This window comes from Streptomyces deserti, from assembly GCF_054782695.1.
The window spans coordinates 56,977-112,721 of sequence record NZ_BAAGRZ010000010.1 but is presented as its reverse complement, the minus strand read 5'-3'; the positions used below and the strand labels follow the sequence as shown (position 1 = coordinate 112,721).

General features: G+C 70.6%; 52 protein-coding genes and 2 pseudogenes (2 of these 54 only partly in view). 37 read left to right on the top strand and 17 right to left on the bottom strand.

Features of this window, described 5'->3' with window-relative positions:
* Positions 1-666: the end of a phosphoenolpyruvate carboxykinase (GTP) gene (locus ACYVMZ_RS19140; protein ID WP_461081147.1), read on the top strand. It extends 1,164 nt beyond the left edge of the window; the window shows 666 of its 1,830 coding nt (coding positions 1,165-1,830); the start codon falls outside the window, past its left edge; it ends in the stop codon at positions 664-666.
* A gap of 535 nt (positions 667-1,201) precedes the next feature.
* Here ACYVMZ_RS19140 and ACYVMZ_RS19135 read toward each other — a convergent pair.
* The gene (locus tag ACYVMZ_RS19135; RefSeq protein WP_461081145.1) at positions 1,202-1,636 is read right to left on the bottom strand and encodes an SCO4983 family protein; all 435 of its coding nucleotides are present in this window, start codon (positions 1,634-1,636) and stop codon (positions 1,202-1,204) included.
* A 111-nt stretch (positions 1,637-1,747) separates the two neighbouring features.
* Positions 1,748-2,959 (bottom strand): pyridoxal phosphate-dependent aminotransferase, encoded by a 1,212-nt coding sequence (locus ACYVMZ_RS19130; RefSeq protein ID WP_461081143.1) that lies wholly within the window; start codon positions 2,957-2,959, stop codon positions 1,748-1,750.
* 126 nt (positions 2,960-3,085) lie between these two features.
* Between ACYVMZ_RS19130 and ACYVMZ_RS19125 the strand changes: the two genes are divergently transcribed.
* Positions 3,086-3,931: a hypothetical protein gene (locus ACYVMZ_RS19125; RefSeq protein WP_461081141.1), complete on the top strand. Its 846-nt coding sequence runs from the start codon at positions 3,086-3,088 to the stop codon at positions 3,929-3,931.
* A 252-nt stretch (positions 3,932-4,183) separates the two neighbouring features.
* Entirely contained in the window at positions 4,184-5,110 is a 927-nt protein-coding gene (locus tag ACYVMZ_RS19120) for a S1 family peptidase (RefSeq protein ID WP_461081139.1), read from the top strand.
* Between the two features lie 18 nt (positions 5,111-5,128).
* Here the strand turns inward: ACYVMZ_RS19120 and ACYVMZ_RS19115 are convergent, their stop codons facing one another.
* Positions 5,129-6,739: an N-acyl-D-amino-acid deacylase family protein gene (locus tag ACYVMZ_RS19115; RefSeq protein WP_461081137.1), complete on the bottom strand. Its 1,611-nt coding sequence runs from the start codon at positions 6,737-6,739 to the stop codon at positions 5,129-5,131.
* A gap of 12 nt (positions 6,740-6,751) precedes the next feature.
* Positions 6,752-8,026 carry an amino acid deaminase gene (locus ACYVMZ_RS19110; protein WP_461081135.1) on the bottom strand — a complete coding sequence of 425 codons (1,275 nt, stop codon included), beginning with the start codon at positions 8,024-8,026 and terminating at the stop codon, positions 6,752-6,754.
* Between the two features lie 127 nt (positions 8,027-8,153).
* Between ACYVMZ_RS19110 and ACYVMZ_RS19105 the strand changes: the two are divergent.
* The 3 genes and pseudogenes from ACYVMZ_RS19105 to ACYVMZ_RS19095 form a co-directional block, all read left to right on the top strand.
* Positions 8,154-8,339 (top strand): annotated as a pseudogene (locus ACYVMZ_RS19105) (IclR family transcriptional regulator domain-containing protein); the annotation flags it as partial.
* Entirely contained in the window at positions 8,336-8,755 is a 420-nt protein-coding gene (locus ACYVMZ_RS19100; RefSeq protein WP_461081133.1) for a RidA family protein, read from the top strand. The pseudogene ACYVMZ_RS19105 and the gene ACYVMZ_RS19100, both read left to right, overlap by 4 nt.
* A 92-nt stretch (positions 8,756-8,847) precedes the next feature.
* The gene (locus ACYVMZ_RS19095; RefSeq protein ID WP_461081131.1) at positions 8,848-9,393 is read left to right on the top strand and encodes a hypothetical protein; all 546 of its coding nucleotides are present in this window, start codon (positions 8,848-8,850) and stop codon (positions 9,391-9,393) included.
* 48 nt (positions 9,394-9,441) lie between these two features.
* Here ACYVMZ_RS19095 and ACYVMZ_RS19090 read toward each other — a convergent pair whose 3' ends face one another.
* Positions 9,442-10,797, bottom strand: a complete 1,356-nt coding sequence (locus ACYVMZ_RS19090) for a M14 family metallopeptidase (RefSeq protein ID WP_461081129.1) — start codon at positions 10,795-10,797, stop codon at positions 9,442-9,444.
* 304 nt (positions 10,798-11,101) lie between these two features.
* Between ACYVMZ_RS19090 and ACYVMZ_RS19085 the strand changes: the two genes are divergently transcribed.
* The 4 genes from ACYVMZ_RS19085 to ACYVMZ_RS19070 all read left to right on the top strand — a co-directional run bounded on the left by ACYVMZ_RS19085 (position 11,102) and on the right by ACYVMZ_RS19070 (position 16,620).
* Complete coding sequence (locus ACYVMZ_RS19085; protein WP_461081127.1) at positions 11,102-13,636, top strand: ATP-binding protein; 2,535 nt, start codon at positions 11,102-11,104, stop codon at positions 13,634-13,636.
* A 62-nt stretch (positions 13,637-13,698) separates the two neighbouring features.
* Positions 13,699-14,610 carry an anti-sigma factor RsbA family regulatory protein gene (locus tag ACYVMZ_RS19080; protein ID WP_461081125.1) on the top strand — a complete coding sequence of 304 codons (912 nt, stop codon included), beginning with the start codon at positions 13,699-13,701 and terminating at the stop codon, positions 14,608-14,610.
* An 82-nt stretch (positions 14,611-14,692) separates the two neighbouring features.
* Entirely contained in the window at positions 14,693-15,175 is a 483-nt protein-coding gene (locus ACYVMZ_RS19075; protein ID WP_461081123.1) for an ATP-binding protein, read from the top strand.
* Between the two features lie 128 nt (positions 15,176-15,303).
* On the top strand, positions 15,304-16,620 hold the full coding sequence (locus ACYVMZ_RS19070) for an Nramp family divalent metal transporter (RefSeq protein ID WP_461081121.1): 1,317 nt from the start codon (positions 15,304-15,306) through the stop codon (positions 16,618-16,620).
* A gap of 232 nt (positions 16,621-16,852) precedes the next feature.
* Here ACYVMZ_RS19070 and ACYVMZ_RS19065 read toward each other — a convergent pair whose 3' ends face one another.
* Positions 16,853-18,517: a chitinase gene (locus ACYVMZ_RS19065; RefSeq protein WP_461081119.1), complete on the bottom strand. Its 1,665-nt coding sequence runs from the start codon at positions 18,515-18,517 to the stop codon at positions 16,853-16,855.
* A gap of 406 nt (positions 18,518-18,923) precedes the next feature.
* Here ACYVMZ_RS19065 and ACYVMZ_RS19060 point away from each other — a divergent pair, with 406 nt between their 5' ends.
* The 14 genes from ACYVMZ_RS19060 to ACYVMZ_RS18995 all read left to right on the top strand — a co-directional run bounded on the left by ACYVMZ_RS19060 (position 18,924) and on the right by ACYVMZ_RS18995 (position 30,664).
* Positions 18,924-19,778: a hypothetical protein gene (locus ACYVMZ_RS19060; RefSeq protein WP_461081117.1), complete on the top strand. Its 855-nt coding sequence runs from the start codon at positions 18,924-18,926 to the stop codon at positions 19,776-19,778.
* Positions 19,779-19,874: 96 nt separating this feature from the next.
* Positions 19,875-20,582, top strand: a complete 708-nt coding sequence (cpaB, locus tag ACYVMZ_RS19055) for a Flp pilus assembly protein CpaB (protein WP_461081115.1) — start codon at positions 19,875-19,877, stop codon at positions 20,580-20,582.
* Positions 20,583-20,591: 9 nt separating this feature from the next.
* On the top strand, positions 20,592-21,845 hold the full coding sequence (locus ACYVMZ_RS19050) for an AAA family ATPase (protein ID WP_461081113.1): 1,254 nt from the start codon (positions 20,592-20,594) through the stop codon (positions 21,843-21,845).
* A 4-nt stretch (positions 21,846-21,849) separates the two neighbouring features.
* Positions 21,850-22,242, top strand: a complete 393-nt coding sequence (locus ACYVMZ_RS19045) for a pilus assembly protein (RefSeq protein ID WP_461081111.1) — start codon at positions 21,850-21,852, stop codon at positions 22,240-22,242.
* A gap of 1 nt (position 22,243) precedes the next feature.
* Positions 22,244-22,609 carry a TadE/TadG family type IV pilus assembly protein gene (locus tag ACYVMZ_RS19040; protein WP_461081109.1) on the top strand — a complete coding sequence of 122 codons (366 nt, stop codon included), beginning with the start codon at positions 22,244-22,246 and terminating at the stop codon, positions 22,607-22,609.
* 33 nt (positions 22,610-22,642) lie between these two features.
* Entirely contained in the window at positions 22,643-23,980 is a 1,338-nt protein-coding gene (locus ACYVMZ_RS19035; protein ID WP_461081107.1) for a CpaF family protein, read from the top strand.
* A 32-nt stretch (positions 23,981-24,012) separates the two neighbouring features.
* Positions 24,013-24,957, top strand: coding sequence for a type II secretion system F family protein (locus ACYVMZ_RS19030; RefSeq protein ID WP_461081105.1), 945 nt, complete (start codon positions 24,013-24,015; stop codon positions 24,955-24,957).
* A gap of 21 nt (positions 24,958-24,978) precedes the next feature.
* A complete protein-coding gene (locus tag ACYVMZ_RS19025) occupies positions 24,979-25,866 on the top strand; it encodes a DUF5936 domain-containing protein (RefSeq protein ID WP_461081103.1) in 888 nt (295 codons plus the stop codon).
* A 29-nt stretch (positions 25,867-25,895) separates the two neighbouring features.
* The gene (locus ACYVMZ_RS19020; protein ID WP_461081101.1) at positions 25,896-27,464 is read left to right on the top strand and encodes a sensor histidine kinase; all 1,569 of its coding nucleotides are present in this window, start codon (positions 25,896-25,898) and stop codon (positions 27,462-27,464) included.
* Between the two features lie 47 nt (positions 27,465-27,511).
* Positions 27,512-28,435, top strand: coding sequence for a response regulator (locus ACYVMZ_RS19015; RefSeq protein ID WP_461081099.1), 924 nt, complete (start codon positions 27,512-27,514; stop codon positions 28,433-28,435).
* 163 nt (positions 28,436-28,598) lie between these two features.
* A complete protein-coding gene (locus ACYVMZ_RS19010) occupies positions 28,599-28,796 on the top strand; it encodes a Flp family type IVb pilin (RefSeq protein WP_461081097.1) in 198 nt (65 codons plus the stop codon).
* Complete coding sequence (locus tag ACYVMZ_RS19005) at positions 28,796-29,395, top strand: pilus assembly protein TadG-related protein (RefSeq protein WP_461081095.1); 600 nt, start codon at positions 28,796-28,798, stop codon at positions 29,393-29,395. The genes ACYVMZ_RS19010 and ACYVMZ_RS19005 overlap by 1 nt, the downstream gene beginning before the upstream one ends.
* A 31-nt stretch (positions 29,396-29,426) precedes the next feature.
* Positions 29,427-30,008: a hypothetical protein gene (locus ACYVMZ_RS19000; RefSeq protein WP_461081093.1), complete on the top strand. Its 582-nt coding sequence runs from the start codon at positions 29,427-29,429 to the stop codon at positions 30,006-30,008.
* A gap of 8 nt (positions 30,009-30,016) precedes the next feature.
* Positions 30,017-30,664 carry an OmpA family protein gene (locus tag ACYVMZ_RS18995; RefSeq protein ID WP_461081091.1) on the top strand — a complete coding sequence of 216 codons (648 nt, stop codon included), beginning with the start codon at positions 30,017-30,019 and terminating at the stop codon, positions 30,662-30,664.
* A 75-nt stretch (positions 30,665-30,739) separates the two neighbouring features.
* On the opposite strand, the gene ACYVMZ_RS18990 is transcribed toward ACYVMZ_RS18995, so the two are convergent.
* Together ACYVMZ_RS18990 and ACYVMZ_RS18985 are read right to left on the bottom strand one after the other, a co-directional pair.
* Positions 30,740-30,931, bottom strand: a complete 192-nt coding sequence (locus ACYVMZ_RS18990; protein ID WP_461081089.1) for a hypothetical protein — start codon at positions 30,929-30,931, stop codon at positions 30,740-30,742.
* 9 nt (positions 30,932-30,940) lie between these two features.
* Positions 30,941-31,792: a helix-turn-helix domain-containing protein gene (locus ACYVMZ_RS18985; protein ID WP_461081087.1), complete on the bottom strand. Its 852-nt coding sequence runs from the start codon at positions 31,790-31,792 to the stop codon at positions 30,941-30,943.
* A gap of 265 nt (positions 31,793-32,057) precedes the next feature.
* On the opposite strand from ACYVMZ_RS18985, the gene ACYVMZ_RS18980 reads away from it, so the two are divergent.
* From ACYVMZ_RS18980 to ACYVMZ_RS18970, 3 genes are all read left to right on the top strand, one after another.
* Positions 32,058-32,555, top strand: coding sequence for an ATP-binding protein (locus ACYVMZ_RS18980; protein WP_461081085.1), 498 nt, complete (start codon positions 32,058-32,060; stop codon positions 32,553-32,555).
* Between the two features lie 238 nt (positions 32,556-32,793).
* Positions 32,794-35,088: a Tox-REase-5 domain-containing protein gene (locus ACYVMZ_RS18975; RefSeq protein WP_461081083.1), complete on the top strand. Its 2,295-nt coding sequence runs from the start codon at positions 32,794-32,796 to the stop codon at positions 35,086-35,088.
* An 18-nt stretch (positions 35,089-35,106) separates the two neighbouring features.
* Complete coding sequence (locus ACYVMZ_RS18970; protein WP_461081081.1) at positions 35,107-35,841, top strand: Imm52 family immunity protein; 735 nt, start codon at positions 35,107-35,109, stop codon at positions 35,839-35,841.
* A gap of 80 nt (positions 35,842-35,921) precedes the next feature.
* On the opposite strand, the gene ACYVMZ_RS18965 is transcribed toward ACYVMZ_RS18970, so the two are convergent.
* Complete coding sequence (locus tag ACYVMZ_RS18965) at positions 35,922-36,296, bottom strand: DUF192 domain-containing protein (protein ID WP_461081079.1); 375 nt, start codon at positions 36,294-36,296, stop codon at positions 35,922-35,924.
* Between the two features lie 270 nt (positions 36,297-36,566).
* Between ACYVMZ_RS18965 and ACYVMZ_RS18960 the strand changes: the two genes are divergently transcribed.
* From ACYVMZ_RS18960 to ACYVMZ_RS18945, 4 genes are all read left to right on the top strand, one after another.
* Positions 36,567-37,223, top strand: coding sequence for a hypothetical protein (locus ACYVMZ_RS18960; RefSeq protein ID WP_461081077.1), 657 nt, complete (start codon positions 36,567-36,569; stop codon positions 37,221-37,223).
* 41 nt (positions 37,224-37,264) lie between these two features.
* Positions 37,265-38,239, top strand: a complete 975-nt coding sequence (locus tag ACYVMZ_RS18955; RefSeq protein ID WP_461081075.1) for a hypothetical protein — start codon at positions 37,265-37,267, stop codon at positions 38,237-38,239.
* 113 nt (positions 38,240-38,352) lie between these two features.
* The gene (locus ACYVMZ_RS18950) at positions 38,353-39,228 is read left to right on the top strand and encodes an LLM class flavin-dependent oxidoreductase (RefSeq protein WP_461081073.1); all 876 of its coding nucleotides are present in this window, start codon (positions 38,353-38,355) and stop codon (positions 39,226-39,228) included.
* 77 nt (positions 39,229-39,305) lie between these two features.
* On the top strand, positions 39,306-40,100 hold the full coding sequence (locus tag ACYVMZ_RS18945) for a class I SAM-dependent methyltransferase (RefSeq protein WP_461081071.1): 795 nt from the start codon (positions 39,306-39,308) through the stop codon (positions 40,098-40,100).
* A 12-nt stretch (positions 40,101-40,112) separates the two neighbouring features.
* Here ACYVMZ_RS18945 and ACYVMZ_RS18940 read toward each other — a convergent pair.
* A pseudogene (locus ACYVMZ_RS18940) lies at positions 40,113-41,273 on the bottom strand (winged helix DNA-binding domain-containing protein).
* A gap of 624 nt (positions 41,274-41,897) precedes the next feature.
* Between ACYVMZ_RS18940 and ACYVMZ_RS18935 the strand changes: the two are divergent.
* From ACYVMZ_RS18935 to ACYVMZ_RS18920, 4 genes are all read left to right on the top strand, one after another.
* Positions 41,898-42,671 (top strand): isoprenyl transferase, encoded by a 774-nt coding sequence (locus ACYVMZ_RS18935; RefSeq protein ID WP_461081069.1) that lies wholly within the window; start codon positions 41,898-41,900, stop codon positions 42,669-42,671.
* Between the two features lie 398 nt (positions 42,672-43,069).
* Positions 43,070-44,395 (top strand): PhoH family protein, encoded by a 1,326-nt coding sequence (locus tag ACYVMZ_RS18930; RefSeq protein ID WP_461081067.1) that lies wholly within the window; start codon positions 43,070-43,072, stop codon positions 44,393-44,395.
* 421 nt (positions 44,396-44,816) lie between these two features.
* The gene (locus ACYVMZ_RS18925; RefSeq protein ID WP_461081065.1) at positions 44,817-45,518 is read left to right on the top strand and encodes an aggregation-promoting factor C-terminal-like domain-containing protein; all 702 of its coding nucleotides are present in this window, start codon (positions 44,817-44,819) and stop codon (positions 45,516-45,518) included.
* A 167-nt stretch (positions 45,519-45,685) separates the two neighbouring features.
* A complete protein-coding gene (locus ACYVMZ_RS18920; RefSeq protein WP_461081063.1) occupies positions 45,686-47,065 on the top strand; it encodes an AI-2E family transporter in 1,380 nt (459 codons plus the stop codon).
* Between the two features lie 586 nt (positions 47,066-47,651).
* Here ACYVMZ_RS18920 and ACYVMZ_RS18915 read toward each other — a convergent pair.
* Together ACYVMZ_RS18915 and ACYVMZ_RS18910 are read right to left on the bottom strand one after the other, a co-directional pair.
* Positions 47,652-48,185 carry an alkyl hydroperoxide reductase gene (locus tag ACYVMZ_RS18915; protein ID WP_461081061.1) on the bottom strand — a complete coding sequence of 178 codons (534 nt, stop codon included), beginning with the start codon at positions 48,183-48,185 and terminating at the stop codon, positions 47,652-47,654.
* 2 nt (positions 48,186-48,187) lie between these two features.
* Entirely contained in the window at positions 48,188-48,742 is a 555-nt protein-coding gene (locus tag ACYVMZ_RS18910) for a peroxiredoxin (protein WP_365666293.1), read from the bottom strand.
* Between the two features lie 167 nt (positions 48,743-48,909).
* Between ACYVMZ_RS18910 and ACYVMZ_RS18905 the strand changes: the two genes are divergently transcribed.
* Positions 48,910-49,866 (top strand): LysR substrate-binding domain-containing protein, encoded by a 957-nt coding sequence (locus tag ACYVMZ_RS18905; protein ID WP_461081058.1) that lies wholly within the window; start codon positions 48,910-48,912, stop codon positions 49,864-49,866.
* Positions 49,867-49,876: 10 nt separating this feature from the next.
* Here the strand turns inward: ACYVMZ_RS18905 and ACYVMZ_RS18900 are convergent, their stop codons facing one another.
* The 5 genes from ACYVMZ_RS18900 to ACYVMZ_RS18880 form a co-directional block, all read right to left on the bottom strand.
* Positions 49,877-52,180: an ABC transporter permease gene (locus tag ACYVMZ_RS18900; protein WP_461081056.1), complete on the bottom strand. Its 2,304-nt coding sequence runs from the start codon at positions 52,178-52,180 to the stop codon at positions 49,877-49,879.
* Between the two features lie 68 nt (positions 52,181-52,248).
* On the bottom strand, positions 52,249-52,935 hold the full coding sequence (locus ACYVMZ_RS18895; protein WP_461081054.1) for an ABC transporter ATP-binding protein: 687 nt from the start codon (positions 52,933-52,935) through the stop codon (positions 52,249-52,251).
* A complete protein-coding gene (locus ACYVMZ_RS18890) occupies positions 52,932-53,456 on the bottom strand; it encodes a PadR family transcriptional regulator (RefSeq protein ID WP_461081052.1) in 525 nt (174 codons plus the stop codon). Before ACYVMZ_RS18890 ends, ACYVMZ_RS18895 begins: the two co-directional genes overlap by 4 nt.
* A 105-nt stretch (positions 53,457-53,561) precedes the next feature.
* Positions 53,562-53,810: a type II toxin-antitoxin system antitoxin gene (locus ACYVMZ_RS18885; RefSeq protein ID WP_461081050.1), complete on the bottom strand. Its 249-nt coding sequence runs from the start codon at positions 53,808-53,810 to the stop codon at positions 53,562-53,564.
* Entirely contained in the window at positions 53,807-54,742 is a 936-nt protein-coding gene (locus ACYVMZ_RS18880; protein ID WP_461081048.1) for an SPFH domain-containing protein, read from the bottom strand. Before ACYVMZ_RS18880 ends, ACYVMZ_RS18885 begins: the two co-directional genes overlap by 4 nt.
* Positions 54,743-55,034: 292 nt before the next feature.
* Here ACYVMZ_RS18880 and ACYVMZ_RS18875 point away from each other — a divergent pair, with 292 nt between their 5' ends.
* Positions 55,035-55,745, top strand: partial view of a transglycosylase domain-containing protein gene (locus tag ACYVMZ_RS18875; RefSeq protein ID WP_461081046.1) — the 5' end (the start) only. Its footprint extends 1,614 nt past the window's final position; only the first 711 of its 2,325 coding nucleotides appear in the window; the start codon lies at positions 55,035-55,037; the stop codon falls past the right edge of the window.

Here is a 55,745-nt window from a genome sequence, read left to right as displayed (position 1 = left end):
CCCAACGCCCGCTTCACCGTGCCGGCCTCGCAGTGCCCGATCATCGCACCCGAGTGGGAGGACCCCAAGGGCGTGCCGATCTCGGCGATCCTGTTCGGCGGCCGCCGTGCCACGGCCGTACCGCTGGTGACGGAGTCCTTCACCTGGAACCACGGCGTGTTCCTCGGCGCCAACGTGGCGAGCGAGAAGACGGCCGCCGCCGAGGGCAAGGTCGGCGAGCTGCGGCGCGACCCCTTCGCCATGCTCCCCTTCTGCGGCTACAACATGGGCGACTACATGGCCCACTGGATCGAGGTCGCGAAGGACAAGGACCAGTCCAAGCTGCCGAAGATCTACTACGTCAACTGGTTCCGCAAGAACGACGAGGGCAAGTTCGTCTGGCCCGGCTTCGGCGAGAACTCCCGTGTCCTGAAGTGGATCGTGGAGCGCCTGGAGGGCAAGGCCGAGGGCGTCGAGACCCCGATCGGCATCCTGCCGACCAAGGAGGCCCTGGACACCGACGGCCTCGAACTGGCCGACTCCGACCTGGAGTTCCTCCTCACGGTCGACAAGGAGGTATGGCGCGAGGAGGCCGCCCTGGTCCCCGAGCACCTCAACAGCTTCGGCGACCACACGCCCAAGGAGCTGTGGGACGAGTACCGCGCTCTGGTGGAGCGCCTGGGCTGAGACAGCCCGCCGAGTACTCCGCGGCCGGTCTACCGACAGTGCCCTGACCAGCAACATCGTCACGGCCGGCCGCGGTGACAGCACCGCATGTAGGCCGGGCCCCGCACAACGGCGTGCGGGGCCCGGCCTCACGTGCCCCCCTTGCTCGCCATCCGGGTCCAACGCGAGCAGTGCGGCGGACCAGCGAGGGGCCGGCAGCGCGGCCGGCAGCTCGGTCAGTTCCCCGAGCCTGCCGTGGGCGGCGGGTGGAGGGTGGAGGGCGGCGGGTGGCACGTCGACGTCCGTCAGGTACGTGCGCGCAGCCGGCCCAGGTCGCCGCGCAGCTCGTCCAGTTGGGCGGACGGGTCGGCGAAGTCGGACGGCGCGGGCCGCTCCGGCGGGGCGCCCAGCCGGTGGTGTCCTCGCCGTCCGCCATCAGCACGATCGACCCCCGGCCCGAGCCGACGCAGTGCATGGCACCCGGTCCGCGCGTCGCTGCGGGTGCACGCGGACCGGGGCCGTCAGAGGGAGCCCCGGGACGACCGGATGAGGGGGCTCAGTGGGATGCGAGTTCGCGCGGCTCCAGGGCCGCCGCGTGTGCGTCCATCCGCTCGGCGGCCAGGATCGCGGCCGCCGTGTCGGCGCGGGAGGCGGCGACGACCAGGGCGCGGCCCGCCAGCGTGTGTGCCCGGCGGTGCAGCGCCGTCACACTCGGCTCCCGCCGGGTGCCGCTCACCGTCGCCCGGGCCGTCGTACGCCCGCCCCTGAGCCGGGCCACCTGCTCGGCGAGCCGTTCGGCCGCCGCGTCCAGATCGGCCGACGGCTCCAGCGCGCGCAGCTCGTCCGTGACGGCGAGCAGCGCGGCGAGATGGCCCGCGAGCTGGATGTCCAGCTCTTCCTCACGCGAACGGTGGGGGAAGTCGGAGGGCTTGCCGGCCATCGTGCTGTCGACGGACCTGCGGGAAGACCCCGTGCGGATCGGTTCGTACATGAGATGGCCTCCTGAGTTCTACAGGAAACCATCCTAGCTTAGATTTCGTCTAAAGTTGAGTTGTTCACAAAACCGGACGCCGTGCACACGCAGCGTGAGCAAGCTCTCGTTTCACGGCTGGCTGTAGCCGTCCAGGAAGCGCCCGATGCGGCCCACCGCGTCCCGCAGGTCCGTGACCGTCGGCAGGGTCACCACCCGGAAGTGGTCCGGCTCGGGCCAGTTGAAGCCGCTGCCCTGGACGACCATGATCTTCTCGCGCCGCAGCAGGTCCAGGACCATCTGCCGGTCGTCCCTGATCTTGAACACCTTCGGGTCGAGGCGCGGGAAGAGATACAGCGCCCCCTTCGGCTTCACGCACGTCACGCCCGGGATCTGGGTCAGCAGCTCGTACGCCACGTCGCGCTGCTCCCGCAGCCGGCCGCCGGGCAGCACCAGGTCGTTGATCGTCTGCCGCCCGCTGAGCGCCGCGACCACACCGTGCTGGCCCGGCATGTTGGCGCACAGCCGCATGTTCGCCAGGATCGTCAGGCCCTCGATGTAGGAGTCGGCGTGGGCGCGCGGCCCGGAGATCGACATCCAGCCGACCCGGTAGCCGGCCACCCGGTACGCCTTCGACATGCCGTTGAAGGTCAGGGTCAGCAGGTCGGGGGCCACCGCCGCGGTCGGCGTGTGCGTGGCGCCGTCGTAGAGGATCTTGTCGTAGATCTCGTCCGAGCAGACCAGCAGGTTGTGGCGGCGGGCGATGTCGGTCAGGCCCTTGATCATCGCCTCGTCGTAGACCGCGCCCGTCGGGTTGTTCGGGTTGATGATGACGAGGGCCTTGGTGCGGTCGGTGACCTTGCGCTCCACGTCCGCGAGGTCCGGCATCCAGTCGGACTGCTCGTCGCAGCGGTAGTGGACCGCCGTGCCGCCGGAGAGGGAGACGGCCGCCGTCCACAGGGGGTAGTCCGGGGCGGGTACGAGGACCTCGTCGCCGTCGTCGAGGAGTCCCTGCATCGCCATCACGATCAGCTCGGAGACGCCGTTGCCGATGAAGACGTGCTCGACGTCCGTCTCGATGCCGATGGTCTGGTTGTGCATGACGACCGCCCGGCGCGCGGCCAGCAGGCCCTTCGCGTCGCCGTAGCCGTGAGCTGTCGAGACGTTGCGGAGGATGTCCTCCAGGATCTCGGGCGGACACTCGAAGCCGAACGCCGCCGGGTTGCCCGTGTTCAGCTTGAGGATGCGGTGACCGGCAGCTTCCAGCCGCATCGCCTCCTCGAGCACCGGGCCCCGGATCTCGTAACAGACGTTGGCGAGCTTGGTCGACTGGATCACCTGCATGTCTGGGAGCTTACGGCCCGGTAATGCCGCTCGGGCCGTGTTTTCCGCCACGTGAGACGCGTCGGTTTGGGTGGATATCGCCGACCGCTGTCCCATGAGCCCCTCCCGTCCCTACAATGCGCCGCCATGTCCAGGCCACCTCAGTACGACAACGGGGCGTACCGCGCGCATGCCGCGAACGGCGCGCCCGGCGCGTACGACGTCGGCGGTGTGCACCCGGCGGGCGGCGGACACCGGGTTCCGCCGAACGTGTACCACCCGCGGGCCGCGCCACCCCCGCCGTACGAGGAGTACGCCGACCCGGCGGCCGCCCACGGCTGGCAGAACGTGTACGACGAGACGGCTGAGCTGCCCGCGGTGCCGGACATCGAGGGCGGCGGCGCGGACGGCACCGGTCCCGGTGTGGGCGGCGGGCCCGGCGCGTACGGCACTCCTCCCGCCGAGGGCACCGGCGGCCCGGGCCCGGACCGTCACCGGCACGGCTCGGGCCGGCGCGGCCGGCGCAGGGCCGGTCCGTGGCGTTCGCGGCGGGTGGCGCTGGTCGCCGGAGCGGTGGGTGCCGTGTCGGTGGCCGCGCTGATCGCGGGGTTCTCCTCCTCGGGCTCGCCCGACGGCGGGGTGAGGGGCGAGCAGGACCGTACCGGCCAGACGGCGGTGGACCCGTCGGCGCCCACGTCCCCGGACCCGGCGACGCCCGCCACCTCGGATCCGGCGTCCTCCTCGGGTCCGGCGACGGCCGACCGCCCCTCGGGCGGCGCGGAGCCGTCCCGCACGGCGTCCGCGAGTCCGTCGGCCCCAGGGAGCCGTTCCCCGTCCGAAGAGGAGGAGGGGAAGACGAACGAGCCTCCGGTCACAGCCCCCACCACGGGCACCGCGACGTCCGCCCCCGCCCCGTCCCCGACCCGGTCGGCGCCCGGCAACGCGGACCGCAGGCCGGGGCACGGTCAGGGCGGCACCAAGGGCCCCAAGTAGCGGTACCGAGAGTCCCGCGAAGAGGCCCGAGCCTCCCGTGAAGAGGCCCGAGCGTCCCACGGAAGGTCCGAGGGCCCACGTAAAGGAACCAAGGGGCCCGAGTAAAGAAGGCGCACCGGTCCGGACCGGTCAACTCCGTGGCTGATACAACTCCTTGTCTCCAACAGGCTCCCCCCTCACAATGCGCATGACAAACCGGTTTGATCTTCGAAGGATCTCCGGCCACTCACGTCTCAAGAGGGGACCCCCCACATGAGAAAACCTCTCGCCGCCGCACTCTGCGCCCTGGTGATATCCGGGGCGGGCGCGGCTCCCGCGGTCGCGGCCGAGCCCACCCCCACAGGCTCGGACCCGATCGCGGACCCGGACACGGTCACGTCGGTCGTCCACGACGTGGTCACGTCCACCACGGCGAACCTGTCCGGGAGCACCACCACCTCCGCCCGGGCCGTGAACTTCGCCGGCACCGTCTCGCTCAGCAACTGCTCCGGTTCCGTCGTCCGCATGCCGGACTCCGAGGACAACGACCCGGCGCTCGTCCTCACCAACGGCCACTGCCTGGAGACCGGCTTCCCCAAGCCCGGCGAGGTCATCGTCGACCGGGCCTCCAGCCGTTCCTTCGGCCTGCTCAACTCCGCCGGTACGCGCGTGGCGACCCTGCGCGCCGGCAAGATCGCGTACGCCACGATGACCGACACCGACGCGGCGGTCTACCAACTCACCACCACCTACGCGCAGATCAAGAGCGCGTACGGCATCGACGCGCTGACCCTCAACGACGCGCGCCCCGAGGCCGGCACCTCCATCAGCGTCGTCTCCGGGTACTGGAAGCGGATCTACAGCTGCTCCATCGACGGGTTCGTGTACCGCATGAAGGAGGGTGACTGGACCTGGAAGGACTCGGTCCGTTACACCTCCGCCTGCGACACCATCGGCGGCACGTCCGGCTCGCCCGTCGTCGACACCACCACCGGCAAGGTCGTCGCCGTCAACAACACCGGCAACGAGGACGGCGAGCGCTGCACGGTGAACAACCCGTGCGAGGTCGACGCCAACGGCACCGTGACGGTCCGCAAGGGCATCAACTACGCCCAGCAGACCTACCCGTTCACGGCCTGCTTCGGGATCGACAACAAGCTCGACCTGAGCGCGAGCGGCTGCACCCTGCCCAAGCCGTAGCCCATGGAGGGCGGGCGGTCACACCGGAGTCCGGCGGACCGCCCGCCCCGCCAGCACGTCCGTCCGCCGCCCGTCCTCGATCACGAACCGCCCGTCGACCAGGACGTACGGGATGCCGGTCGGCAGCACGCGTGGTTTCGCGAAGGTGGAACCCGCGGCCACCGTCCGCGGGTCGAACAGGACGAGGTCGGCCCGGTACCCCTCGCGCACCAGCCCGCGGTCCGGCAGTCGCAGCCGGGCCGCCGGACGGGAGGTCAGGTGCGCGACGCACTGCTCCAGCGACAGCACGCCCAACTCCCGTACGTACCGCCCGAGATAGTGCGGGAAGGTGCCGTAGGCGCGCGGGTGGGGTTTCGTGCCCTGGAGGATGCCGTCCGAGCCGCCGGTGTGCACCCGGTGGCGCATGATCGCCCGCACGTTCTCCTCGTGGCCGACGTGCTGGAGGATCGTCGTGGCCAGCCGGTCCCGGGTCAGCAGCCGCCGGGCCGTGGCCCACGGTTCCTCGCCGCGCAGCTCCGCCGACTCCCGCACCGTACGGCCCACGTATTCGGCGAGCGCGGGATCGCCCACGCCCGAGATCTCGATCGTGTCCCACTCGACGGGCACGCCGTGGCAGCCGTCGGACCCGGTGACCTCCAGGTCGTGGCGGATCCGCCCGGCCGTCTCCTCGTCGGCCAGCCGCCGCAGGACCTCCTCCGGGCCGCCCTCGCTCGCCCAACTCGGCAGCATCGCGACGAGCGTGGTGCAGCCCGGGGTGTACGGGTAGGTGTCGAGGCTGATGTCGGCCCCGGCGGCCAGCGCCTCGTCCAGCAGTGCCAGCAGCTCGGGCGCCCGGCCCTTGTTCACGCCGAAGTTCATGGTGGCGTGGGCGAGATGGAGCGCGCAGCCCGCCTTGCGGGTCAGCCGGATCATCTCCTCGTACGCCTCCAGGGCCCCCGCTCCGTACGAGCGGTGATGGGGGCAGTAGTAGCCGCCGTACCGCGCCACCACCCGGCACAGCTCGGTGAGTTCGGCGTCCCGCGCGTAGCTGCCCGGCGTGTAGGTCAGCCCGGACGACATGCCGACGGCGCCCTGCTCCATGCCCTCCGCGACCAGCTGCCGCATCCGGTCCAGTTCGGCCGGGGTCGCCGGCCGGTCCTCCCAGCCGACGGCGAGCGCGCGGACCGTGCCCTGGGGGACGAGACAGGCGGCGTTCACGGCGATCCCGCGATCGAGCCGGTCCAGGTACTCGCCCACCGTCCGCCAGTCGAAGTCGATGTCGTCGCCGTTCCCGTTCCAGCCGGCGATCGCCCGGCGCACCTCGCCGAGCGTACGGTCGTCGACGGGGGCGTACGACAGCCCGTCCTGACCGATGACCTCCAGGGTGACGCCCTGCGCCGCCTTGGCGCTGTGGTCGGGGTCGCGCAGCAGGGCGAGGTCGCTGTGCGCGTGCATGTCGATGAAGCCGGGGGAGAGGGCGAGGCCTTCGGCGTCCAGCTCGCGTCCGGCCTTCGGGCGTTGGCAGCCCGCCGCGGCCGCCTCCTTGACGATCGACACGATCCGGCCGCCGTCGATCACGACGTCGGCGCGGTAGGAGTCCGCCCCGGTGCCGTCCACCACGTCCGCGTCACGGATGACGAGCTCTTCCACCGCCGGCCCTCCCTAGAAGAACGTGCGGATGTAGTCGACCACCGTGCCGTCGGCCTGCGCGAGAGGGATCAGCGGCCATTTGTCGAAGGACGTGCACGGGTGGGACAGGCCCATGCCGAGCCAGTCGCCGACCTGGAGGTCCGCCTCCGGGGCCGTCCGCAGCCAGGCGTGCTGGTCGGACAGGGCGGTGACGGTGATCCCGGTCGCCGGGCGTTCGACGCCGTCCCGGCGGACGACCTGGGCGACGGGCAGGTCGAGGTCGTGGGCCGCGTCCCGCTTCCCGGCGTTGACGAAGGCCTGCTCGGCGGAGGGCCGGGAGACGACCTGCGCCCACAGGCGGAACGCGGGCTCCAGCGCGCCCTCCGCCGGGACGCGGTTGAACGGGGTCAGCCTGCGGTAGTGGCCGTCGTCGTGCGAGACGTACGCCCCCGAGCGCAGCAACTTCAGGACGGGGCGGGAGAGTTCGGGGATCTCCGTGAAGACGTCGGCCACCGCGTCGAACCACGCGCTGCCGCCCGCGCTGACGACGATCTCGTCGGCGCCCTGGAACCGCCCCGCCTTGTCGAAGTCCACGGCCAGGGCGACCAGCCGCCGCAGCCACGCCCCCACCTTCTCCGCGTCGGCCTGCGGGACCTCGCCCTCGTACCCCGCGACGCCCACCAGCCGCAGCGTCGGTACGGCCGCCACCGCGTCGGCGACGGCCGCGCACTCCGCCTCCGTACGGACACCGGTACGGGCCCCCTCCCCGGCGGCCAGCTCGACGACGACGTCCACAGGCCGGGAGGCCCCGCGCAGTGCCGCGTCCATCAGCTCCACCCCGCGCACGGAGTCGACGTAGCAGACGAGACGGAAGTCCGGGTCGGCGTCCAGCTGCGCGGAGATCCAGCGCAGGGCCGCCGCGTCGACGAGCTCGTTCGCGAGGAACACCCGCCGGATGCCGAACGCCCGCGCCACCCGCACCTGGTGCGGCATCGCGAGCGTGATGCCCCACGCCCCGTGCTCGATCTGACGGTGGAAGAGCTGCGGGGCCATGGACGTCTTGCCGTGCGGGGCGAAGGCGAGGCCGTGGCGGGCCGCGTACGTCTCCATCAGCTGCAGGTTGTGCTCCAGGCGCTCGGCGGAGAGGGCGAGCACGGGGGTCGCGAACCCGTCGGTGAACAGGTTGCGGCGCTGGGCGGCCAGCTCGCCGACGGTCAGACCGTCGGCGTCGGGCGGGAGGCCCTTGAAGCGGTGGTCGACGACTTCCTCGGCCAGGCGGGCGAGGAGGTTGGCGTTGCCGGCGTTCACGGGGCCTCCCGAGTGAGGTGTTGCGTAGTGTGCAGCTCCTGCTGCGCGCTGTGCGGTGCTCGCCTAGTATCAGCCCGGCGTCCACCAGACCACGGCGCTGCGCCTCCTGCGCACGCTGCACGAACGAGCCCCCATCCGCGGAGTGGACGGCCGGGTCGTCGCGGCCGTGTCCGTGTCCGCTCCGAACGTCGTCGTCACCGGGGAGGGGCTGCTCGCGCTGTTGCCGCTCGTGCGCCGCACGGCGGACGCCATCAGCCGTGACTGCTCCGGTGACGCGTCCACCAACGAAGCTCAGGAGAAGGACTCGGAATGACCGACAAGGCCACCAAGACCGCCCTCACGCCGCCCACCCACACCCCACCTCCCGCCAGGTTCTCGCACGGGGTGAAGAAGGGGAACATCCTCCAGGTGGCCGGGCAGGTCGGTTTCCTGCCGGCGGAGGAGGGCAAGCCGCCGGCACCTGCGGGTCCGACCCTGCGCGAGCAGGCCCTCCAGACCCTCGCCAACGTCAAGGCGGTCCTGGAGGAGGGCGGCGCCACCTGGGACGACGTGATGATGATCCGCGTCTACCTGACCGACGTGGCCCACTTCGCCGAGATGAACGAGATCTACAACGCGTACTTCGAGGCGCAGGGCCTCAGCCAGCCGCCCGCCGCGCGCACGACGCTCTACGTCGGCCTCCCCGCGGGGCTCCTCATCGAGATCGACGCACTGGCCGTCCTGGGCTGAGCTGGCTCCTGGCGATCCCGGTCGGCTCGCTCGTGTAACGATGCAGGGGCTGGCTGTGTGCGGCACAGGTTCGTGGACCATACTGCTCCGCTGTGGAGCAGCGCATAGGTTCGAGCAGCCAGCCCCTGGAGGGCGAGCCCCTGAAGCCCCTGAAGGGCGCCGGATTCGACCCGGCCTTCGTCCCCGGGCTCACCTCACCCGCGTCCGAGGACGCGACGGCCGACGCCAAGCCGGAGCCGGAGTCGGAGCCGGAGGAGACGGAAACCGTCCCGGAGCCCGAGGCCGCGGAGGAGACGGCTCCATCCGGAGAGGAACCCGAGGAAGCCGAGAGGGCCGAGGAGGCTGCCCCCGACGGCCCCGTCTTCGAGGCGTCCGACCGCCGCGCGAGGATCGTCGCCGACCACCGGGGCGTACGTCTCCGCCTCGACGACCAGGAGTGCGAGTTCCGCTGGGACGAGATCGGCGCGGTGGAGACCGAGACCGCCCGCTTCGGCAAGCGGTACACGGTCACCGTGCACACTCCTGACCGGCGCTGGTACCCGATCGAGATCGAAGCACCGGCCAGGAGCCACTTCAAGGAGTGGGACGAGCAGTTGGACGCGGTACTGGACGCCTACTTCGACGAAGACGCCGCTTAGGAGCGCGGCGCGCCGGCGTCATGATGCGGCTCCGCCGCGCGGGCGCATTTAGCTGCAGTACTGCGCTTCCTTCCCGATCGACCGGTACATGCAGTCGGCGTTCTCCAGCAACTGCAACACCGCGTCCCGGTTCCGCGAAGTCTCCCGCTCGATGACCTCGTCGGGCGGGTAGAACCCACCCCCGGAGCTGGACCTCGGGTACATCTCGAAGGTGTACCCGAAGATCTTGTGCGCGCCCCACAGGTAGTCGTCGATCGACCCGTCCGTGATGTACAGGTCGCTGGACTGCTGCGCCGTGTACCCGTTGCTCGCGGCCATCTTCTGCCCGACCGCCTTGAACGCGGCGTTGTCGTCCGCCGTCATCCCGGTCGTCGTGTCGGAGTACGTGTACCCGAACGGCCACAGCACCAGCTCGCTGTAGGTGTGGAAGTCGACACCGGCCCTGATCTGCTGCTTGCCGCCGACCACCCGGCTGCGCACGAAGTCGGCGACCACCTTGACCTCGGGCGCGGACTCGGGCGCCGAGCCCCGGTAGGTGTCGGAGGACGTCGAGCCGGAGGAGCCGCCGCAGCAGCCCCAGCGGTAGTTCCAGTTGCGGTTCAGGTCCGTACCGACGTATGAGGAGCCGGAGTTGGGCTGGCGGTTCTTGCGCCACGAGCGGTAGGAGCCGGTCGCGATGTCGTACTCGCCGCCGTCCGGGTTGATGTCCGGGATGATCCAAATCTCGCGGTTGTTCACCATGCCGGTGACGCGCGAGTCGGAGCCGTAGTCGGATGTCAGCTCGCGCAGCAGGTAGAGCGCCATCTCGACGGTGAGGTGCTCACGGGCGTGCTGGTGGTGGGTGAACAGCACCTCGGGCTCGGACTCGTCGGTCCCCACGTTGTCGCTGATCTTGATGGCGACGATGTTCCGCCCCTGGTACGACCTGCCGATCACACGCTGGCTGGCGATGGAGGAGTTGGCCGAGACGATCGAGTTGATCTCGCTCGTCATCTCCGCGTAGTTGTGGTAACGCGAGTCGGCCGAGGGGAAGTCGAAGAGCCGCATGTCGTCCGCGCTTGACGAACGGTCGGGTGCCGCGCCCAAGGCCGTGACCTCGTAGCCGAGTTGGCGCAGCTTTTTGATCTGGTCGGCGCGGCCGGAGACCACCACGGTCTCCTCGTCGGCCTCGTCGACGGTGACACCGGTCTGCTGAATGGCCGTACGGGTCACCGGAGTCGTGTGCTGATGGATCTCGTACTGGCGGATGTCCTCGGCCGAGGGCGCGGCCTTGCGGGCGCTGTCGGCGGTGGCGTCCGGCGTCGTCGCGGAGAGGGGAGCCGCCAGGGCGAGGGCGAGAAGGGCGGCCAGGGCGGCGGTGCGTCTGCCGCCGCGCACGCCTGAGCCTCGGATGCGAAGTCGCATGAAATCTCCTTGTGGGAGGTGGGGTTGTTTCTGCGACGTACCTGGTGCGGGTGTGGCGCTCATCGTTCTGCTAGTGGCATGAGCAGGTCAATAGCGCAGAGAAAACTGATGGCCTGAAGTCCTCGGAAATCGGCCGCGCAGTGTACGCGGGCTTGTCGATGGCGGTGCGGTCCCGGGGGAAGTCCACTCACGGGTGTGACCCGCGCGTGCATATATGTGAGTCCCGGGTAGAGAGTGGGGAAATGCGCAAGGGGAGCCGGAGTGTCCGGATCCTCGGACCACACCCCCAGAGGACTGGCTGATCATGGGCGGATCAGCGCCACGACGGGACCACCACCTGCCGGTCGAGACGACCAGCTTCGTCGACCGGCGTGGCGAACTGACCGAGGCGCGAGAGCTGTTGGCCCGCGCGCGTCTGGTGACGCTGACCGGGCCGGGCGGCGTCGGCAAGACCCGGCTCGCCGCCCGGATCGCGGCCCGTGTCGCGCGCGCCTTCCCGGACGGCGTGCGGTTCGTGCACCTGTCCGGCCTGCACGACCCGGCGCTCGTCCCGCTCGCCGCCGCCGACGCGCTCGGCCTGCACGACCACTCCGCCCAGCCGCCGCTGGCCGCGCTGGTCGAGCACGTACGCGACCGGCGGCTGCTGCTCGTCGTCGACAACTGCGAACACCTGCTGGGTGCCTGCGCCGAACTGGCGGCGGCGCTGCTGCGCGGCACGACCGGCGTCCGGGTCCTCGCCACCAGCCGGCACCGGCTCGGCCTCACCGAGGAACACCTCATGGAGATACGGCCCCTGCCGGTGCCCGACCCGGACGGGGACCTCTCCGCCGCCGAGGGCTATCCCGCGCTCACCCTCTTCGCCGACCGGGCCGCCGCCGTCGTGCCCGGCTTCCGGCTCACCCCCGACAACCGGGCCGCCGTCGCCCGCCTGTGCCGCCGGCTCGACGGTCTGCCCCTCGCCATCGAACTCGCCGCCGTCCGCATGCGCGTCCTCGGCGTCGATCAGCTCCTGGACCGCCTCGACGACCGCTACCGCCTGCTGACCGCCGGCAGCCCCGTGGTCCTGCCCCGCCACCAGACCCTGCGCGCCGCCGTCGACTGGAGCCACGACCTGTGCACCCGCGAGGAGCAACTCGTGTGGGCCCGGCTGTCCGTCCTGGCCGGCAGTTTCGACCTGGAGGCCGCCGAGGCGGTGTGCGCGGACGGGGAGGAGGACAGAGCGGAGGACAGAGCGGAGGACAGAGCGGAGGGCCGATCGGAGGACAGCGTGGAGGCCGGGGGCGGAGAGGTCGGCGGCGAAGAGGACGGGGGCGAAGAGGACGGGGGCGGAGAGGACGGGGGCGGTGCGGCCGCCGAGGCCGGCCCTGGGTCAGCCCCCCGCATCCGCGCCGAGGCCGGCCCCCCACCGGCCCCCCGTATCCGTGGCGACGACGTCCTCGAAGCCGTCGCCGGGCTCGTCGACAAGTCCGTGCTGTGCCGCGAGCCGGGCCCCGGCGGGGTCCGCTACCGGCTCCTCGACACCCTGCGGCACTACGGCCTCGACCGGCTGCGCCGGCTGCCCGGCGAGGAGGCCGCCGCGCGCCGCCGCCAGCGGGACTGGATGCTGCGGCGGGCCGCCACCTGCGAGCGCACCTGGTTCGGGCCCGGCCAGCCGGAGACCGTCGCCCGGCTGCGCGCCGACCAGGACAACCTGCGCACCGCCCTCGACCACAGCCTCACCACCCCCGGCCAGGCCCTCACCGGGCTGCGCCTCGCGGGCTCCCTCTGGTTCTACTGGCACGCCTGCGGAGCACCCCGCGAGGGCCTGTACTGGCTCGACCGGGCCCTGGACGCCAACCCCGAGCCGACCCGGGAACGGGCCCGCGGCCTGTGGGTCTCCGGACTCCTCAAGGCCGTCACCCAGGACCTCGCCCGGGGCCGCCGCCGCGCCGAGGACGCCCGGGCCCTCGCCCACCGCCTGGGGGAGCCGGCCGAGGCCGCCCACGCCGAGTACGTCATCGGCGTCCTGAGGCTGTTCGGCAACGACCTGCCCGGCGCGCTGGAGCACTTCGAGGCGGCCGTCTCCCGCGGCCCCGTCCCCGGCCAGCACCTCAGCCTCGTCGGCCTCGACCAGGTCGAACTCGCCTGCGCCCTCGGCTTCCTGGGGCAGGCCGAGCGGGCCGTCGCGGTGTGCGAGGAGGCGCTGCGGCTGTGCGAACGGCACGGCGAGCAGTGGGTACGGTCGTACGTCCTGCGCATGCTGGCCCTCGCCCACACCGTGCGCGAGGACTGGCCGCAGGCCGAACGGCACGCCCGCGAGGCCCTGCGCCTGAAACTCGCGGTCCACGACGTCCTCGGCATCGCCCTCACCCTCGACGTGCTGGCGGCGATCGCGGCCCGGCGCGGCGGCCACGAACGCGCGGCCGTGCTGCTGGGCGGCGCCGACCGCGTCTGGGCCGACATCGACACCGGCCGCTGGGGCTCGCACACACTCAACTCCGGGCGCCGGGACAGCGAGGAGCGGGTGTGCGGGGCCCTCGGGCGGGACGACTTCGAGCAGGCGTACCGCCGCGGCGGCGCGCTCGGCCTCGCGGAGATCGTCGGCTACGCGCTCCGCGAGGCCCGCCGTGCCCCCCGGCCCCCGGCCGGCAAGCCGTCGCACGGCGAGACGGGCGTCCGCCTCACCCGGCGCGAGACCGAGGTCGCCCACCTCGTCGCCGAGGGCCTCGCCAACCAGCAGATCGCCGACCGCCTCGTGATCGCCCGCCGCACCGCCGAAGGTCATGTCGAACGCATCCTCAGCAAGCTCGGCTTCAGCAACCGCAGCCAGATCGCCGCCTGGGTGTCGGCCCAGCGCTGACCTGCCCGCCCGCCAGGGACCCACCACCCACCACCCACCACCCACCACCAAGGGGAACCCCCATGAGCACCCACCGGCCCACCACCCAGGGCCTGTTCGACCACCGCATGGCCGTCTTCAGCACCGACGACGACTTCCTCGCCGCCGCTTTGCCCTTCCTCACCGAAGGCCTCGGCGCCGAGGGCGAACCCCCGCCCGTGGCCATCGCCGCCCCCGCGAACCTCGACCTCCTGCGGGACGCGCTCGGCAGCGACGCGAAGGGCATCTCCTGCGTCCCGCACACCGACTGGTACACCGGCTCCGCCGCCAACGCCGTCGCCCAGGCCGCCGGTTACCTCGCCGGGCACGCCGGCCCCGGCGGACGGATCCACCTCCTCATGGAGCCCGTCTGGAGCGGCCGCGCCGGACGCTCCGCGCGCGAGACCACCGAGTGGATCCGCTACGAGGCCCTCGCCAACCTCCTCTTCGCGCCGTCGGCGACGACCGCCCTGTGCGCGTACGACACCCGCACCGCCGGCCCCGCCGTCGTCGCCGCGGCCCGCCGCGCCCACCCGGACACCGGCGTGTACGAGGACCCGGTGCGGCTCGCGGCCGAACTGGACACCGTACCGCTGCGCCTGCCCCCGGCCGACGCGGAACCCCTGCCCGAGCCGCACGCCGACGCCGTACAGGCCTGGGCGATCGCCCGCGGCCTGCCCGCCGCCGAGGCGGAGCTGTTCGCGACGGCCGTCGGTGAGACGGCGGCGGCCCTCGCCCCGCTCACCGGCGCCGCCCTGCTGTGGGGCGAACCGCCCGCCTGCGTCTGCGAACTGCGCTCCGCGCGCCGCGTCGACGACCCGCTCGCCGGTTTCGTCCCGCCCCCCACCTCCGGCCTGGAACCCGGCCAGGGGCTGTGGTACGCGCGTCAGGTGTGCGCGTACGTCGACATCCGCGACGACGGTGCGGGCGCGACGGTCCGTCTGCAGTACGCGTAGCCGCGCCCGTACGTAGACGCAGGTAGGGAAGCGGGTAGTCCTCCCCCTGCGCCGCCCCGCCCCCGCGGGCCACCCTGGGGGCATGCTGCAACTTTCCGGCGGAGACCTCCCGGTCCCCGACGCCCGGTACGGTCCGTTCCCCCAACCGCCCCTGGGAGCGGGGCACCTGAGCATCGAGTACGACCCCCGGCCCTGTGCGGTCCGCGAGGCCCGTGCGGAGGTCCGCCGGCAGTTGGAGGGCTGGGGGCTCGCGGAGCGGGGCGAGGTGGCCGACGTGGCCGAACTCCTCGTCGGCGAACTGGCCACCAACGCCCTGGTGCACGCCGCGAGCAGCTTCCGGCTCACCCTGTTCGCCGCGCACGGCATCCTGCGCTGCGAGGTCAGCGACGCCGACCGGCGCGTCCCGCGGGTGTTGGACGCGGGCGCCGCGGAGAGCGGCCGGGGGATGTTCCTGGTGGACGCCCTCGCCCAGCGCTGGGGCTGCCACCGGGACGGGCGGGGCAAGACCGTCTGGTTCGAGCTCGGCACCTGCGGGTCGGACGGCTGTGGTCGGCGACAGCCGTAGCGCTCCGCGGGGCCAGGCGGCTTCGGCGGGTGCCCGGCCGCCGGGGCCGCCCGCCCTCATCGGCGCATCACGTGAAGATCCCGCACGCCCTCTTGTCCGACCGGCGTCTTTGGGCTTTCTTGACCTGCATGGCGGACACCACGGGAAACACCAAGGACACCGAGGCCCCACACGACGGGCAGCCCCGTAAGGCGAGCTGGAAGTACATCGGCCCGGGCATCGTCGTCGCCGCGACGGGCGTCGGCGCCGGCGACCTCGTCGCCACCCTCATCGCCGGCAGCAACTTCGGCTACACCCTCCTGTGGGCCGCGATCGTCGGCTGCCTGGTGAAGATCTCCCTCGCCGAGGCGGCCGGCCGCTGGCACCTGTCCACCGGCCGCACCCTGTTCGACGGCTGGGCGAGCCTCGGCCGCTGGACCACGTACTTCTTCGTGGGCTACGTCGTCATCTGGGGCTTCGTCTACGGCGCGGCGGCGATGTCGTCGAGCGCCCTGCCGCTGCAGGCGCTGTTCCCGGACGTGATGGACCTCAAGTGGTGGGGCATCGCCTGTGGTCTGGTCGGCCTGGCCTTCGTCTGGTTCAACAAGTACGCGGTCTTCGAGAAGGTCATGACGGTCCTGGTGGGCGTCATGTTCGTGGTGACCGTCTACCTGGCGATCCGCGTGACCCCGAACCTCCCGGACGCCTTCGCGGGTCTCCTGCCGGTCCTGCCCGACGAGAAGGACGCGATCCTCAACACGCTGGGCCTGATCGGCGGCGTGGGCGGCACCATCACGCTCGCCGCCTACGGCTACTGGGTCAACGCCAAGGGCTGGACCAACACGGGCTGGATGAAGGTCATGCGCCTGGACAACCGCGTCGCCTACGCCACCACGGGCGTCTTCGTCGTGGCGATGCTCTTCGTCGGCGCGGAACTGCTCCACTCCGCGAACGTCGCGATCGCCAGCGGCGACAAGGGCCTGATCCAGCTCGGCGACATCCTGGAGCGCGAGTACGGCACGGCGACGGCGAAGTTCTTCCTGATCGGCTTCTTCGCCACCTCCTTCACCTCGCTGATCGGTGTCTGGCACGGCGTGAGCCTGATGTTCGCGGACTTCGTGGCCCGGCAGCGGAACAAGGGGGAGGCCAGGGCCGAGAAGGTCGCCTCGGGCGAGCGCGAGCGCTCCTGGCCCTTCCGCGCCTACCTGCTCTGGCTGACCTTCCCCCCGATGGTCCTCCTCTTCGAGGGCCAGCCCTTCCGCCTGATCATCATCTACGGCGTGCTCGGCGCGGCCTTCATGCCCTTCCTCGCCGGCACCCTGATCTGGCTCCTCAACTCCTCCCGCACACCCCGTGAGTGGCGCAACGGCGCGCTGAGCAACACGATGCTCGCGATCGCGGGCCTGCTGTTCCTGGTGCTGTGCGTGAAGCAGATCTGGGACCAGCCGTGGTCGGAGTTCTTCTGACGGTCACTGCACCTGAAGCCACTCGGGGCTGAGACGGTCTCCCGGAGCTGCTTCATGCTCAGGGCGGGCGTGGGGCGGGTCGCGGCCATGTGCTGGGCGCCGGTGTCGAAGGCGCTGATCACGACCCGCCTCCCGTCGGCCCGCAGGGTGCCGACGGTCCACATGACGACCCCGGCGGCGCCCTCGGTGTCCGCGTCCGCCGCGGTTTGCGGGGGTCCTCGGGGATGGAGCTCTAAGGCAGCCCGTGCACGTGCGGCCCCACCGCGTTCGACCACGCGTTGCCCGCCGTGGCGTCCCAGTTCGTCGACCACGTCATCGCGCCGCGCAGGTCGGGATAGGTCCGCGGCGGCTTGAAGGTGCCGCAGTTCGTGGCCCTGGTCAGGCAGTCCAGGGCGTTGTTCACCACGGACGGGGAGACGTATCCGCTGCCCGCCGCGCGGGTCGAGGCGGGCAGGCCGAGGCCGACCTGGGACGGGGCGAGGCCGCCCTCCAGCTGGATGCAGGCCAGGGCGGTGAGGAAGTCCACGGAGCCCTGGCTGTAGACCTTGCCGTCGCAGCCCAGCATGGAACCGCTGTTGTAGTACTGCATGTTGACGACCGTGAGGATGTCCTTCACGTTCAGCGCGGTCTGGAAGTACGCGTTCGACGTCGACTGCATGTCGATGGTCTGCGGCGCCATCGTCAGGATCATCGACGGGCCCGCCTTGGCGGACAGCGCCCGCAGCGCCTGCGTCATGTAGGTCGCGTTGAGGCCGTTCTCCAGGTCGATGTCCACGCCGTCGAAGCCGTACGTCCGCATCAGCGAATAGACACTGTTCGCGAAGTTCGTCGCGGAGGCGGCGTCGTTCACGGTCACCGTGCCGCGCTCACCCCCGACGGAGATGATCACCTTCTTGCCCGCCGCCTGCTTGGCCTTGATGTCGGCCTTGAACTGGTCGACCGTGTAGCCGCCCAGGCCCGCCGAGTCGAGGGTGAAGGTCACGGCGCCCGGCGTCGCCGTCGCGTCCGCGAAGGCCACCGCGATGATGTCGTACTGGGACGGGACGTCCGAGAGCCTCTGGACCGTCGCGCCGTTGTCGAAGTTCTGCCAGTAGCCCGTGACGGCGTGCTTCGGAAGGGCGTTCCCGCCTCCGCCGTCCGGCGCGCTCGTCCGCCCCGTGACCGCCGCCGACTTCGCCGACTCGCCCGCCGCGTTGGTCGCGGTGACCTGGAAGCCGTACGACGTGGAGGCAGCGAGGCCGGTCACCGTCGCCGAGGTGCCCGACACCGCCGTCACCTTCGTACCGTCCCGGTAGACGGTGTACCCCGTCGCGCCGGACACCGTGTCCCACGCCAGGGACACCGACGAGGGCGTCGTACCCGAGACGCGCAGGCCGCTCGGGGCGGCCGGGACCGTCGGGGCCGGGTCGCCGCCGCCGCCCCCGTCGGGGCCGTACACCGACAGGTCGTCCGCGTAGTAGGGCGCCTGGCCGTACCAGCCGTGCGTGTAGACCGTCACCGAGGTCGTCGCTGAGCCGGTCGTGAAGCTCGTCGTCAGCTGTTTCCAGCTCGTCGAGTCCGGCGTCCAGGTCGACACGTCCGTCGTGCCCGTCCCGGACACGCCCAGATACGCGTACCCGCCCCGCACCCACGCGCTCAGCGCGTACGTCGAGTCGGGCCTGACCGCGACCGTCTGCGCGCACCGGGCGTGGTCCTGCCCGGACGGCGTCGCCCTCAGCGCTGCCGAGCCGCCGTGCACCGGCGAGGAGACGGTCGTGCCGCTCCCGGCGGAACAGGTCCAGTCGCTCAGGCCGGACTCGAAGCCGGCGTTCCTGGCGTTGTTGACGTCCGCGGCGGACGCGGGGCCGGTGCTCGCCACACACAGCGCAAGCGCTGCGGTGACCGCTCCCGACCACATGCGTATTCGTCTGCGTGCGCGGTCCACTGGGGCCTCCGGTGGGGGAGTGGGGATGGGGACGGCGGCCACCGCTGGACGTACAAGGTGGTCCAGACCAATTCACTTGTCAATAGGTCCGGACCAACTCCGGCCCCAGTTCGCTCCTTCCGGTCCGAACGGAGGCCCGACGTCAAGGCGATGCGCGGCGCCTCCACCGACCGGGTGTGGATCGAGACCGGCAAGATGCTCAACCTGCCCCGATTTGACGCAACTTGTGCAACGGCAGTTGCTCACCAGCTACGGAAACGCTGTTCTCCGGTCACAGAGCCGTGGATACAGTGCTGAGGTAGTCACGCAGTGAAGTCGACGGGGTGGACCGGAGTAACGCCCGGTGGGCCGACGGGCATGGGGAAACGGGGAGCTGCGCGTGCCAACTGCCATCGCCGTGACCAGCGCCGACCTGGCGCTGCCGCCGCAGGACGAACGAACCCTGCCCGCCGTCGTGCTGCGGGACATCGACAAACGCCCGCTCGACCAGGCGCTGACCGACCTGCAGACGCTGGTCGAGCAGCACGGGCACGTCATCGTGGTGTGCTCGCAGGCCGCATCGCTCGCCGTGCGGCGGCGGCTGCACACCCTCCGGTCCCTCATGGAGAGCGACCGGATCGCCCTGTTCCGCCCGGATCTGCCCCCGCTCGGACTCGCCGTCCTGGCCCGCCAGTTACGGCAGCTCGCGTCCTGCGACCTCAGCCCCGGCGTACTCGCCTCGGCCGGCCGGCTCCTGATCCACTACATCCACTCCGGAGCCCTGCTCAACTCCGTGGCCCGGCTCGACCGCGTGCCCGTCGGCCTGAAGTCGCACGCCAAGTCCTGGGTGCCCGGCAGCCAGTTCGCCGTCCTCGCCCATCCCGCACCGCAGCTCGTCAAGCTCGGGCCCGAGGCGACCCTGACCGGGCCGGAGTTCGGCACCTGGATGCTGGTCGCCAAGGGACAGCTCCAGTCCGACTGGGTCACCACCGCCCTGGCCCCGGCCTGGAACGTGCTCGGGCTGCGCGAGGCCCCGCTGCCCGCCGAGTCCCCGCAGTGGTGGGGAACCGGCAAGCTGATCGAGTTCTGCACGTTTCTGCCCGACCTGTCGGTCCTCTACCAGCTGGTCACGTCGGTGCGGCGCGGCACCTGCCACTGGTGCGGCATCGACGTCATCGGCGACCGGTGCGTGTTCTGTTCGGCCACGCCACCCGCTCACGACAGTCAGCACGAGAACCAGGCGTCCGTCGGGTGAGTCCTGTGCACAGGGCGCGCGACGGGACCCGTGTCCCGCACCCGCCGTTCCCACCGATTCCGCTCGACCGATATCCCCAATGAGGTTGTAGGGTCCATGAACTCCCGTCAGCGCCGCGGCGTGATCCTCCTGCTCCTGTCGGTCCTGTGCGCCCTCGGCGCGTTCGCCGGCGTGCTGTCCGTCATCAACGACGTGAAGTCCAAGGTCGGCCCCGAGGTCACCGCGTACCGGCTGAAAACCGATGTGGCGCCCTACACCGCGCTCAGTACGGGCCAGTTCGAGAGGATCAAGATGCCCGAACGGTGGCTGTCGGACACCGCGGTCACCGACCTCCGCGAGATCCAGGGCAAGATCGCCGTGACCACCCTGAAGGCGGGCTCCCTGCTGCAGAGCGACATGATCGTGAACCAGCCCGCCCTGCAGCCCGGGCAACAGGAGGTCGCCATCATGATCGACGCGGCGACCGGGGTGGCGGGAAAGATCACGCCCGGTTCCACGGTCAACGTGTACGCCACCTTCGACGGAGAGCGTGAGGGTGACCCCGCTCAGTCCAAGATCATTGTAACGAACGCCAAGGTCCTCGACGTCGGCAAGCTGACCGCGCTCCAGCCCGACGACAGCAGCCGGGGCCGGCAGCCCACCGACGCCGTCCCCATCACCTTCGCGCTGTCCGCCATCGACGCCCAGCGCATCACCTACGCCGAGTCGTTCGCCCAGCGGGTCCGGCTCGCGCTGGTCGCGCCCGGCGGTGACACCACCGTCCCCGAGCAGGACCGGACGTACGAACTCGCGAAGGACAAGTGAGAGGCCCGCATGCCCACGAGGATCCTCCCGGCGGTCGGCGACGCGGACGCGGTCCGGTCCATCACGACCCTGCTCAGCCAGCTCCCCGACGCCGAGCCGGTGGCCCCGGTGGTCGACTCGACCCAGCTCATCGACACCCTCGGCCGCCTGGCCGCCGAGTCGGTCGACGAGCTGCCCGAGGTCGTCGTGGTGCACGAGCGGATCGGCCCGGTCCCCGCGCTGGAGCTGATCCGCGAAGTCGCCCTGCGCTTCCCGGCCGTGGGCGTCATCCTCGTCACCTCGGACGCCGGCCCCGGCCTCTTCCAGGCCGCCATGGACTACGGCGCCCGGGGTCTCGTCGCCCTCCCCCTGAGCTACGAGGAACTGGCCAGCCGCGTCCAGGCGGTTGCCCAGTGGTCCGTCGGCGTACGACGTCACCTGGGCTCCGGCGGCGACGTGTTCACCGGCGTCGGAGGCACCGTCGTCACGGTCAGCGGGGCGAAGGGCGGCGTGGGGGCGACCCTGACGGCGATCCAGATCGCACTCGCCGCCCAGGCCTCGGGCCGCGGCACCGCGCTGGTGGACATGGACCTCCAGACGGGGGATGTCGCCTCCTATCTGGATGTCCAGTTCCGCCGCTCCGTGGTGGACCTGGCGACGATCACGGACATCTCCCCGCGGGTGCTCGCCGACGCGGTCTTCCGCCACGACACGGGGCTGACGCTGCTGCTCGCCCCCGGCGAGGGCGAACGCGGCGAGGACGTCACCGACCGCGCCGCCCGCCAGATCATCAGCGCCCTGCGCTCCCGCTACGAGGTCGTCGTCATCGACTGCGGCGCCCAGCTGAGCGGGGCGGGCGCGGCGGCCGTGGAGATGGCCGACACGGCCCTGCTGGTCACCACCCCGGACGTGGTCGCCGTACGGGGCGCCAAACGGGCGGTGCGCATGTGGGACCGGCTGCAGATCCGCAAGGCGGAGGAGACCACGGTGGTCGTCAACCGCCACACCCGCGGTACGGAGATCCAGCCGCCCCTCATCCAGAAGATCACCGGCACGGCGGTCGCGGCCACCGCGATCCCCGCCCACTTCAAGGAACTGCAGAGCGTCGTGGACGCGGGCCGTGTCCACGAACTGGAGAGCAAGAGCACGGTGAAGCAGGCCCTGTGGGGCCTGGCGGGCGAACTGGGACTGGTCAAGGCCCCCGAGGGCGCCCAGAAGACGGGCAGGTTCCGCAGCGACCGCGGCTCGGTGAGCTTCCGGCGGCGCAGGGAGGGAGGGGGATGACCAGATGAGCATGCGGGCCCTCTTGGGGCGAGAGCGGGACCGGGGCCAGGTCACCATCGAGTTCCTCGGCATGACCCCGACGATCATCGTGACGCTGGTGGTGCTGTGGCAGCTCGTGCTCGTGGGATACACGTTCACGCTCGCGGGGAATGCTGCCGACGAGGCGGTACGGGCGGGCACGGCGGTGGCACCGGGCGAGCGGAACGGCGCGTGCCAGGCCGCGGGGCTCGAGCACCTGTCGGGGGCGTGGAGGGGGAGCGCTGAGGTGACCTGCGGTGGCTCCGGCTATGTGACGGCCGACGTGAGACTCCAGGTCCCCGTCCTCTTCCCGGGCTCGGTGAACTTCCCCTTCGAGGTGACCGGCCACGCGGGCGCGGTCGAGGAGGAGACGGACTGAGATGCCGTACGACCGTGCAGACCGGGCAAGGCGCGACCGCGGTCAGGTCGCCATCGAGTACCTCGGCTTCCTGCCGATCCTGCTCCTCGTCGCCATGGCCGCCGTACAGCTGGGGCTGATCGCGTACACCGCGCAGCAGGCGGGGACGGCGGCGCGGGCGGGGGCGCGGAGCGCCTCGCTGGACGGGCCGTACGGGCAGGACTGCCAGAACGCGGTCAGTGGCTGGCTGGCGGACGGGACGTCCTGCTCCGGCGCGGAGTCGGGCGACGCGGTCACGGTCACCGCCACGGTGGACATCCCGTCCCTCGTCCCCGGCTGGGACTTCGACCCGGCGCGCAAGACCGCCACCATGCCGCTCGACCACTGAGCCCTTCCCGTACGAACGAGGAGCACCGGACCCATGAGCCTGCGGGCACGTATCAACTCCCCCGAGGAGAACGGCAGCCGGGGCGAGGACGGCCACCTGGTCGCCTCCTACCGGGCCAAGCTCCTGGAGGAGATCGACCTCGCGGAGATGAGTTCGCTGGCCGCGGCCGAGCGCAGGGCGCGGCTGGAGCGGGTGCTCGGGCACATCATCAGCCGCGAGGGCCCGGTCCTGTCGACGGTGGAGCGCTCGCAGCTGATCCGCAGAGTCGTCGACGAGGCGCTGGGCCTCGGCATACTGGAGCCGCTGCTCGAAGACGCGTCCATCACGGAGATCATGGTGAACGGGCCGGACGCCATCTTCGTGGAGCGGGGCGGCCGGGTCGAGCAGCTGCCCCTGAGGTTCGCCTCGAACGACCAGCTCATGCAGACGATCGAGAGGATCGTCTCGACGGTCAACCGGCGGGTCGACGAGTCCAACCCGATGGTCGACGCCCGCCTCCCCTCCGGCGAGCGCGTCAACGTCATCATCCCGCCGCTGTCCCTGACCGGCGCGACATTGACGATCCGCCGATTTCCCCGTTCCTTCACGCTCCAGGAGCTGATCGGCCTCGGCTCGCTCGACGAGCACATGCTGTACCTGCTGGCGGGCCTGGTGCGGGCGAAGTTCAACGTCATCGTGTCGGGTGCGACGGGCACCGGCAAGACCACGCTGCTGAACGCCCTGTCCGGGCTCATCCCCGAGGGCGAACGCATCATCACCATCGAGGACTCGGCCGAACTCCAGCTCCAGCAGGCCCACGTGATCCGCCTGGAGTCGCGCCCGCCGAACGTCGAGGGAAAGGGCCAGGTCACCATCCGCGACCTGGTCCGCAACTCGCTGCGGATGCGCCCCGACCGCATCGTCGTCGGCGAGGTCCGCGGCGGCGAGTCGCTGGACATGCTGCAGGCCATGTCGACCGGCCACGACGGCTCCCTGGCCACGGTCCACGCCAACAGCGCCGAGGACGCCCTGATGCGCCTGCAGACCCTCGCCTCCATGTCGGACGTGGAGGTTCCCTTCGTGGCGCTGCACGACCAGATCAACAGCGCGGTGGACGTCATCGTCCAGCTCACCCGCTTCGCCGACGGCGCGCGCCGCATCACCGAGGTCGCCCTGCTCGACAGCCACGGCAGCGACCCGTACCGCCTGGTCACCGTCGCCCGCTTCAACGCCCGGCCGATGGCCCCCGACGGCCGCATCTACGGCGCCTTCGAGTACTTCCCGCTGCCGCGCCGCACCGCCGACCGCCTCTACATGGCCAGCCAGCCCATCCCCCAGGCCTTCGGCGTCGCCCAGTCCGCGGACCAGCTGGCCACCAGAGAAGCCAGGTAAGAGAAGCCAGGCAGGAGAAGAGAGCCGTCCCCATGGAACTGCCCACGCTCATCACGCTCACCACCGGCATCACGCTGCTGACCTGCGTCCTCGCGGTCGTGGGTGTGCACTCCTACGCCATGGGCAAGGCCCAGCGCCAGGCGCTGGTGGACCGCCTGTCGGCCACCGGCCGGCTCCCGGCCGCCGGCCGCCGGCGTCACTTCCCCGCCCTCGACCGCCGCCTGCGCCGCACCCGGCTCGGCAAGAAGCTGGAGCTGCGCCTGGCGGCCACCGGCCTGGACATCACCCCGGGCGAGTTCTTCGTCTGCATGCTCGCCACGGTCGCCGGCCTGTGGCTGGTCGGCCAGGCGGCCCTGGCCCCCTTCTTCGGCCCGTTGGCCGGACTGCTGGGCATCTGGGTGGCGGTGCAGTTTCTCAACTGGCAGCGTCAGAAACGCATCGAGAAGTTCATCAACCAGCTCCCCGAACTGGCCCGCATCCTGGCCAACGCCACCCAGGCCGGTCTCGCCCTGCGCACCGCCATCGGCATGGCGGCCGAGGAGCTGGAGGCACCGGCCGGTGAGGAACTCGGCAAGGTGTCCGACCAGTTGGCCCTCGGCGCGTCCATGGACGACGCCCTGAGCGAACTGGCCGACCGGCTCCCCTCCCGCGAACTGGTCGTCCTCGTCACCACGCTGGTCCTGTCCAACCGGGCGGGCGGCCAGGTGGTCAGCGCCCTGCGGAACCTGACGGAGACCCTGGAGGAGCGCAAGGAGACCCGGCGCGAGGTGCGCACCCAGCTGTCCCAGGTCAGCATGACGTCGTACGCGGTGCCCGTGCTCGGAGTCGGCTCCCTGTTCCTGATGAACGGCGTCAAGGACGGCGCCCTGGAGCGCATGACCGGTTCCCCGGTCGGCCAGGCGGCCGTGATCACCGCCTTCGCCCTCTACGCCGTCGGCTTCCTCCTCATCCGCCGCCTGTCCCGCATCGACGTCTGAGAAGGCCGGGGAGGACATCCGATGGGACTTCTGCTCGCACTGGTCATGGGCCTCAGCGTCTGGGGCGTCTTCGCCGGCATCCGCATGTACCGGGCCGAGACCAAACTCCCCGGCGATCTCGCCCTGGCCCTGGAGATCGGCTCCACCCGCACCGGCGCGGTCGACTCCCTGATCGACCGCCTGGGCATGCGGTACGCGCCCGCCGTCCTGCGCCTGATGGGCCCCAAACAGGTGGCCAAGTACCGTCGCAAGATCGACCTGGCGGGGAATCCCGGCGGCCTGACGATCGACCGTTACGCGGCCCGGAGGGCGGTGTACGGCTTCCTGGGCGGCCTCGGCTTCCTCGTCTTCCTGATGCGGGGCCAGCTGCTCGTGGCCCTGCTCCTGCTCGCCTTCGGCGCGTTCTGGACCGAGGTCGGCATCTGGTCGGCCATCCGCATCCGCAAGGACGAGATCGAACGGACCCTGCCCGACTTCCTCGACGTCCTGGCGGTCGTGGTGAGCGCGGGCCTGGGCTTCCGCCAGGCCCTGGACCGGGTCGCGTCGAAGTACGAGGGCCCCTGGGCGGACGAACTCCGCATCACCCTGCGCCAGATGGACCTCGGCATGAGCCGCCGCCAGGCCTTCGCCGAGCTGCGGCGCAGGAACGACTCCGAGCAGGTCGCGATGTTCGTGACGGCGTTGCAGCAGGGCGAGGAGCTCGGCGCGCCGATCGTCGACACGCTGGTGTCCCTCGCGAAGGACATGCGCCGTACGGACGCACAGAACGCCCGCCGCAAGGCCGCCCGCGCGGTCCCCAAGGCCACCATGATGATCACCACGTTCATGGTCCCGGCCACGATGATCCTCCTCGGCGCCGGCCTGATCCTCGGCTCCGGCACCGACTTCGGCTCGATCACCGGCGAGTAGAGAGGGGCGGGTGAGGGCGGGTGAGGACCATGCCGACGACGAAGGAGCGAGCCGGGTTGCGGCGCCGCCGCCCGACGGCTCCGGAGATCACCACCCCACCGGCGGGGACGGTCCTGCCGGCCCACGTCAGGACGGGCGCGCCGGACATCCCGGTGACGTCGGTGACACCGGCGCTGCCGCCGGGATGGGAGCGGGCGGAGGGGGTGTCGCCGGGGGTGCCGGTCGCGATGCCCCACGACGAGCGGACAGCCGCAGACGGAGAGGCAGCCCCACAAGGGCCACCCGCACCCGACGACGAAAGCCGCACGAGCACTGCGGATGGGCACCCGAACCCGGCCGAAGGCCGGGTACCCCCCAACCCACCCGCGCCCGCCCTCACCCTCCAGGTGAACGCCCTCCAGGCCATGTGCCGCCAGGTCTTCGGCTTCCGCCTGGCCATGATCGCCCTCGCCGCCCCCGCCGCCCTCCTCAACGCCGCCCCCGGCCTCGGCGTCCGCCTGGTGGCCGCGGCGGTCGTCGTCACGTTCATGGTCTCGTACGTCCTCTTCCGCGACTGGGAACGCTTCGGCCCCCTCCTCCTGCGTCACCCCACGCTCCTGGCGGTCGACACCCTCTTCGGCTCACTGCTGCTGATCTCGGCGGGCCCGGACACCACGCTGGCCTACGTCAGCGTCTGCACCCCTCTCCTCTCCGGCATCGTCTACGGCTGGCGGGGAGCGGCCTGCTTCGCCTCCCTGCAGTCGGTGATCCTCCTGCTGGTCTACGCGAGCCGGGAGGACGTGAACACGACCGTCGCGGAGGCCTCCCTCCTCCCCGGCCTGTGCATCATCGCCGGAGCCGTGGGGTCCAGCCTCCGCGGCCTGATGCTCCGCTTCGGCGAGGCCACCCAGGCCCTGACCACCGTCCAGGCCCGCCTCGCCGTGACGGAGGCGATCGGCGCGGAACGCGCCCGCCTGGCCCGCGAGATGCACGACTCGGTGGCGAAAACCCTGCACGGCGTGGCCCTGGCCGCCGACGGCCTGGCCGGCTCCGCGGGCGCGGACCACATCAACCCCACCCTGGTCAGGCAACAGGCCGAACTGGTGGCCCGCTCGGCCCGCCGCGCAGCGGCCGAATCCCGCGAACTCCTGGCCGACCTGCGCCGCGAGTCCGACCCGGACCAGGGCACGGACGTCCTGGCCGAACTCGCCGCCCGCACCCACGACTTCAACACCCGAACCGGCCTGCCGGCGCACTACCACCCCACAGGCGAACACGCGGTCCCGCCCGTCCCACCCGCCGTGGCCCGCCAACTCCTCACCATCACCTCGGAAGCCATGGAGAACGCCCACCGCCACGCGGCACCCACCCACGTCGATGTCCGCGCAGGCGTCCACGGCGACCTGCTGCGCATCAGCGTCTACGACGACGGCCGCGGCCTCCCGCCCGGCACCACCCTCGAACACCTCCGCAGAGCAGGCCACTTCGGCCTGGTCGGCATGGTCGAGCGGGCCGCCTCGGTGGGCGCCCGCATCCGCATCGGCCGAGGCGGCCACCCCAAGGGCACGGAGGTTCGCCTGGACCTCCCGCTGGCCGCCCTCACGACACCTGGCGTTTGAACCAGTACGCAGCACTCGTCCCCTACGACACGAGAGGAGGCCGCCCGATGCAGGACCAGGACCACCACCGCACGACACGCCACCCAGGCGGCCAGCAACCACCACCGCCGCCCCCGTTCGACGCCTACCCACCGCCCCCGCTCGCCCCTTCGACCCCCCTCCGGGTCGTGGTCGCGGACGACAACCCGGTCGTCCGGGCCGGCCTCACCGCGCTGCTCTCCGGCCGCGCGGACATCACGGTCGTAGCGGAGGCGGCAGACGGCCGCCAGGCCTGCGAGGCGGCCCACCGGCACTGCCCCGACGTGGTCCTCCTGGACGTCCGCATGCCGGGCGTGGACGGCATCTCGGCACTGCCGTACCTCGTCCGGATCGCCCCGGTGATGATGCTGACGTACAGCAGGGAGTCGGAGATCGTCCAGGAAGCCCTCCGCCGAGGAGCGGGCGGCTACCTGGTCCACGGCGAGTTCACCGCGGACCAACTGGTCGCGGCGATCAGGGACATCAAACAGGGCAGGCCCCACTTCACCCCCACCGCGGCGGGCGCGTTGCTGGCCCAACTCCGCCAGGCGCCCGTGGCACCGGACGCTGCCCCACTCCCCGAGGGCCTGGGCCAGTCGAATGCGACTGCACACACCAACCATGACCCAATCTCCTTACGGCAACCGACTTCTTCAAAAGTGCTTTCGCAACTGCAACCAGATATGGGACAGTCGTCGTCAGGATGGACGAGGGGCCGTCCGGCCGCTGTCGACAGGTCGCGGTTCCAGCTGAGCACCAGGGAGGCGGAGATCATGGACCTCATCGCGTCCGGCATGACCAACCAGCAGATCGCCGCCACCTGCTTCATCAGCGAGAAGACGGTCAAGAACCACATCAACCGCATCTTCGCCAAACTCCACAGCACCAGCCGCTCCGAAGCCGCGGCCAAGTGGCTCGGCACGGCACCGGGTTCGGGGCGAGGGGTGGGGTGACCTCCGGTGACGGCAAGGGGGAGCAGGAGCGGGAGCAGGACACGGCGGGTCTGGGTCCGCCTTTGGGCCCGGGATTGGGCCCTGGGGCCCTCTGGGAGGCGGGGTGTTCGGCCCTACGGTGCTGGGGACGAGACCGGCATCGCCGAACCCGGAGGGGAACACCATGAGCAACTGGACCAACACCACGGTCGCGTACCTGCAGGCCCGCGCTGCCCGGGACGACAAGGGGCAGACGGCGGTGGAGTACCTGGGGATCATTGCGGTGGTTGTGGCGATCGTGTTGGCGATCACGGGGACGGACATCGGGCAGTCGATCTTCAATGCGATCACCGACAAGATCACCGAGGTTACCGGCGGCTGATGCGGCTCCGCAGGTACGGCGACGCAGGGCAGGCCTTCCCCATCTACATCACGGTGGTGGGCGGCCTGCTCTTCCTCGCGTTCGCCTACTTTGCGGTCGGCCAGGCCGCGGTCAATCGGAACGGCGCCCAGACAGCCGCTGATGCGGCTGCCCTCGCGGCGGCCCAGGACACCCGGGACCAGCTTGCGGGCCAGTGGCTCGAGGACGTGCTCGACCCGGCCAAGTGGCAGGACATCTTCGACGGCGACGTTGCGGTGCTGGACGGTTGTGGACGTGCGGCCCAGCTCGCGGCGCAGAACGATGCGCAGCTGGATGCCGCTGCCGGTGGCTGCTTGCCGCAGACGCCCCTTCGCTACACGGTCCACGTCAAGAGCAACGAACCCGTTGGTGAATCAATCGTCCCTGGTACCGAGGACAAGTACTCGCATGCGTCTGCTTCCGCTGTGATCGAACCTCGCTGCGAGCTCCCCGGCGAGGACGCAGGAGACGGCGTACTGCCGCAACTCACCTGCGGGGGCGAGACCTGGGACCTGGACCCGGACGACCTCACTGATCTCCCCGGACCTGAGGACCTCTTCGACGTCCATCTGGCCGACTGACAAGCGAACGACGAGTGAAGGAAGCAGAGTCATGAGCATTCGGTTCACCGCGAAGGCCCGTAGGGGGATGGTCGCGTTGACCGTTGCGGCCGGACTGGCCCTCGGTGTGGCCGGCTGCGGCGGGGGAGGCGATGACGACAAGAAGCCGAATCCTTCGGCGTCGGCCTCCCAGAACAGTGGATCCCAGCCGAGTGCTCAGGAAGGCGAGTCGGAACAGCCCTTGGCCGAGTCGAGGGGGCCCAACGGCCTGCTGCTTCAGATCACCTCGGCCAAGCGGGACTCGGGCGGCTTCGTCACAGTGAACGGGAACTTGAAGAACGACAGCGGCAAATCGCTGACGATCCCGGCGCAGCTCAGCGGCAATGAGACCGAGATCATTAGGAATGGGCGCTCGTTGGGCGGGGCCACATTGGTGGACTCCAAGGGGAAGAAGCGCTACTACGTCCTTCGCGACACTGACGGCCGACCCCTCACCACGACTGGTATCACGACCGTCAAGTCAGGCGAGTCAGTCCCGGTCTTCATGCAGTTCCCCGCACCGCCCGCCGAAACCACTGAAGTAACCTTCCAACTCCCCATGTTGGCCTCGGCCACCATCACGATCTCCGGGTGAGGCCGGTCATGACGCGAATTCACACCCGCCCGGTGTCCCCACGCCTCACCCTGACCCTTACCGCCGCCACCGTCATGGTCGCCACCAACATCTGCGGCGCGGCGGTGGCTCACGCCGACGAGAGCCCCAGCGTGCCACCCGGAACGGAGGCGACGGCCGCCGCACCGGTCAAGGTCGACCGCAACGACCCGGACCTGAAGCTCCCGGACGGAGCCACCCTCGCCGAACCCAAGGTTCTGGACATCAAGTCGGTCGTCGAAGACCAAAGCGGCGAAGAACGCCGCGAAGACACCAACGCCGACGTCAAATTCGCCCTCCAGGCCGAGGTCCTCTTCAGCAAGGACAGCGCGAAACTCAGCGCCCAGGCGAAGGCCCGTATCTCCGCCATCGCCGAGGAGATCAACGCCCAGAACGCAACGAAGGTCCGTGTCTTCGGCTTCACGGACAACCTCGGCTCCTCCGCCCACGGCGACGTCCTGTCCCGCCAGCGCGCCAACGCCGTCCACAACGTCCTGGACCAGGAGCTGAACGACTCCAACGTCACCTATGAGGTGCGCGGTTACGGAGAGCAGTACCCGATCGCCGACAACTCGACCGAGTCGGGCCGCAAGAAGAACCGCCGGGTGGAGGTGTCCTTCCCGCGCACGGAGAACTGAGCCACCCCGGCGGTCGGCCTACGCGGATGCCATCTGGCAGGTTGCTGCGGACGGCCCCAGCAGCAACCCCGCCGACTACAGAAGGTGATCCGCCTTGCCGGCCTTGATGTCCCGGATGAGTGCGCGGAGGGCGTCGTGGCTGTCGGTGAGGTAGCGGTCCTCCTGTCCGGCGACGGCGATGTAGGCGTTGCCTTCGAGGTCGGTGCCTATGCGAAAGCAGTTGGCGCCCTCGGCGCAGTAGGGCTCTTCCCAGGTGATCTCAGCCATGGTGGCTCCTCAGTACTGGCGGGCGATGTCGCGGATGAAGTCTCGGGACTCGCTGGGCGAGAGCGAAACGGCCTCCATCCAGTCCAAGTGGGCACGGTACTTGTCGAGTTGTGCCTGGCCGTGAGCGAACTCCGGACCGTGGGCGGAGTCCAGCTCAACAGTGTCCAGTTGAGGCACGGGACCTTCGGCGTACACCACTGGTTGGCCGGCTCCTGGAAGTGTTCCGGCTTTGAAGGGGATCACGCGCACGTGGACGTTGTCATGCTCGGACACGTCGCAGAGGTGCTCCAACTGCACGCGCATCACCTTGGGCCCACCGGACTCCACGCGCAGGGCGGCCTCGTGCACGTATCCGACGTATGTGATCGGCTGATCGCGGTACAGCACCTGCTGCCGTTGCAGCCGAAGGGCCACGCGCAACTCGATCTCCGCTGCTGACAGGGGCGGCAGCGCGGCGCCGAACAGGGTGCGGGCGTATCCATCGGTCTGGAGCAGGCCTGGCACGATCACGGTCACGCCCGTGCGCACGGCCTTCGCGTGCCACTCCAGTTCGGCGATGTCGAGGAGTCCTGCGGGGAGTTGACCGCGGTACACCTCCCACCAGCCCCGCGTGCGATCCCCCGCCATGGCGGCAAGGGCTTCGACGTAAGCCTCGTCTCGGCACGAGTAGTTGCAGGCGAGTGTGCGAACCCGATCCGGGGTGATGGCTCGCACCCCGGCTTCGATGTTGGAGATCTTCGCCCTGTCGAGGCCCAGCAGCCCTGCGGCGTACTCCGTGGATACCTCTGCTGCGACACGCATCTTCCGCAGCTCGGCACCCAGTCGCTTCTGGCGTGCGGTGGGGGTCGACCTTGGTGGCATGGGTCAGGTTCCTCCAGTGTTGTGGCGCAAGTCTGCCCGCCGATCGGCCGGTTGGTCCACTGAGTTGGTGGCAACTTAGCTGAACGAGTGGCAATAGGCCACCGCACTCCTCTACAGTCAGTGACAGATTGATTACGCCGCGCCGCCCGGAAGTGCATCACGCGAGCCTGCCCGCAAGCTCCTGCCCTGGGAGAGGTGGGCCCGCGTCAGGGAGACGAGCCACCGGTGTCGCGACCCGAACCGCTCACTAGCCAGGGGAGTTGCCATGCCCGCAACCGTGACGCTCTGCCCGACCTCCACCCCGGACCTGCCCTCCACACCACCCACCCCAGAAACCCTCTCCTACAGCCTCACACTCCCCGCCGCCCCGCACACCCCGTCGATCGCACGCGCAGCGACCCGCACCGCCCTGCGAGTCCACGGCCTTGAGGACGTGACGGACGCCGCGGTCCAGGTGGTCAGTGAACTGGCATCGTGCGCGTGCCGTGTCAGCCCCGCCGGCGAGGTCTACGTATCGCTCCGCTACCGGGACGGTGCCCTACGCGTGATCCTCTACGACGGCCATCCCCGCCACACCCATCCCCGCCTCGCCTCGGCCTGTGACGCGCGCCGCCGGGCCGCCCTGCGGGTGCTGGCCTGCGTGGTGAAGGCCTGCGGTGGCGACTGGGGCTTCGGGGACGCCCGGGAGCCCGGCGGCGGTACGCGGATGTGGGCGGTGCTGCCGCGCGAGGGCGCCAGGGCCTACCTGGGCGGACAGCTCTAGAGCCATACGGCCGCCCTGGGCCCCAAGTGATCACCGGCCCACCCGCCCTCTACCCAGCAGGAATGGGCGTCGATTTGGGCCCTCGGGCCCATGCCGTGCCGTCGGCGCCTCCCTAACCTCAGGACTTCCAGGCGGAGTGCGGAGTCAGAACGGGACGGGGGCCGCCGGGAGTTGTTCAGGCCTGTTCGACGCGTGCCCGGCAACGCCCTACCCCTACTCGGAGTTGAGGAGGCGGGGCATGGCCTCGATCGGGGGAATACCGGAGTTCGGAGTGGCGGGGCCGGCAGGGCAGGGCAGTGGGCGCCGGGGCATGCCCCGGACCCTCGCCTCGGCCCTCGTCCTCGTCCACACCCTGTTCGCGGTCACCGTCGTGGGCGGTGCGGGCCTGCTCCTCACGGCGTCGTCGGTGGACGCGGTGGACGCCGGACTGCTCGCACAGGTGGCGTACGCGGCCGCGCCCGGCGTGCTCGGCTGGTGGCTGGCCCGCCGTAGCTGGGAGGGCGGGGTCAGGATCTGGGGCGGGCTGATCGCCGTACAGGCGTGGCTGATGCTCGGCTCGGTCGGGAATATTGCCGAGGGTTCGGCCAGGGGCTTCACCCAACTCCTCCTCCCCCTGCTGATCCTGGTCTTCCTGACCCGGCCGGAGAGCCGCGCCTGGTACCGCTCCCCGGCGCCGGACAGGCAGGAACGCCGTCCCTTCTCCCTGGCCCGGATGATCCGCTGGCGTCAGGACGAGGGACAGACGGCGGTGGAGTACGCCGGGCTGGTGGCCGTGGTCGCGGCGATCATCGTCGCGCTACTGGTCAGCGGTCTGGGGACACAGATATTCACCGGCCTTCAGTCGGCCGTGTGCGAGGTCACCGGTACGGCGTGCCCGGCGGAGCCGGGGAACGGCGACGACGAGGTTCAGGCCGGGGACGGCACGGACGGGACCGACGGTGAGGGGACCGACGGTGGCGCGGCGGCCGGCCAGGAGATCGGCGGCCAGGGCAACAGGAACGGTGGCACTACTGGCGGCGGCGCCAACGGCGGCACAGGCGGCAACGGGTCCGCCGATCAGGGCACCGGCGGATCCGGCGCGGCCTCGCAGGGCAGCAGCGGCGACTCGGGCCAAGGGACCGATGAGGAAACCGGCGACGACCCTGAAACGGCCGCCGAAGAAGGGAGTGGCGGCGCGGGCTCTGGTGACGACGAGGGTGGCGACGAAGGCTGCACCTCCGGCGTAGGGGCCTTCTTCGGCTGTGTGGGGGACCAGTTCAAGCAGGTGGGGCAGGGCCTGTTCGTCGACGGCGTCTGGGGTGACGTCACGGGCATCTGGGACACGGTCACCAACCCGGGCGAGATGTGGGAGGGCCTGAAGGACTACGGCAGCTCGCTGGGCGACCAGTGGTCCGAGGACGCCAAGGACGCAGGCGAGAAGTGGGAGAACGGCGACTACTTCGACGCGCTCACCGACTGGGGCGGCGCGTCGTGGAACACGGGCGTCAAGGTCCTGGACGACACGTTCGTGGGCGACGAGGTCCGCGACCAGTGGAACAACGGCCAGAAAACCCGCGCGGTCACCAACGTCGTCTGGAACGTCGGCTCGCTCTTCATCCCCGGCTACGGCGAAGCCAAGGTCGTCCAGAAGCTGGGCAAGCTGGGCAAGCTGGGCAAGCTGGGCAAGGCGGGCGAGTTGACCGACGCGGCCGCCAAGGCGGCGGAGGACGCCCGTAAGGCAGCCAAGGCGGGTGACGTCGAGGGTGCGGAGAAAGCCGCGAAGGAGGCTGACGAGGCGGCAGACGCTGCCGAGAAGGAGGCCAGGGAATCAGGCTGCACCCTCGCCGCACGCCGCCGTACCGCCCCGTACATCGTCGATCCGGGCCTCACCGGCTCGTCCGGCACCGGAACGACGGTCATCGCCGCTGGGCCTTCCGGCTCGCCGTATGTCGTACTCGCCGAGGGGAGTTGCGACGAAGAGGCCAAGCAGCGGGCGGAAGAGGCCCGCGAAAAGGCCGACGAGGCGGAGCAGGCCGAGAGGGAGGCCAAGCGGGAGGCCGAGCGGAAGCGGCTGGCGAAGCTGCCGAAGCCGTCCTGGCACAAGGACCTGAAGAATCCGCGTGCCGGGACCAAGGACGGCGGCGACGGGCTGTGGAAGCCCAAGAAGGCCGACACGTACTCCTATCCCCAGGAAATGGGGGCTCGCTACCAGGAACAGGTTTCCGGGGTGAAGCGGGGCAAGGAATACCAGGTGCCGCTTGACAAGTTCGACGGCAAGCCGGTCGACTTCGACGGCTGGAACTCCAACACCGGCACCTATATCGAGACCAAATGGGGTTACAAGGGTGAGCGTTTCTACAACAAGGAGACGGGTGAGCTCACCAGGACTGCAGAGAACAGGTGGGTGAAGCAGGCCAACAGACAGCTCGACGCCGCCCGGGGAAAGCCCGTCGTGTGGCATTTCTCCGACCCGGACGTGGCCAGGGCGGCCAAGGAGATGTTCGCGGACAGGGGGATCAGGGTTAAGGTCGTGCACACGCCGGTCAAGGAATGACGTGGGAAGGTGATGACGGTGCTCAAGCTGGTCGTCAACGGCGCTTGGGGCGTACGGCCGGAGGGAGTTGAGCAGCTTGCCGAGCGGTGGCTGGCCTTTCTCACCGCCCTGGAAGGCATCGCCGGGCCCTCCTTCGGGGGCTGGCACGAGGCCACGGAGGATGACAGCACGGCGCCCCTGCTGTCGCCTTCTGCGGCGTCCTTGGCCGACTATCTCCTGAGGGAGAACCCGGAATCCGATGCCGACCGGATTGGTTACACCACGTCACTGTGGTCAGCCGGGCCGGGAATGCCGGAACTCGTCGTGAGTGTGACCGCCGGCGGAACTTCGCCGTACGTCACCCATTCCTGCGCGGTGCGAATGCGTTCGCGTGAACTGGACGAGTCCGCACCCGTGGCCCGACGCTCTCCGGAGATCCTGCGGGCTCTTGCGGACTGCTGGGATGTCGACTGGGGTCAGGTCTACACCCGTGAGGAGTACGAAGCGGTCGAAGAGGAGTTCGGCCTGGAAGTCCCGGATCCCCGGTGCTGCCGTGCCGTTTATCTCTCAGCCACACGCACCCGGTCGGTCCCTGACGACCTTCCGGGCCGGCCTGCCGTGACCGATACCAGGCACGGCGGGCTGTTGATCGACCTGACCAGCAACGGCACACAGACCCCTGACCTCAAAACGATCCTCGATGCCAACAGGGCGCTGCGAGCGGCAGGCGCACTGGCTCCGCTGCCGGAACCGTACGACCGGGCCAAGCTCTGAACGACTCGGCGCCGCCGGAGGCCGGGGAGCCGGCCGGGAAGGGCCTGGAGGAGTAGCCACGCGTCCCGCCGTACGGCGCGCTACTCGCTCACCACCTCCACCCGCACCCCGGCCCGCAGCCCCCACCCCGCCATCACCCCGGCCTCCGCCTCCACCACATGCCGGGCCCGAAGCCGCGGCAGTCCGAGCCGCCCCGGCCGCATGGTGCGTACGGCGATCACGGTGAGACGGCGATCGAGATAGGCGACGTCGATGGGCATCCGCATACGGAAGGTGTGCACGCTGTTGGCGGGGGAGAGCAGGATCGCCCCGTCGAGGGAGTCACGGCCCAACAGCCCCTTCGTGCGGGCCCGATACGACCCGGCGATCTCCAGCGGAACGCTGACAGACGCCGCAGCCCCGCCCTCTCCGTGCACGACCAGCGTCCCCCACCCCTCCCGCCACCGCCTGCCCATGCCGAGCCCACCTCCCGTCCACCGTGCCGCCTGCTGTCCGAACCGAACGTATCCATCGGGCAGTAGGCCCGACATAGGCCCGACATGGGTCCACGGGCCCATGCGATGCTGCTCCCCGCGTTACGCAACCGTTATGCCGCAAGTGGCCCTGCCGACAGCCGATTTGGCCCCATACACCCCGTCGGTCGACAGGCTTCACCTGGTGTCGCCCCACCCCGATGGATAGCTTTGGTTCGCTCAAGAGAAGCCTCGCCCCACCGGGAGCCGACCGTGAACCGCCGCCCCACCCTGCTCGCAGCGATCACGCTGACCGCCGCTGCGGCTCTGACGCTGTCCGGATGTGGCAGCGATGACAGCGCGTCCAGCGACAAGGACAAGATCGCGGGAGCCGACACGGGAAGCGAGACGTCGGCGCCCCCGAGTCCCAGCGAGTCCGGCTCCGCCGACCGTCCGAAGATCACGTTCCCGTCCGACGCCAAGAATGTCTTCGAGTACCGGAAGACTGGTAACGCGACGAAAGACGCAGTTCTGGCGGACAGCACGCTGAGCGTCAATTCCGTGGACGAGGCGATCTTCAAGGGGAGCACCGACACCAAGGCGCTCGGCTTCTACAACACGGGCAAGGCTCTGGAATCGTCCATCACGTTTGTCAAGCGGTACATCGACGGCGGCGACACGTGGGTCGGGGTGACCCGGTACTTCGACTACAAGGTGACTCTCTCCGGAGACGACAAGGCCTACGTCAGTTACTGCTCCGACGAGAGCAAGTCGTACATCAAGAACAGGAAGACCGGAAAGGTCGACAGGTCGCCGGCGACCGCGGACTCCTACGTGCTGTACAACACCAGCCTCACCAAGAACGACGAGGGAGTCTGGCAGACCACCAACATCGCCTCGAACGGGGGAGACAAGGCGTGCCAACCGTAAGGGACTCGGCGAGGACCGTAACGCTTCTGACGCTCGTGTGCATGTCCGTCTTCGCTTCCCCAACGGCCTTCGCCCGTGGGGAATACGGGCACAACGGTGATACGGAACAGAGCGCCGGCACCGGCGCCGACGGCACCGTCTCCGTCACCGTCGGCGGCATCGTCTTCGACCGTTCGAAGAACGGCAGCGGCAACTCCACGGGTGCGCTGACCTCCACCACGTCGTGGACGCCGCCCCCCTGCTGGTACGCCCCGAAGTACACCCCCGAGCAGCTGCAGAAGTACCTGGAGCCGATCTGGGAAGCGGAGTCGACGGGTTATCAGTGGGACGCCGAGCAGCGGAAGAAGTACCTCAACCCGGACGATCCCAAGAAGGACTTCCACAAGGACAAGACCGGCAAGGGCTACTGGTGGGGCTCGTACGTCAATGAGTCCTACCCTCCGGGCTGGGACTCCTGTGACGAGGACTATTTCTGGGTGGACACGGGCGACGCCCCGCCCGCGAACATCGAGAACGCCATCACCCCGGAGATCCTCGCCGAACTCGCCTACGCCGAGATCCGCGTCCCCGGCACCGAGGTGACCCTGGCCCCCGAGAACACGACCAAGGTCAACCTGCCGACCTGGGCCTGGCTGGACGACGCCCAGTTCAAGCCGGTCTCCGTCACGGCGTCCGTACCGGTCCTCGACCTCCAGGCGACCGCGACGGCGGAGCCGGTCTCGCTCAGACTCGAGCCGGGCACGCCCGATGCCGTGACCTACCCCGCATCCGGTGTCTGCGAGATCCAGAACGGCCGCATCGGCGAGCCGTACGCCAGGGGCAAGGCCGACCGGACCCCGCCCTGCGGAGTGAAGTACCTGCGCTCCTCGGGCGACGGCACGTTCCCGCTCCAGGCCACCGTCACCTGGAAGATCCAGTGGACCGGCACGGGCGGTGCCGGCGGCGACCTGCCCGACGGCACCTTCGGCGCGACCCAGGACGTCGTCGTGCAGGAGATCCAGGCCGTCAACCGCTGACGGCGCGCCGGCCATCCCTGCGGAGCACTCCCCGCTGCGTCACGAACGGCCGGCAACGCGGCAGAGAAGTAAAGCAGTTGTGTTGGCCCGCCCCGCGGGATAGGAAGGCCACCATGACCGGACTCGGTGCTGTCTCCCGTCCCCAACTACCCCCCGAACGCCTGCGCTCCACCGCGCGCGTCGTCGACGAGGCAGGGCTCGAAGAGCTCTGGCTCTGGGAGGACTGCTTTCGGGAGGGCGGGATCTCGGCGGCCGGTGCGGCGCTCGCGTGGACCGAGCGGGTGCGGGTCGGGGTCGGGCTGTTGCCCGTTCCCCTGCGCAACGTCGCCATCACCGCGATGGAAGCCGCCACGCTCCACCGGATGTTTCCCGGCCGCGCGATCCTCGGTGTCGGGCACGGTGTGCAGGACTGGATGGGGCAGGTCGGGGCTCGGGTGGAGTCGCCGCTGACGTTGCTGCGGGAGCATCTCGGCGCGCTGCGGGCCCTGTTGAACGGGGAGCGGGTCACGACCGACGGGCGGTACGTCAAGCTCGACGACGTCGCCCTGGACTGGCCGCCGGAAGGGCATGTCGAGGTGTTCGCGGGTGCCACCGGGCCGCGTTCGCTGCGGCTCACGGGGGAGGCCGCCGACGGAACCATCCTCACCGCGTCAACGCCGCCCGAGGGTGTACGCAGGGCACGGCGGCTCATCGACGAGGGGCGGGAGGCGGCCGGTCGTCGAGGCGATCCGCACAAGGTGGTGGTCTATCTGCTCGCCGCCACCGGAGCCGACGCCGCCGCCCGGCTGCGGGCCGAGCTGGAGGCCGAGGGCGTCGGGTCCGTCCCGGAACTCGGGGTCGCCGGGGACGCGGGCGCCGTGGCGAAGGCCGTTGAGCGGCTGGCCGAGGCCGGAGCCGACACGGTCATCCTCCAGCCGACGGGGGACGAACCCGATCCTGAGGGTTTCGTGCGCTTCGTGGCGGAGGAGGTGCGGCCTCTGGTGCCGTAGGCGCCGAAGCCGCTCGGACCGGGAACGTGTCAGGAAATCAGCGGCGGCCACCAGCACCCTCCTGCCACGATCACCCCATGGCAACCGAACCACCACAGCCCCGCCGCTTCGAGGACCTCGTCGCCGAAGGTGCCTCCGTCCCCACCGAGGGATGGGACTTCTCCTGGTTCGAGGGGCGGGCCACCGAGGCGCGGCCCTCCTGGGGGTATGCGACGGCGATGGCCTCGCGGCTGGCCGGGGCGCGTGCCGTGCTCGACATCCAGACCGGGGGAGGGGAGGTGCTGGACTTCGCGCTCGTCAAGGCCCCGCAGCGGCCCCCGCTCACCGTCGCCACCGAGGGCTGGCCGCCGAACGTGGCCAAGGCCACGGCCCTGCTCCGCCCGCGCGGTGTCGCGGTCGTCGCCTCGCCCGAGGACGCGCCGCTGCCGTTCGCCGACGGGGCCTTCGACCTCGTCGTGAGCCGTCATCCCGTCCGCCCGCACTGGGAGGAGATCGCGCGCGTCCTCCAGCCCGGCGGCACCTACTTCGCCCAGCACGTCGGTCCGAGCAGCGTGTTCGACCTCGTCGAGTACTTTCTCGGGCGGCAGCCGGACGAGGTGCGCGACGCCCGTCACCCCGACCGCGAGCGACGCGACGCCGAGGCCGCCGGGCTGGACATCGTCGACCTGCGCGCCGAACGGCTCCGCATGGAGTTCCACGACATCGGCGCCGTCGTCCACTTCCTGCGCAAGGTGATCTGGATGGTCCCCGGCTTCACCGTCGAGGCGTACGAGGCCCAGCTGCGCGCCCTGCACGAGCGGATCCAGGCCGAGGGGCCCTTCGTCGCCCACAGCGCCCGGCATCTCTTCGAGGCACGCAAGCCCCGTCCGTGATCGGCGAAGGCCTCAGGCGTGCGGGCCCACCGTGACCTCTCCCACCACCAGCTCCGCCGCCGCCTCCAGCACCTCGCCCACCCGCTCCACCCGCTCGCCCAGCTCCCGCCGCCGTGCGGCCGTCAGCTGCCGGAGCGGCTCCACCGTGACGGTCGTACGACGTCCCCGGCGCCGCTGGTGCCAGACCCCCGCCACCACGCCGTCCACCAGCAGCACCGGGTAGTTCCCGGCCTGCCCGCCCGCCAGGGCCCCGGGAGGCCGCCCCGGGGAACAGGTGTTCGCGCGGCTGTGCGGCGATGACGTACGCGTCGAAGTACGGCAGCAGCCGCACCCCGCGCACCGGCCCGTCCGGGAACGCCGTGTCGCCCGCCGCCACCCAGGCCGGCGTCCCCTCGAAGTCCACGTCCTCGATCTCTCCCGCGGCGGCCAGCTGCGAGAACAACGCGACCGCCCACCCCGCCGGCGCCGCCAGCCACCTGGCGAAGTGCTGCGGTGTCGCCGGGCCGTACGCCTGCAGGTAGCGGCGTACGAACGTCCGCAGCGCCTCGTGCGGGGACGGCGGCGGAGTGGTGTGCGGTGGGCGGGTGTACATCACCTTGCGGTCGCGGTCGGGGCCGAAGCACAGCGCGCCCGACCAGCCCGCCCGGTGCGTCACCTGCCGCCGGCGCGGCCACATCGCCTGGAAGGCGGGCATCACCAGGTCACCCGCCCAGGAGCCGGTGCGTGCGCAGACCTCCCCGGTCAGCTCGTCCATCGTCAGACACCGGCCCTCCAGGGCCTCGCCGATCGCCGCCAGGACCTGCTCCGTCTGCTCCTCGGTGAGCCGGACCTCGGGCGGGAACGGGCTCGGGCCGGTCGGGAGCGCGCGGTGAGGGCAGCGCTCCACAGGGGGAGTTCGCCGGAGGGGAGCAGATGGACGGTGCCGCGCGGGCCGTGCGTCTTCACCAGCGAACGGTCCTCCCACAGCGCGGCCCGTACGTCCGCCCGCGTCACCCCGGCTGCCCGCACCCCCACCGACACCTCGGCCGCGGACAGCACCTGCGCGTGCGCGCCGAGCATCGCGCCGACCACCTCGGCGAGCGGCGTGCCGCCCTTGGCGGGCGTGGCCAGGAACTGCCGTTCGACGCGGCGGGCGCTCGCCGCGGCCCAGGTGACCCTCACCGTTGTCGTCATGGAGCCGACCGTAGGCGGCAATGAGGACGGCTTCTGTCCTGATTGCGGGTCCTCATTGCGGAGGCCTGTCGTCCTGTGCCGTTGTTCAGCGGTGCCTGTGCCCCTCTCCGGGGCGTCGCCGGTGTCAAGCGGGCGTTCGCAGCCGGGGTCACCCGTCGGGGGATGTCGGGAACAAGCCGCCGAGCGGGCCACAAAGTGGGCCGAACTCTCCGGATCCCACCCCATGTCACCCGATTCCCCTGGGAATCCGCCGTGTTCCGGCCATGAATCCGACAGGAACGGGGGCTTCCGCGGGCACCGGCGCGTTGCCGGGCGGTTTCGGAGAGTAGTTGTGGCACGCCGATGCACGCAGCATCACTTACGAAGGGTTATGGTGGAAGCCCCCCCTCGGGCCGGTCCGTATCCCCCCCACGGACCGGCCCGTTTCTTTTGTCCCGGTGGGTCCCCGGCGGCCGCCCGGTGCGGGCGTGCCGCCGCCGTAGGCCTGACACCCGTTGGGCCCTCCCCGTGGCGGCGGGGGTAGGCTTCGCCCTCGGGGACTGCCATACGGACAGGGACCGCCGCGGCCAGGACCGGGCCGCGCGGCGCGGCCTGTCCGATCCGTACGGAGGGGCTGACAATCACGTGAACCTGCGCGACAAGCTGCGTGGCCTGCTGGTCAGGCTGTACGCACGCCGGGTGGAAGGCCACCTGGACCACGCCCAGGTGCCCAAGCACATCGGCGTCATCGTGGACGGCAACCGGCGCTGGGCGAAGGCCGCGGGCTCGACCACCGCGCAGGGTCACCGGGCCGGTGCCGACAAGATCGAGGAGTTCCTCGGCTGGTGCACCGAGACGGACGTCGAGGTCGTCACCCTCTGGCTGTTCTCCACCGACAACTTCGGACGGCCGCAGGAGGAGCTCGCCCCGCTCTTCGAGATCATCGAGGACACCGTCCGCACCCTGGCCGCCGACGGCCGCTGGCGCGTCCACCATGTCGGAGCGCTCGACTTGCTGCCGCAGGGCATGCAGCGCACCATCAAGGAGGCCGAGGAGGCCACCGCGCACGTCGACGGGATACTCGTCAACGTCGCCATCGGCTACGGCGGCCGCCAGGAGATCGCCGACGCGGTGCGCGCCATGCTGCTCGACGCCCGCGACAAGGGCATGACGATGGAGGAGCTCGCCGAGGCCGTCGACATCGACATGATCGGGCGTCACCTCTACACCGGCGACCAGCCCGACCCGGACCTCGTGATCCGCACCAGCGGCGAGCAGCGGCTGTCCGGATTCATGCTCTGGCAGACCGCGCACTCCGAGTACTACTTCTGCGAGGTCTTCTGGCCGGCCTTCCGCAAGGTCGACTTCCTGCGCGCCCTGCGCGACTACGCGGCCCGCCATCGGCGTTACGGCGGCTGAAACGCCGAAGAGGGGCTCTACAGCTCTTCCGCCCAACAGGGGCTTACCGCCGAACGGGGACGTACCGCCGAACGGGCTCTTACGGGTACCCCGTACGGGGACGGATGAGCACCGACTTAACAAGGAGTTCACCGGGGCGGCGTCATATGCCGTGGCATGGCGGCGCGTGTTCGAGGGCATAAGTCAGACAGGTCGACACCCGAACCACGGGTGTCGGATCTCAGCGGACGGCACGGGGCCGTCCGCCCGGGAGGCCCTTTGCACCAGCCCGACCGTGCGGTCACAGCGCGGCAGACGAGGCGTTGGGCCGGTTCTCGGCCCGTCGTGCAGGGCGGCCGAGAACCGGTCCAGCTCCACTCCGTCGCTCCCCGACCTCATCCGAGGGGGTACGTCCTTCCGTGGTGACCAGCGCAAAGCGCCACAAGCCAGACCGGCGCACGTATGTTCTCGACACCAGCGTCCTGCTGGCCGACCCGAGCGCCCTGAGCCGCTTCGACGAGCACGAGGTCGTGCTTCCCATCGTCGTGGTGACGGAACTGGAGGCCAAGCGGCACCATCCCGAACTCGGCTACTTCGCCCGGCAGGCCCTGCGCCTGCTCGACGACTACCGGGTGCGGCACGGCCGCCTGGATGCCCCGATCCCGATCGGGGACCTCGGCGGGACCGTCCGTGTCGAGCTCAACCACTCGGACCCCAGCGTGCTGCCCAGCGGCTACCGGCTGGGGGACAACGACTCCCGCATCCTCGCGGTCGCCCGCAACCTGCAGGCCGAGGGGTTCGACGTCACCGTCGTGTCGAAGGACCTCCCGCTCAGGATCAAGGCGTCCTCCGTCGGGCTCCTCGCCGAGGAGTACCGCGCCGAACTCGCCATCACGGACGCCTCCGGCTGGACCGGCATGTCCGAACTGACCCTGTCCGGCGAACAGGTGGACATCCTCTTCGAGGAGGGGCACATCTACGCCCCCGAGGCCGCCGACCTGCCCGTGCACACCGGCCTGACCATCCAGTCCGAGCGCGGCAAGGCACTCGGCCGGGTCACGCCGGAGGGGAACGTCCGCCTGGTGCGCGGCGACCGGGAGGCCTTCGGCGTCAAGGGGCGCAGCGCCGAGCAGCGCATCGCGCTCGACCTGCTCCTCGACCCGGACGTGGGCATCGTGTCGATGGGCGGCCGGGCCGGCACCGGCAAGTCGGCGCTGGCGCTGTGCGCGGGCCTGGAGGCGGTGCTGGAACGCCGTCAGCACGAGAAGATCATGGTCTTCCGTCCGCTGTACGCGGTGGGCGGGCAGGAGCTCGGCTATCTGCCCGGCAGCGAGGCGGAGAAGATGAGCCCGTGGGCTCAGGCGGTCTTCGACACGCTGTCGGCGGTCACCAGCCGCGAGGTCATCGAGGAGGTCACCGCGCGCGGGATGCTGGAGGTCCTCCCGCTCACGCACATCCGCGGCCGCTCGCTGCACGACGCGTTCGTGATCGTGGACGAGGCGCAGTCCCTGGAACGGAATGTCCTGTTGACGGTTCTGTCCCGGATCGGTGCGAACTCACGGGTCGTTCTGACCCATGACGTGGCACAAAGGGACAATCTGCGGGTCGGGCGGTACGACGGTGTCGTCGCCGTCGTCGAGAAGCTGAAGGGGCATCCGCTCTTCGCGCATGTGACCCTGACCCGGTCCGAGAGGTCCCAGATCGCAGCCCTTGTGACCGAAATGCTCGAAGACGGGCAGATCTGACCGTACTGCCCCAACCGTGGGGGATCAGGCGGTGGTTGGCGCCGTCCGGAAAGGCGTAGAGCCTAGCCGGGCGGCGCCTTCGCGTCTGCCGGTTTCGTGAAATCCCCTGGACGAAACGGCCTGTGAGCTTTCACACGCAACGCAGAATTGCCTTGCGGCGTCCGATTGCGGCAGAGTCTCACTCCTGTCAGGCCCCGCATACGACACACCTGTACCCCCAGCGGTACGGCACCACAAAGAGAACAGAATCAACTCCATAGCGTTGTCGTATGCCGCCCGAGTCACCACGCGGCGCTCCCCTCGCGGGAGTTGCCCACCGGGCCCGCGCCTCCCGTGACCCCGCAGTTGGGGAGGCCAGTGCCAGGGGCACGATTGCGTCCGCCAGGGTCACCGAAGCGGGCGATGCTGGAAGGAAAACCGTGTGAGCCGGATCTCGGTCCGGGGATTCGCAGTGGCCTCGGCCACGGCGGTCACCGCTGTCGGAAGCGTCGTCGGCGTTGCCTCGGGCAGCACCGCGCAGAACAACGACGCGGAAGCGACGGCAGCTGGCACCACGCTGCTGGCGGACATACCCGCGGGCCAGCAGGCCCAGGTGCAGACCGCGTCCTTGACGCAGCAGGCCGACGCACAGGCCATCGCTGCGGACGCGACCGCGAAGAAGGACGCCGAGGAAGCCGCCCGCAAGGCCGCTGCCGAGACCGCCATCGCGAAGAAGGAGGCCGCCGAGAGGGCGGCGAGGGAAGCCAAGGAACGCGCGGAGGCGAAGGCCGCGGCCAGCCGCGACGCCGACCGCGGCGGGCTGGACGTCAACGCCCCCGTCCAGAGCTCCTACACCATCGCCGAGATCCAGGCGATGGCCCGTCAGATGGTGCCGAGCGGCCAGTTCCAGTGCTTCAGCAACATCGTGGACCACGAGTCCGACTGGAACTACAAGGCCGTCAACCCCTCCTCGGGCGCCTACGGCCTCTTCCAGGCGCTGCCGGGTTCCAAGATGTCGTCCGTCGGCTCCGACTGGCAGACCAACCCCATGACCCAGATCAAGTGGGGCCTGAACTACATGAACGACCGCTACGGCAGCCCGTGCGAGGCGTGGTCGTTCTGGCAGGCCAACCGCTGGTACTGAGCCCCCACTGAGCCCTTGCTGAGATCTGGGAGCCGCCTCGGTTCCCCGCCGGCCGCTCAACCTCGGCGCAGCCCCTCCCGTCCTATGGTGAGGGGCTTTCGCCATGTACGGTCGGACGGACGACTCCGGGGGGAGTGGTGGGGAAAGACGGGGGAAGAGGACGGATCATGTCGCGCGTGCCAGGGTGGCTCGGTCGGGTCGGGGCCCGACTGACCCGGATCAGCGAGCGGTTGGAGGAGCGCCGCGCCGAGATGGAGCGGGAGAGGGAGCGGGCGGAGTCCGAGACCGTGTCCGCGTCCGCGTCCGAGCCGGTGTCGGTCTCCGGGTCGGCCTCGGCCTCGGAGTCGCTCGACGACCGCGTACCGCCGCCGCCTGACTACGCGCCCGCGGTCTCGCCCCGGCCCGATCCCGCGCAGGCCGTGCCGTGGGGCATGCGGGTCGCCGCGGAGGCCGGCTGGCGGTTGCTGGTGCTGGCGGGCACGGTCTGGGTGCTGATGCGGGTCATCAGCGCCGTACAACTGCTCGTGCTGGCGTTCGCGGCCGCGCTGCTGATCACCGCGTTGCTGCAGCCGGCGGTGGTGCGGTTGCGGCGGTACGGGGTGCCGCGCGGGCCGGCCACCGCGCTCACGGCGATCCTCGGGTTCGTCGTCATAGGGCTGATGGGCTGGTTCGTGACCTGGCAGGTCATGGAGAACATCGACAACCTCTCCGACCAGATCCAGGACGGCATCGACGAGCTGCGCAACTGGCTGCTGAACAGTCCGTTCCATGTCACGGACAAGCAGATCAACGAGATCGCCAAGAACCTGCGGGAGGCGGTCGGGGCGAACACGGACCAGATCACCTCGGCGGGGCTGGAGGGGGTCACGGTCGTGGTGGAGGCCCTGACGGGCATTCTGCTGACGGTCTTCTCCACGCTGTTCCTGCTGTACGACGGCCGGCGGATCTGGGAGTGGACGCTGAAGCTGGTGCCGGCGGCCGCGCGGCCGGGGGTGGCGGGGGCCGGGCCGCGGGCGTGGCGGACGCTGACGGCGTATGTGCGGGGCACGGTGGTGGTCGCGTTGATCGACGCGACCTTCATCGGGCTCGGGATCTACTTCCTCGATGTGCCGATGGCGGTACCGCTGGCGGTGTTCATCTTCCTGTTCGCGTTCATTCCGCTGGTGGGGGCGGTGGTGTCGGGGGCGCTGGCGGTGGTGGTGGCGCTGGTGACGCAGGGGGTGTTCACGGCTGTCATGACGCTGGTGGTGGTGCTCGCGGTGCAGCAGATCGAGGGGCACATTCTGCAGCCGTTCATTCTGGGGCGGGCCGTGCGGGTGCATCCGCTGGCGGTCGTGCTGTCCGTCGCCGCCGGGGGTTTGGTGGCCGGGATCGGTGGGGCGGTGGTGGCTGTGCCGCTGGTCGCGGTGACGAATACGGTGGCCGGGTATTTGCGGGCGTATTCGCAGGAGGCGGCGGTACGGCATGCGCCGAAGCCGAGGGGGGCGACTGCGTCGGATGCGGCGCCGGGGGGTTCGCCCACCCACCCGCCCGACACGGTCGGCTGAGAGGCCCCCCGCCCTGGGGCTCCGCCCCGGGGCCGGGCGGGGGCTGCGTCCCCTGCGTCCCCTGGGGTTTCTCACCCACCCGCCGGACGCGGTCGGGTGAGAGGTTCTCTCGCCCCGGGCTCCGCCCCGGACCCCGGCGGGGGCTGCGTCCCCTGTATCTCTCGCGGGGCTGCGTCCCCTGCACCCCTCGCAGGGCTGCGTCCCCTGCATCTCTCGCGGGGCTTCGCCCCTGCACCCGCGGGAGTCTGCCCTTGCGCCCTCGCGGGGCTTCGCCTCGCTCCCTGCGGCAGTCTGCCCCGCACCCGCAACGAACTCCGCCCCCGTACCTCGAGCGGAAGTCCGCCCTTGCATCTCCTGCGGAAGCGCCCCCCCGAACCCGTCACGAAGCCGCCCCTCCTACCCGAGTTGCCCCAGCACCCCGCCCCCCCGCCTCCCCCCGGCCACCGAAGCCACAAGCCATTCCCGCACCCCAAGCCAAAGCCCCAAGCCCAAGCCAAAGCCCGAAGACGGCCCCATACGACACAGGGCCCGTCCACCTTCACGGTGGACGGGCCCCGATGACGTGACGAACGAACCCTCGGCGGAGCTACTCCGCCAGGACCGCCTCGGCGTCCAGCGTGACGCCCACCGCCTGGATGACGGAGGCGATCTTGAAGGCCTCCTGGATGACCTCGCGCTCGACGCCGGCCTTGCGGAGGACCTGTTCGTGGGAGTCGAGGCACATGCCGCAGCCGTTGATGGCGGAGACGGCGAAGGACCACAGTTCGAAGTCGACCTTGTCGACGCCGGGGTTGCCGATGACGTTCATCCGCAGGCCCGCGCGCAGGGTGCCGTACTCGTGGTCCGACAGCAGGTGCCGCGTGCGGTAGAAGACGTTGTTCATCGCCATGACCGCCGCGGCGGACTTCGCCGCCGTGTAGGCCTCGGCCGACAGGTTCGCCTTCGCCTCCGGCTCCAGCTCACGCAGGACGATCGGCGAGCGCGACGCGATCGCGGTCGCCAGGACCGTGCCCCACAGCTGCTGTGCGGGCAGGTCGCTGTTGCCGATGACCGAGCCCAGGTTGAGCTTCAGGTCCTTGGCGTAGTCCGGGATGCGGGACTTGAGGGAGTCGAGGGACATCCTCACTCACCAGCCAGGAGCTTGACCGGGTCCAGGGTCTCGTCGCCCTTGGTCCAGTTGCAGGGGCACAGCTCGTCCGTCTGGAGCGCGTCCAGGACCCGGAGGACCTCCTTCGGGTTGCGGCCCACGGAGCCCGCGGTCACCATCGAGAACTGGATCTCGTTGTTCTGGTCCACGATGAAGACCGCGCGCTTGGCGAAGCCCTCCTCGTCCTCGATGCCCAGCGCTCGCATCAGCTCGTGCTTGGAGTCGGCCATCATCGGGAACGGCAGGTCACGCAGGTCGTCGTGGTCCTTGCGCCAGGCGTGGTGGACGAACTCGGAGTCGCCGGAGAAGCCGAGGACCTGGGCGTCGCGGTCGGCGAACTCCTCATTCAGCTTGCCGAAGGCCGCGATCTCGGTGGGGCACACGAAGGTGAAGTCCTTGGGCCAGGCGAAGATCACCTTCCACTTGCCTTCATAGGTCTTGTGGTTGATCTTCTCGAACTCCTTGCCCTTCTCCAGCGAGACGCAGGCGGTCAGTTCGAACTCGGGGAACTTGTCACCGACAGTGAGCACACGCTCTCCTTGCAGCGAAGAATCACCCGTTTTGCGGGTGTTTCCCATGGGTTGGTCGTTGTCGATGTTGGCACAGGGTGCATTGATACAGGAAATAGCTACACTCGGTTGAGTTGATCGAGAGTGGTTATCAGTCACCGGGGGCAGCCGGTAGTGAGGGGTGTGGCATGGGTGCCGGCAAAGGCAACGGGCGACGTCAGCCCAGTCTCGCCCAGTTGCGGGCCTTCGCCGCCGTCGCCGAGCACCTGCACTTCCGTGACGCCGCCGCCGCGATCGGCATGAGCCAGCCCGCCCTGTCGGGCGCCGTCTCCGCACTGGAGGAGACACTCGGTGTCACCCTGCTGGAGCGTACGACGCGCAAGGTGCTGCTCTCACCCGCCGGCGAGCGGCTCGCCGTACGGGCGAAGGCGGTGCTGGAGGAGGTCGGGGCGCTGCTGGAGGAGGCGGAGGCGGTCCGGGCGCCGTTCACCGGGGCGCTGCGTCTCGGGGTCATTCCGACCGTGGCGCCGTATCTGCTGCCCACCGTGCTGCGGCTGGTCCATGAGCGGTATCCGCACCTCGACCTGCAGGTGCACGAGGAGCAGACCGCCAACCTCATCGACGGGCTCACCAGCGGACGGCTGGACCTGTTGCTGCTCGCCGTGCCGCTCGGTGTGCCGGGAGTGGTCGAACTGCCGCTGTTCGACGAGGACTTCGTGCTGGTCACGCCGCTCGACCACGGGCTCGGCGGGCAGGAGGGGATTCCGCGCGAGGCGCTCAAGGAGCTGAATCTGCTGCTGCTCGACGAGGGGCACTGCCTGCGGGACCAGGCGCTCGACATCTGCCGGGAGGCCGGGCGCGAGGACGCGCCCGTCACCACGACCGCCGCCGGGCTGTCCACCCTGGTGCAGCTGGTCGCCGGCGGGCTCGGCTGCACCCTGCTGCCGCGTACCGCCCTCCGGCTCGAGACCTCCCGCAGCGACCAGCTCCTCACCGGCTACTTCGCCGACCCGGCCCCCACCCGCCGTATCGCGCTGGCGATGCGGGCGGGGGCCGCGCGCGGCGCCGAGTACGAGGAGCTGGCGGCCGCCCTGCGGGAGGCGCTGCGGCCGCTGCCCGTACGGGTGCTGGACGGCGACGAGTAGACGCCGGGCGTCATTCCGTGCGCAGGCCGTCCGGGCGCATCATCCGCAGCAGCGGCGGCAGGCTCAGCAGCGTCACCACCAGGACGATGCCGGCGCCGATGCCGGTCATCGACAGCACGCTCGCCCAGTCGATCCGCACCGAGGTGTCCGTCATGCGCAGCAGGACCGCGCCCAGCGTCATGCCCACGGTGGAGGCCAGCAGCAGGCCCAGCCCGATCGGGATCGCCGTCTGCCACAGCACCGACAGGCTCAGCGTGCGGCGCCGGGTGCCGAAGGCGACCAGGGCCGACAGCAGCTTGCGGCGTTCGCGCAGCTGCTCCAGCTGGGAGACCAGCAGGCTCGCACCGATCAGCGCCAGCACACACGCGGCGCCGGCGAACAGGCCGGTGCGGAGGGACTCGTAGCGGTGGGAGAGCTCGGTGGCCGACCAGGTCATGGGGTTGGACATCGGGTCGATGCGCGCGGCTGTGTTGCGCACGTGCTCCTGCGCGTCCGGTTCGGAGCGGTCGAGGCTCAGGTAGAGCTGTCCGGAGGCGTACGCCCCGAGCTTGGCGGGCAGTGCGCCGGGGGTGATCAGGAAGCCGCCGCGCTTGCTGCCGGTGGGGTCCTCGCGCGACTCGGCGTGCCTGAGGGTCTGCGGCAGGGTCCAGGGGACCTGCGGATCGTCGGGCCGGCCGACGTCCTCGCCGTCGGCCCACAGGGTCGTGCCGGGCTTGGCCAGCTTGGGCGTGTCGCTGTCGTATTCGCCGCCCCGCAGGGCGAAGACGTCGCCGTCGCGGCAGGACGGCAGTGTGGCCACCTCACGCAGCGACGCGCAGTCGCCGATGGTGAACTGGGCCATGGCGCTCGGCTCGCCGCGCCGGTCGCCGAGGTATCCCTCGTTCAGCGCGGTGACCTTGCGGACACCCGTGGTCTCGCGGAACTTCTCGGCCGCGGAGGCGAGTTCCATGCCCTCCGGCACGTGCACCTGCATCTGGGCCCGTGACACGTCGTACTGCGACGCCTTGGTGTAGTCGTCCTCCACTCCGGCGAACAGCATCTGCAGCGCGATCGCCCCGGCCACCGCCACCGCGATGCCGTTGACCATGCGGGCCGCCGTGCCGCTGCTCAACTGGAGCCGTCGTACGGCCAGTTGCCAGGCGACGCCGCCGGAGCCGAGCCGGGCGACCACCGTCTCGACGACCCAGGGCAGCAGTGCCGTGACGCCGACGAGCAGGAGCATGACACCCCCGGCGACCAGGTACTGGTTGAAGGCCCCGTCGTCGCGGCCCTGTCCGGCCATCGGGTAGAGCATCGCGAGCCCGGCCAGCGGCAGCAGCAGCCGCCACCACAGCCGGCGCCGCGCGGGCTTGGCCGTACGGACCACGCCGAGCGGTTCGATGACCACCCCGCGCAGCGCGAGGAGGGTCACCAGGACGGCGGCGGCCGGGACCGCGAGCGCGACGAGGGCGGCGAGCGCGGGGGAGGGGTTCAGGTAGCTCGGGAACACGCTGACGCCGAACACTTCGAAGGACGCGGCCATCTGACGCCCGATCAGGAAGAAGCCGACGCCGAGGACGAGCCCGAGCACGGACCCGGCGAGCGCCTCGCCGGCCGCGATCCGCCGCGTCATGCGGCTGTCGGAGCCGACCAGCCGGAGCGCCGCCAGGCGCCGGTCGCGTCGTTCGCCACCGAACCGCACGGCCGCGGCGATGAACACCGCGACCGGCATCAGCAGCACCACGAACACGACCAGGACCAGCAGGAGCAGGACCGGATCCCAGGGCTCGGACGACGTCAGGTCCGGGTTGCCGAAGCTGTCGATCCGGGCCCCGCTGGTGTCCTCGAGCCGGTCCGCGAGCCCCTTGCCGCCCGCGAAGTAGGCGAGTTCCTGCGCGCCGATGAGCCCCTGCTCGCCGATGGTCCCGGCGACCCGGTAGGGCAGCCGCTCCCGCAGCAGCTTCCCGTCGTCGGAGGCGAGCAGCTCCTTCAGTGCGGGGGAGACGACCATCTCGCCCGCCGCGGGGAACGCCGAGACCCCCGGCGGCAGCGGTGCCCGCGGGCCCTCCGCCTCCAGCACGCGCCCGCGCACGTCCTTGTCGCGGAACGTGGTGTCCGCGTCCAGGACGATCAGAGTGTCGTCGGCCTTGGGTATCTTCTGCTGGCTCCAGGTGTGGTCGCTGCGCGCCGCCTCACGCCGGTGCCGTTCCGCCAGCGCGTTCGGGATGGCGGTGGTGAGCAGCAGCAGCGCCACGCCGAGCCCGACACCGACGGCCGTCAGCACGGCCCGGATCCAGCCCTCACGTCCCCCGGCGAAGGCGAACCGGACCCCCATGGCCAGATCCCCGGCCCTCCCCCAGGCTCTCGACTTCGCCCGAGCAGGGAGGTGCCCCCCTCTCCCCCTCATACGACGCGCTCCATGTCCCGGGACTTGCCGTCCCGTACGACGATCTCGCGGTCGGAGTACGCGGCCACCCGCGCCTCGTGCGTGACCAGCACGACGGCGGCGTTGGCGGACCGGGCGGCATCCGTGAGCAGTTCCATCACGCGCTCGCCGTTGAGCGAGTCGAGCGCGCCGGTCGGCTCGTCGGCGAACAGCACGCGCGGGTTCGTGACCAGCGCACGGGCGACGGCGACCCGCTGCCCCTGGCCGCCGGACACCTCACCGGGCCGCTTCTTGCGCACGTCGTCGACCTCCAGCCGCTCCAGCCACGCCAGGGCGGCCCGCTCGGCCTGTTTGCGGGGCGTGCCGTTCAGCCGCAGCGGCAGGGCCACGTTCTCCACACAGGTCAGCTCCGGTACGAGCTGCCCGAACTGGAACACGAACCCGAACTCGGAGCGGCGCAGCGCACTGCGCTCGGCGTCGCTCATGGCGGACAGCTCCCGTCCGGCGTAGGTGATCGTGCCCGAATCGGGCGTGACGATCCCGGCGAGGCAGTGCAGCAGTGTCGACTTGCCCGACCCGGAGGGCCCCATCACGGCGACGACCTCGCCGGGGTGGATGGAGAACCCGGCGCCGTCCAGCGCGGTGGTCGGCCCGTACGCCTTGCGCAGGTCCGAGGCCACGAGCAGGGAACCCGCGGGGGTCATGCGGTCACCGCCGCACGGAGCTTGTCGAGGCGCGCGGCGGTCAGTTCCAGCCAGCGCAGGTCGGCCTCGAGGTGGAACAGGGCGTGGTCGCAGATGAGCTGGTCGGCCAGGTCGCCCTTGCGCTTGCGGTCGGTGAGGATGCGCATGCCGCGCAGGTGCTCGGAGCGCTGTGTGTCGAGGATGTCGGCGGCGTTCCGGTGCGTGAGCAGGGCGAGGACGACCTTGGTGTACAGGGTCGACTGCAGGTACGGCTCGGGCTTCTCCGGCGTGGCGAGCCAGCGCTCGACGTCGGTGATGCCGGCCTCGGTGATGGCGTACCGCTTGCGCTCGGGGCCGCCGCCGGCCTCGATGCCGTCGACCTCGACGAGGCCGTGCTTCAGCAGGCGGGACATCGTCGAGTAGACCTGGCCGTAGTGCAGCGGCCGGTCGTGACCGAACTTCTCGTCGAAGGCCCGCTTCAGGTCGTAACCGTGCCGCGGGCCGGACTCCAGGAGCCCCAGGAGAGTGTGACCGATGGACATGCCGAGGACTGTACACGGGGTGTATACGCCGGGTGTATACGCCGGGTGTGCAGGTCGTGGCGGGGTGTACGGCGGTGCAGGTGGGGACCGATTGTCACGGTTGTGTCACTGACGCCCGGGGGACTCCCCGGGCGGTCGGCCGCGGCGCGGCAGTGGTCCGGTCTCCCGCGGCAGGCGCCCCGCCTCCGCCAGCGCCCTGCGCAGCAGGAACTCGATCTGCGCGTTGGCCGAGCGCAGCTCATCGCTCGCCCACCGCGCCAGCGCCTCGTACACCAGCGGGTCCAGCCGCAGCAGCACCTGCTTGCGCTGCTGCGGCCGACGCTGCGGCGACGAACCCTCGGAGGAGGTGCTCACTGGTAGAGCGTCCCGGTGTTGAGGACTGGCTGCGCGGAGCGGTCCCCGCACAGCACCACCATCAGGTTCGACACCATCGCCGCCTTCCGTTCGGAGTCCAGCTCCACGATGTCCTGCTCGGTGATCCGGGCGAGCGCCGACTCGACCATGCCCACGGCACCCTCCACGATCTGCCGCCGCGCCGCGACGACCGCCCCGGCCTGCTGCCGCTGGAGCATCGCCGAGGCGATCTCGGGAGCGTACGCGAGGTGTGTGAAGCGGGACTCGATGATCTGCACACCGGCCGCCTCCACGCGCGCGTGCAGCTCGGCGGCGAGCTTCTCGGTGATCTCCTCGGCGTTGCCGCGCAGCGACAGGCCGTCCTCGTCGTGGGCGTCGTAGGGGTACTCGATGGCGATGTGCCGCACGGCCGCCTCGGTCTGGGTGGAGACGAACTCGATGTAGTCGTCCACTTCGAAGATCGCCTGGGCGGTGTCCTCGACCTTCCACACCACGACCGCGGCGAGCTCGATCGGGTTGCCGTAGGCGTCGTTGACCTTCAGGACGGCGGTCTCGTGGTTGCGGACCCGCGTCGAGATCTTGGTGCGCGAGGTGAGGGGGTTCACCCAGCGCAGGCCGTCCTGCCGGATCGTTCCCCGGTACCGGCCGAAGAGTTGCACGACCCGGGCCTCGCCCGGCGCCACCATGTTCAGGCCGCACATGGCCAGGAAGGCCGCGAGTCCGACCAGGATGCCGACGATGATCAGCGCGGCCTTGGCGCCGGTCGCGGAGACCGTCGTGGCGGCCGCGACCATCCCGGTGCCGGCCAGCAGGCCGACCAGGCCGAGCAGCAGCGCCAGCCCGCCGCCGATGCTGTGCGCGGGAATCTCCCGCACGCGTGGGGCCGGCATCTCGGGCACGTCGGCCGTGAGCTGGGAGTCGTGTGTGGACATGCGGATCCCCGTTTCTCGTACTGCTCGCCGCACGTCGTCGTACGGCACAGCTCGATCCATAGCTTCGGTCTAGCTAAGTGATATCACTTTACCGCGTTCCGGCAACCCTGAACCCCTCTCGGACGTCGGTTCCGTTGGGACGGGTGCTGATTGTCACGTCCGTAAAAGACCGGATCGACGGACCTTTGTCATATCTCCCGGTGTTAGCTTTCTGAGCTGACCTGAGCGGCGAACCTGTGTGACGTACGGCCACACGTGAGCGAAGCGGAGCGGAACGGAGCGGAACGGACCCATGGGACGAGCGGAAGAGAGACGCGCGCGACAGAGCGCCGGCCGCCGCGCGGCGCCCAGGCGCTCGTCCGGTACGCCGTCGGCCGGCGTCGGAGGCCGTGCCGCGGCCCGCAGAGCGGCCAGAGGCGGCGGCAGAAGCGGCATACGCAGGCTGTTCACCTGGAAGAAGATCCTCGGCACGTTCTTCGGGATGTGCCTGCTCGGCATGGGTGCCTTCGTCGTGCTGTACATGGTGATCGACATCCCCGCGGGGAACGCCGACGCCAAGCGCCAGAGCAACATCTACAAGTACCGCGACGGCACGATGATGGCCCGCGACGGCGAGGTCAACCGCGAGGTCGTCGACCTGGCGAAGGTCCCCAAGGACGTCCGGTACACCTTCGTCGCGGCCGAGAACAAGACCTTCTTCAAGGACGCGGGCGTCGACATCAAGGGCACCGCCCGCGGCCTGTTCAACACGCTCACCGGCAAGGGCGCGCAGGGCGGCTCCACGATCACCCAGCAGTACGTCAAGAACTACTACCTGTCCCAGGAACAGACCGTCACCCGCAAGCTGAAGGAACTGATCATCTCCCTGAAGCTGGACCGGGAGAAGTCCAAGGACTACATCCTCGCCGGCTACATCAACACCAGCTACTACGGCCGCAACGCCTACGGCATCCAGGCCGCCGCCCAGGCCTACTACCGCACCGACGCCGAGGACCTCACGGTC

What these genes read in the sequence shown, in the direction of transcription:
- ACYVMZ_RS19050 (WP_461081113.1), top strand. Translation starts at nt 20,592, where the DNA reads ATGCCCACGAGGATCCTCCCGGCGGTCGGCGACGCGGACGCGGTCCGG.
- ACYVMZ_RS18955 (WP_461081075.1), top strand. Translation starts at nt 37,265, where the DNA reads ATGTCCGTCTTCGCTTCCCCAACGGCCTTCGCCCGTGGGGAATACGGG.
- ACYVMZ_RS19030 (WP_461081105.1), top strand. Translation starts at nt 24,013, where the DNA reads ATGGAACTGCCCACGCTCATCACGCTCACCACCGGCATCACGCTGCTG.
- ACYVMZ_RS19025 (WP_461081103.1), top strand. Translation starts at nt 24,979, where the DNA reads ATGGGACTTCTGCTCGCACTGGTCATGGGCCTCAGCGTCTGGGGCGTC.
- ACYVMZ_RS18895 (WP_461081054.1), bottom strand. Translation starts at nt 52,935, where the DNA reads ATGACCCCCGCGGGTTCCCTGCTCGTGGCCTCGGACCTGCGCAAGGCG.
- ACYVMZ_RS19130 (WP_461081143.1), bottom strand. Translation starts at nt 2,959, where the DNA reads ATGCAGGTGATCCAGTCGACCAAGCTCGCCAACGTCTGTTACGAGATC.
- ACYVMZ_RS19070 (WP_461081121.1), top strand. Translation starts at nt 15,304, where the DNA reads ATGGCGGACACCACGGGAAACACCAAGGACACCGAGGCCCCACACGAC.
- ACYVMZ_RS19035 (WP_461081107.1), top strand. Translation starts at nt 22,643, where the DNA reads ATGAGCCTGCGGGCACGTATCAACTCCCCCGAGGAGAACGGCAGCCGG.
- ACYVMZ_RS19010 (WP_461081097.1), top strand. Translation starts at nt 28,599, where the DNA reads ATGAGCAACTGGACCAACACCACGGTCGCGTACCTGCAGGCCCGCGCT.
- ACYVMZ_RS18890 (WP_461081052.1), bottom strand. Translation starts at nt 53,456, where the DNA reads ATGTCCATCGGTCACACTCTCCTGGGGCTCCTGGAGTCCGGCCCGCGG.
- ACYVMZ_RS18900 (WP_461081056.1), bottom strand. Translation starts at nt 52,180, where the DNA reads ATGGGGGTCCGGTTCGCCTTCGCCGGGGGACGTGAGGGCTGGATCCGG.
- ACYVMZ_RS19020 (WP_461081101.1), top strand. Translation starts at nt 25,896, where the DNA reads ATGCCGACGACGAAGGAGCGAGCCGGGTTGCGGCGCCGCCGCCCGACG.
- ACYVMZ_RS19120 (WP_461081139.1), top strand. Translation starts at nt 4,184, where the DNA reads ATGAGAAAACCTCTCGCCGCCGCACTCTGCGCCCTGGTGATATCCGGG.
- ACYVMZ_RS19000 (WP_461081093.1), top strand. Translation starts at nt 29,427, where the DNA reads ATGAGCATTCGGTTCACCGCGAAGGCCCGTAGGGGGATGGTCGCGTTG.
- ACYVMZ_RS19045 (WP_461081111.1), top strand. Translation starts at nt 21,850, where the DNA reads ATGAGCATGCGGGCCCTCTTGGGGCGAGAGCGGGACCGGGGCCAGGTC.
- ACYVMZ_RS19090 (WP_461081129.1), bottom strand. Translation starts at nt 10,797, where the DNA reads ATGCGACTTCGCATCCGAGGCTCAGGCGTGCGCGGCGGCAGACGCACC.
- ACYVMZ_RS19075 (WP_461081123.1), top strand. Translation starts at nt 14,693, where the DNA reads ATGCTGCAACTTTCCGGCGGAGACCTCCCGGTCCCCGACGCCCGGTAC.
- ACYVMZ_RS18965 (WP_461081079.1), bottom strand. Translation starts at nt 36,296, where the DNA reads ATGGGCAGGCGGTGGCGGGAGGGGTGGGGGACGCTGGTCGTGCACGGA.
- ACYVMZ_RS19040 (WP_461081109.1), top strand. Translation starts at nt 22,244, where the DNA reads ATGCCGTACGACCGTGCAGACCGGGCAAGGCGCGACCGCGGTCAGGTC.
- cpaB (WP_461081115.1), top strand. Translation starts at nt 19,875, where the DNA reads ATGAACTCCCGTCAGCGCCGCGGCGTGATCCTCCTGCTCCTGTCGGTC.
- ACYVMZ_RS19125 (WP_461081141.1), top strand. Translation starts at nt 3,086, where the DNA reads ATGTCCAGGCCACCTCAGTACGACAACGGGGCGTACCGCGCGCATGCC.
- ACYVMZ_RS18985 (WP_461081087.1), bottom strand. Translation starts at nt 31,792, where the DNA reads ATGCCACCAAGGTCGACCCCCACCGCACGCCAGAAGCGACTGGGTGCC.
- ACYVMZ_RS18945 (WP_461081071.1), top strand. Translation starts at nt 39,306, where the DNA reads ATGGCAACCGAACCACCACAGCCCCGCCGCTTCGAGGACCTCGTCGCC.
- ACYVMZ_RS19065 (WP_461081119.1), bottom strand. Translation starts at nt 18,517, where the DNA reads ATGTGGTCGGGAGCGGTCACCGCAGCGCTTGCGCTGTGTGTGGCGAGC.
- ACYVMZ_RS19100 (WP_461081133.1), top strand. Translation starts at nt 8,336, where the DNA reads ATGACCGACAAGGCCACCAAGACCGCCCTCACGCCGCCCACCCACACC.
- ACYVMZ_RS18905 (WP_461081058.1), top strand. Translation starts at nt 48,910, where the DNA reads ATGGGTGCCGGCAAAGGCAACGGGCGACGTCAGCCCAGTCTCGCCCAG.
- ACYVMZ_RS18975 (WP_461081083.1), top strand. Translation starts at nt 32,794, where the DNA reads ATGGCCTCGATCGGGGGAATACCGGAGTTCGGAGTGGCGGGGCCGGCA.
- ACYVMZ_RS19085 (WP_461081127.1), top strand. Translation starts at nt 11,102, where the DNA reads ATGGGCGGATCAGCGCCACGACGGGACCACCACCTGCCGGTCGAGACG.
- ACYVMZ_RS18880 (WP_461081048.1), bottom strand. Translation starts at nt 54,742, where the DNA reads ATGTCCACACACGACTCCCAGCTCACGGCCGACGTGCCCGAGATGCCG.
- ACYVMZ_RS18990 (WP_461081089.1), bottom strand. Translation starts at nt 30,931, where the DNA reads ATGGCTGAGATCACCTGGGAAGAGCCCTACTGCGCCGAGGGCGCCAAC.
- ACYVMZ_RS19015 (WP_461081099.1), top strand. Translation starts at nt 27,512, where the DNA reads ATGCAGGACCAGGACCACCACCGCACGACACGCCACCCAGGCGGCCAG.
- ACYVMZ_RS19005 (WP_461081095.1), top strand. Translation starts at nt 28,796, where the DNA reads ATGCGGCTCCGCAGGTACGGCGACGCAGGGCAGGCCTTCCCCATCTAC.
- ACYVMZ_RS18950 (WP_461081073.1), top strand. Translation starts at nt 38,353, where the DNA reads ATGACCGGACTCGGTGCTGTCTCCCGTCCCCAACTACCCCCCGAACGC.
- ACYVMZ_RS19080 (WP_461081125.1), top strand. Translation starts at nt 13,699, where the DNA reads ATGAGCACCCACCGGCCCACCACCCAGGGCCTGTTCGACCACCGCATG.
- ACYVMZ_RS18915 (WP_461081061.1), bottom strand. Translation starts at nt 48,185, where the DNA reads ATGTCCCTCGACTCCCTCAAGTCCCGCATCCCGGACTACGCCAAGGAC.
- ACYVMZ_RS18995 (WP_461081091.1), top strand. Translation starts at nt 30,017, where the DNA reads ATGACGCGAATTCACACCCGCCCGGTGTCCCCACGCCTCACCCTGACC.
- ACYVMZ_RS18980 (WP_461081085.1), top strand. Translation starts at nt 32,058, where the DNA reads ATGCCCGCAACCGTGACGCTCTGCCCGACCTCCACCCCGGACCTGCCC.
- ACYVMZ_RS19135 (WP_461081145.1), bottom strand. Translation starts at nt 1,636, where the DNA reads ATGTACGAACCGATCCGCACGGGGTCTTCCCGCAGGTCCGTCGACAGC.
- ACYVMZ_RS18920 (WP_461081063.1), top strand. Translation starts at nt 45,686, where the DNA reads ATGTCGCGCGTGCCAGGGTGGCTCGGTCGGGTCGGGGCCCGACTGACC.